This is a genomic window from Noviherbaspirillum autotrophicum (assembly GCF_000818395.1).
GTDB classification, from domain to species: Bacteria; Pseudomonadota; Gammaproteobacteria; order Burkholderiales; family Burkholderiaceae_D; genus Noviherbaspirillum; species Noviherbaspirillum autotrophicum.
In genome coordinates, this window is the sequence record NZ_JWJG01000002.1 from 1 (window position 1) to 57,671 (window position 57,671).

Sequence of the window (57,671 nt, forward strand, 5' to 3'; positions counted from 1 at the left end):
CCCGCCATGCTGTTTCACCCACGGCGCCACATGCCGCGTGCACTTGACGTCGTACAGAATCTCGCGCCCCGGATGGCGCATGAGCACGTCCTGCGCAAACAGCATCAGCTGCCGGTCCGGATAAATAATCTGCCCATCCTTAGTCACCACGCCCAGCCGGTCGCCGTCACCGTCGAACGCCAGGCCTATCTCCGCATCCGTGTCCTTCAAGCAGCGGATCAAGTCCTGCAGGTTTTCCGGATGGGCCGGGTCGGGATGATGGTTGGGAAAGTTGCCGTCGACGTCGCAAAACAGTTCGCGCACCTCGCATCCCAGCGCCCGGTACAAGTCGCCGGCAAAGGCGCCGGCCACACCGTTGCCGCAATCGATGGCAATCTTCATCGGCCGCGCCAGCTTCACATCGCCGGTGATGCGTTCCAGGTATTGCTGCCGGATATCGTGAGTGCGGTAGCTACCGTTGCCTTGCGCAAAGTCTCCCTTGACGATCGCCTGGTACAAGCCCTGGATCGTATCGCCGTAAATGGCTTCGCCAGCCAGCACCATCTTGAAGCCGTTGTAGTCGGGCGGGTTGTGGCTGCCGGTGACCATGATGCCGGACTGGGCATCGAGCACATGGGTGGCGAAGTACAGCATCGGGGTGGCGACCACGCCGAGGTCGATCACGTCGACGCCGGCGCGTTGCAGGCCGGAGGCCAGCGCCTTGGCCAGTTCGGGGCCGGACAGGCGGCCATCGCGGCCGATGACCACCGTTTGCTCGCCCTTGATGCGGGCAGCGGTGCCGAAGGCTTGGCCGATCTGGCGGGCGATGCCGATGTCGAGGGTTTTGCCGAGAATGCCGCGGATGTCGTAGGCTTTGAAAATTGATCGGGAGAGTAGCAGCATTATGCAATAACCGAATTAAACATACGATTAATCATAACCCAACAGACCAATCGGCGATATTGCATCAAGTTTTTAATTATATTTCTCAAATGCAATAGTTAATACTCGTGCTTCGCAGAATGATTGCAAATTACGCAATATCCGAAGCCCCCTCCGCGTTCGCGACTGTTTGCATTAATAATCTCTCCCAACTTTAGTCCCGTCTGCAACGATATGTTATTTACCACCAGAAATAAGCAGTTTTGAAAGTAGAATTTTTTAACATTGAATCGAGGAAGTCTTGCATGAAGAAGTCAAGTTTTTCGGAGAGCCCGATCATCGTCATTTTCTTAAGCAGATTGAGAGTGGTACGATCATCCCAAAGATGTATCGTGGACAAGGAATGAGTTCAGTGCAGTTTTACAAATGGTGCAGCCAGTATGGCGGCATGATTGCATCCACGATGGCGCGTTTGAAGGAACTCGAAGAAGAGAACTGGCGGCTAAAGAAAATGTATACCGAAATGTCGAAGAAAGGCTTAAGGCCAAAATCGTGGCCAAGGCAATGCCCAAAAATGGTAGCTTCGCAACAACACCGGGAGATGGGCTGCGCGCAAGACAGGAAAAAGCTGTGAGCATCTAGCCTGCTAGGCAGACGTTCCGCATTAGCCAAACTCTGACGCTAAACACCAAGGATCGAGGTTGACGGTTGAGCAGCTTTGCCTTTTAGAAGGCAGCGACTCGACGCTGCAATAGTTAGCAGCTTGTCGAGGCATGGCAATACTTGCATAATACGGGCTCGATTTTAAAACCAAAAAGCAACTTGTTACCCCCTAAGCCGGAAATAAATTAGAGATGAAAGTGCTAGTGGTGTTCGGAACCCGACCTGAAGCAATCAAAATGGCGCCGGTGGTTGAGGTTCTGAAAAAAAATCCTGCATTCGATGCAAGAGTGTGCGTTACGGCCCAGCATCGTGAAATGCTCGACCAAGTTCTGGCGCTGTTTAACATCCGACCGGAATTCGATCTTAATCTTATGCAACGCGGTCAGGACCTAACCGATATCACGGCGCGTGTCCTGATCGGCCTGCGAGATGTATACGCCCAATGGCGACCGGACGTCGTCCTAGTCCATGGCGACACCACTACGACTATGGCGGCGGCGCTGTCCGCCTACTATCAGCGAATTCCGGTCGCGCACGTCGAGGCAGGACTTCGGACGGGCAACCTATATTCGCCATGGCCGGAAGAACTCAACCGCAAGGTTGCGGGCGCGCTGTCGACCATTCACTTTGCGCCTACCAAGCAGGCGCAAAGGAATCTGCTGCGTGAAGGCATCAACGAGGAAACTATCCATATCACGGGCAATACCGTGATCGACGCCTTGCTGGAGGTCAATGACAAAATCCGCACCGATACGGCGCTGGCGTCTAGGCTCGCAAACCGCTTCCCGTTCCTAGACGCCAGCAAGAAGTTGATCTTGGTAACCGGCCATCGGCGCGAGAATTTTGGCAAGGGCTTCGAAAACATCTGTGCGGCGCTAGCCGAACTAGCGAAGCGTCCAGAAGTGCAGATTGTCTATCCCGTGCATCTGAATCCCCAAGTCCAGGAACCGGTAAACCGACTGCTCGGCGGACTGGCCAACGTGGTCCTAATCGAGCCCCAGGACTACCTGCCTTTTGTCTACCTGATGGGCGCCAGCACACTGCTTCTCACGGACAGCGGTGGTGTTCAGGAAGAAGCCCCGTCACTCGGCAAGCCGGTCTTGGTAATGCGCGAAACGACCGAGCGCCCAGAAGCCGTCGAGGCGGGGACTGTGCGTTTAGTAGGTACTGATCCTGCAAAGATCCAGCGTGAAGCGAATATCCTGCTTGATAATTCAGCAGCTTACGATGCCATGGCGCGCTCCCACAATCCCTACGGCGATGGCCGAGCGGCAGTAAGGATTGTCAACATACTTGAGAATGGAGTTTCGATTTAATGACCAAATTTGAGAAGATTGCCGTAGTGGGCCTCGGCTACATCGGCTTACCCACCGCTACTGTGATTGCCAGCCAAGGCGTTAAGGTGGTGGGCATCGACGTTAATCAGCACGCTGTTGATACAATCAACCAAGGTAAAATTCATATCGTCGAGCCCGACTTGGCAGGATTGGTCAACATCGTGGTACAGAAGGGCACTCTGGTTGCCCGCACCGCTGCTGAGCCGGCGGATGCGTACTTGATCGCTGTTCCTACGCCGTTCAAGGAAGGTTACAAGCCCGATCTCTCGTATATCGAAGCCGTTGCCGAGTCCATTGCGCCGCACCTAGTGCCGGGCAACCTGATCATTCTCGAGTCCACCTCCCCGGTTGGCACTACTGAGCAACTGGCAGGCTGGCTGGCCTCACATCGTCCGGACCTGACGTTTCCGCAACAAACGGGCGAGAATGCGGACGTCCAGCTTGCCTACTGTCCTGAGCGAGTCCTGCCCGGCCATGTTCTGCGTGAACTGGTGCAGAATGATCGCATCATCGGCGGCATGACACAACGCGCAGCAAAAATGGCGTCCGACCTCTATGACATCTTCGTGCGCGGCGAATGCGTGCTTACCGATTGCCGTACTGCGGAGATGACCAAACTGACTGAGAACTCGTTTCGTGACGTGAACATTGCCTTCGCCAACGAACTATCGCTGATCTGTCACGAGCTCGACATCAATGTCTGGGAACTGATCCGACTAGCCAATCATCACCCGCGCGTCAACATCCTGCAGCCGGGACCCGGGGTCGGCGGTCACTGCATTGCCGTCGACCCTTGGTTCATTGTTGATTCGGCCCCCGAGACATCGAAGATCATCCGTACGGCACGCCTAGTCAACGATGGTAAGCCGCAGTTTGTGCTGGACCGCATCGAAGAAGTCGCACGCAAGTTCACCAACCCCGTGATCGCCTGCCTCGGCTTAGCATTCAAGGCCGATATTGACGACCTGCGTGAAAGTCCTGCGATCGAAATCACCCATGCGCTGCAGGCCAAGGGCCTTGGGCGAGTACTCGCCGTCGAGCCGAATATTACCGAACTGCCGAGCTCGATGGCAGGGAAGGTGGAACTCGTATCGCTTGAACTCGCACTAGAGCAAGCCAATATTTTCGTCATCCTAGTCGACCACAAGCAGTTTCTCCATTTCGACTGGTCCAACGTAAACCAAAACGCCATCGTCGATACACGAGGCGTGCTTAGCCGGCACCTTGGCGCCACTATCTCTGGCTCATCAGCCTCCTCCACGACCCAGGCGACACGTTGCATTGCGTGACACCACTGTTGTGCGACAAACCTGCGATCGCTTGTTTGCTCGCACATTCACTATTTCACTCATGATTAGCCTATTGGTCCAAATCCTGACCCTACTTTGCGCTCTAGTCGTGAACTTCGCGGTGCCGGCGCTGTTCGGCCTCACGGAGTACGGGCTATTCCTGCAGGCAAACATTCTGGTATTCGTGTTTCAGAAGCTGACAGACATCGCCAACGAGCCGCTGCTTAGCAGACTCGATGCACCTGCGATCTTTCCGGTGTCGCTATGCGTCGGCGGGGGTGTGCTTGTTGTCTTTGCGACCGTGAACCTATTATATCCGCTAGGAAGTGTACTACTGCTCGCCGCTATGTTGCTTAGTTCGTGCGTGCTGCTGTCGATGTACGCGATGCGACAAGCCAAACGTATTTTGGTATATCTGTGCGCCTTCTTGTCCATGTTTGGTGTGTCGATCGTGCTAAACCTGACCAAGGTCTACGAAATGGATATCCAGCATATCCTGATTCTTACGAACCTTGTCCCTGCCTTGGTTGCAGCTGTCTTTTTGATTCCGTCATCCCGTGTATGGCCGGGCGCCGGAAGCCTAGCTGGAGTGGTGGGCAGCCTGTGGAAGTCAGTACCCTCGATGCTGTCGCTGACGTTGGTGTACAACCTTTTCACCAATATCTTCCCGTTCCTGCTGTCAAAGACATTACCAGCCGATAGCCTCGGTTTGTTCCGCGTAATGGCGTCACTTGTGCAATCTGCTACGAGTTTCTTTCCACTGAATATCAAGACGATTTTTGTTGCACTGTTACGTAGTGACGATCGAGAGCGGCATTACGCGACAATCATGTCATTCTCATTGTGCTACTTTGCGACGGCCGGGCTGGCAACCTATGCATTAGTAACCATCTTGCCGAAGTTCCAGCCATATACAGCGCTAGTTTGTAGCCTGCCAGTGCTCTACTGGGCAGTATTGTCGGAGCGTTATTTGCTGGCAATGAACAAGGTACGCTACGTACGTGCCATTAATATACTAGTAGGTATATCTTTCTTGATCGCGATGTTCTTCGTCAAGAATGTCCATCAGGCCATCTTGTGCTATGGGCTAGGTTTTTCGGTGTATGCTGCGCTGCTACTCTATGAAGTTTCCAACCGAATCCATTCCTTGGTCGCTATTTGGGTATGCGGCGTGGCGCCAGTGACTGCGTTCAGCCTCTGGCATACAGCATTGCCCGCCCTGATCTATCTTGTCGGCTGCCTAACACTGGCACTTGGCATCATCCGATTCAACCTGAATGACTTGCGCGCTCTCAAGGAGGCAATATGAACGCGATCCATCTCTATCGGATTGCTAACTGGTTTTATCATAAGCGCATTCCGGTCATCCCAGCAGCGATGAAGAACATTATGTTTCTTTTGTTTAATTCCTATATTCCGCCGAGTGCAACCATTGGAAAGGGTACCGTCTTTGCATATGGAGCAATCGGAGTCGTATTACATGCCGACTCAAAGCTGGGTTCGGGCTGTGTGATTGGACAAGGCGTGACAATCGGCGCAAGCGAAGCATTCTTTTCCGGCGAGCCCAACAAATGTCCAATCATTGGGAATAACGTTTATATCGGTGCAGGCGCTCGCATTCTCGGTAACATTACCATCGGCGACGGGTGCCAAATTGGTGCCGGAGCAGTTGTCATACGCGATGTGCCGCCACATTCGATAGTGGTAGGCGTTCCCGGCCGTGTAGTTGGTAAGACTCCTACGGATTACCTGGCTATCCGTTCCTGAGCGTCGTTTTACAAAAAATTCGAGGCTTCCAGACTTGCAAGAGCGAGACATAAGTAAAGAGCAAGACATGTATACAACAATTAGACAAGCATTATTGCCGCCATTTCGCTCCCCAGCGTTGGTATTGAGTGCCTCGGTCATCGCAGCGGCCCTCTTACAGCAAACCAGTTCCGTTGCCCACATTACGGCGCTGGTACTGGTTTTGGCACTGATTGCCGCCACCATGGCTGAACCGTGGCTCGGCATCCTTGCGCTGTTTCCGCTGGTCATTCCAATTGCGGCACCTTCAGAAGCACCGGGCATCAAGGAAGCTGCTTTTGCAATCCTGACAACGACCGTCCTTGGTAGGTCATTAATGGGAGCAATTGCAAGAGACGGGATTACCCCTTTGGCCAAGGAATTTGGTTTTCCCCTACTAATCGGGCTGGCACTGCTTGCAGTCAATCTGTTTGCCGCCGTAAACGTTGGCACTAACCTACACGATTGGGTACGGGGCGTAGTGCCTTACACGTTCTTGGTGATGACAATACCCATTACGTTAGAGTTGCGCGACGATATAAGGCGCGTGCATTGGATTGGAATTGCCATAGGTGTGGCAATCACGCTGCATTGTGTGCACGTGCTGGGCTACTACCTCTTAAACCGGATGTGGGAGTACCAGTGGTACGTAAATATCGACGGAGTGCTGACCCGCGTTACAGAGGAAGCGGCCAAGGCCGATCCCGAACACGTATTAGGTCCATTTATTGATCGTATTACGATGAAGCTTCCGAGCTCCACCGATGCGTTCATTCCACTGGGGGTGAGTCTCGGTTTCATCATCGCGGTCATCGCACCGGGGAGACGCGAACGTTGGTTTGGCATGGTGCTTGTCACGTTGGCGTTGCCGACCATTCTTGTGACTTACACCCGTAGTATGCTGCTGAGTCCCTTGCTAGTGATCTGTGGATTCTGCATTTATCTTGCGTTTTTCCGCCGAGCGCAATTGAAGTTTGCCGCATTGCTACTGGCCGGATTCTCGCTTTATGCGGTCGCCGTGATTTTCTTTTTCGGACTTGAGCTTGTTTGGCTCAAGCGTGTGTTGATGCTCTTGGATGCAGCTAAACAATCAATTGCATCTTTTGGAGCGTATTTCAATATAGGCGGGGGCGCAAGTAGTGGTACTGATAAGCAATTGAGTGGACAGTTGATGGCCTTGTCTTCATCGCCTGGTGCTATTGATGACAATGTCACGACGCGCATTGAGGAGTACCGGATTGCTTGGTCAATGTTTCTTGAACATCCAATTTTCGGAAATGGCCTAGGTACGCGCCACGAAATATCATTCGTCAGAAGCGCTGGCGACATCATTCGCCAATCAGTTGGGTATATTCACAACTGGCCACTCTATATGCTTATGGCTGGCGGGGTTCTCGGCTTCGTATTTTACGCGGTGCTACTGCTAGGGCCGGTTTTCCTTCGGGCAGGCACTGATTGTAAGGCAACGTTTGAGAAAGTGCTGCTACACAGTATGCCGGCGACTCTGGCAATTTACGGCCTATTCTTCGCTGTAGCTCGACTAATTACCTTCAATCTGCTAATCGCAGCAACATGGGGAATCTTGCTGGCCCTAGGTGTGTCGATCCCTGCGCTCGCCAATAGAGGAAAAGGGCGGTCAACACACCCCTTTGAACGTGGCGCTTCTAGCGTACGATCAGATTAAACACCTAACATGTCAGATTTAGATCTGGTGTTTGACGGTGTCATGTACTGCCTGGTGTGCGGCAGCGATAAGCACAACTATTACGACAGTACGTCAGACAACTTGTGTCTCGAACTGAATCGATATCTGCTACCGCACCAGCCGCGTACTCCGGCGATTTGCAATATGCGTCGTCTTTTCAAGGGCTGCCTCCCTGGCATTTCTTTCGCCGCAATTCAATACGCTAAGTCCCCGAAGCTATACCGCCCCTGGCACGACTATACATACAACGTCATCTTCAACGATTCGGGGATAGTTGCACGGAGAACCGGCGAGATTCAATGTTATCGCTTGTGGCCGCTTCATCGTTTCGCCTCGCCCCCCTATTTGAACAACGCTCAGCAGGTTCATCACGGCGGACGGAATTATGTTGTGGCGGTCGGCAAAGTGCACACCGACGGCTTTATCGTAACAATTGCCGGCGCAGCAGCCGCATTGGCACGGCGTCTGGCGCTGTTAATCCTGTGGAAGCCGTTGATGATTATGGCGCCCCAGGGTCTGAATATACGATTAGTACGAATGTCCTGACAATCTCATAAGCAAGGGGTAGAGTGTGTGCGGAATTAACGGTTTGATTTCCACTGGCGACTTGAATGGCCTAGAGGAATCGCTCCAGATCATGAGGCATCGTGGCCCGAATGCCACCGGCATCTGGCGTGGCAAGTCCGGGGGCTTCAATGTCGGATTGGGGCATTTGCGTCTAAGCATCATCGACCTGAGCGCGGCGGCAAACCAGCCGTTCCTCGCTGGAGACGGACAGACCATCCTGGTCTACAACGGTGAAATCTACAACTATCGTGCGCTACGCGAGGAATTGCGCAAGCATGGTTGTCATTTTTCGACAGAATCCGACACGGAAGTACTTCTGCAAGCCTATCTGATCTGGGGTATCGATTGCGTACGCCGTTTCGACGGGATGTTCGCATTTGCGGTGTTCGACGGCAGGCGCAACGAGCTGAGCATTGCACGCGATCCGCTCGGCATCAAGCCGCTCTATGTCTGGACCAATGATTCGAAGCGCGTCGCCTTCGCATCTGAAATTCGTGGAATTCGGGCACTGGCCGGCATTCCAATGGAGCCGGACGAGTCGACCTATGCCGAGTTTCTGCTCAACGGCTGGCTCTATGAACCAAAGACCGGTTTCAAAAATGTGGAAAAGTTGATGCCCGGTGAATATCGGACTTTCGACCTTAACACCGGTACAGTGCGTAAGGAAATGTACTATTGTCCACTGCAGCGCGCGGCACCGTCGCGTGACTTTGTCGAGCTGTTGAACGAGTCTGTGGAGTTGCAGCGCGTGGCAGACGTCAAGGTCGGACTCTTCTTCAGCGGTGGTCTGGACTCGTCCGTGCTGGCTGCGGCATCGGGGCCACTCGAGGGCCTGTTCGTGGAATATGCGGGCGACGCAGCCGACGCTAGCGACGCGGCATTTGCCCACGAGATTGCGAAGATGCTCAAACTGCCCGTTAAGACAGTGTGTCACGATCCCATTAGCGATGGTCCTGACGCAATCTTGGCGGATTTTCGCAATGTTGCGGCGAACACCGAGGAACTGATTGCAGACTACACATACAGCGCTTCGAGCCTGCTGTCGGCCGACGCACGCGCAAGTGGCTATACGGTGATGCTAAGTGGAATGGGTGGCGACGAACTATTTGCTGGCTATCCGCGCTACAAGTTGGCGCGCTATCGCCAGCTTTTCTATGGTTTGTCACCGCTGTTCAAGGTAGGAGCGTTTGCGCTGCGTCGCCACCCTTCCTTAGAAAAGAAGATCGAGCGGTTGCTGCGTTTTTCTGAGGAAGGCCGCTTTATTCGCGCCTACACAAGCCTGATCGGCTATTTGTCGGAGGTAGAAGTTTCGACGCTGATGGGCAAGTTCGATGCATGCGAGCCGTTCTGGCATTGGTGCGAAACGATGGGCAAGCGTATCGGACATCTGTCGCACATGAAGCAGGCGATGTACTTAGACCGCTATGGTTTCCTTGCGCACAACCTTATGGTGACTGATAAGTCGAGCATGCAACAAAGCATCGAAATGCGCGTACCGATTATGTCGAACGAACTGGCAGAACTCGGCTTTGCAATGAATGATGCCGAGCTGCTCAGCTACTCGGAAGGGAAGAAGCCGCTGCGCCGATTCCTCGAACACAGTCTGCCTGCACGGTTAATTAATCGCCCAAAGATTGGATTCAACCCACCGCTTGACGGCAAGATCCGCGCTCTAGGCAAGGATCTCATCTCGGATATTTTCCGTAATGGCCCACTCTCCGAAGTACTCGACGCCAATGTAGCATGCCGCATTGTCGATGCACACTTCAATAATGCAGGTAACCAGACGTACAAAATTTGGCAAATGCTCTATTTTAATTTCTGGCTGGAATTTCAAAATAACATGCGCACAGGTCAGTTTACAAAATGCAATTCAGTGATTGCCTGACCAATAAATAGATGACTTCACTTTCCTTGCTTTTTCATACTGTGCGTCATTTAAGAGTTAAGCAGATAGTCTACCGACTCTTAATGCGCATTCGCGAGATTCGCATCACACCGACACCGGCCCCTGCACTGGCCATCTGGAGTGCATCCTGGAATGCACCTACATACAAACTTCAATCGCTATTTCCACCAGTGGAGTTTTCGCTATTGAACGAAACTCATGCGATCACAACATCGGCCGACTGGGATCGGCCGGAGTGGTCACAACTCTGGCGCTACAACCTCCATTATTTTGACGACTTGGACAGTATTGATGCGCAGACCCGACATACCCTACAGCAGCAATGGATACAGCGCTGGATCGCCGAAAATCCGGCACCGCGTGGTACTGGCTGGGATGCTTATCCACTTTCGCTGCGGATCGTGAACTGGATCAAGTGGGGAGCATCTGGTGGCTCCTTGGACCAGTGCGCGCTTGACAGTCTAGCCTTACAGACACGCGTACTTGCCCAGAAACTCGAATATCACCTGCTTGCCAATCACCTATTCGTAAATGCCAAGGCACTGATATTCAGTGGGGCCCGTTTTGCGGGTCCCGAAGCAGATGCTTGGATGCGCAAGGGTCTAGCGATACTGGACGACGAATTGCACGAGCAGTTTCTTGCCGACGGGGCGCATTTCGAACTGAGCCCAATGTATCATTGTGCGCTGCTTTGGGATCTGCTCGATATGCTATATCTCGCACGCATTTCCGGCAATATACATTTGCAGGCGAAGGAGAAGGAATGGCGTGTCGTCGCTTCGCGTGCCCTATCATGGATGAATGCCATGTGCTTAGGCGACGATCAGATCAGCTTTTTTAATGATGCTGCATTTGATATTGCACCTGAGCCACGCGTTGTGCGTGAGTATGCTTCATTGCTCGAGGTCCAAGCCACTCCCCAAAAAGTATCAAATCCGGTTGACATGACCATGCAACGACTTGCTGATTCGGGCTACGTCCGCATAGACTGGCCCGACGCGACGGCCATTCTCGATGTGGCACGTGTCGGCGCGAACTATCAGCCGGGGCATGCACATGCCGATACACTGAGCTTCGAACTGTCTCTAGGTTCACAGCGTGTGTTTGTCAATACGGGTACGTCGCAGTATGGCACTAATTCTGAACGCCAGCGCCAACGAGGCACTGCGGCCCATACTACCGTAATTATCGATGATTTCGATTCGTCCGAAGTCTGGGCAGGCTTCCGTGTGGCGCGACGTGCTTATCCAATTGGATATGCGGAAGATTGCGCAAACGACCATGTGCGGGTTACATGTGCGCACAACGGCTTCATGCGTCTACGGGGTTCACCAATTCACAGGCGTACATGGGATGCCCGCGCAAAAACTATAACTGTCACCGATCAGATATCAGGCAAGTTTCGCCGGGCCCAGGCCCGCTATCATCTACACCCGGATCTCCGTGCCGCCATTGACAGTGATGTGGCAATCCTCGTGCTGCCTGACGAGCGATCAATTACGGTACAAGCTGAAGGTGGCACCATGGCCCTCGAAGCCTCTACTTGGCACCCGAAATTCGGAGTTTCCTGTCCCACACTGTGCCTGACAGTAACGTTCTCCGGCCCGCAGGTCACAGTTACAGCCCATTGGTAATAGGTATCGTGTCGACCCACATGAAAATCCTGATTCTAAGCTTCTACTATCCTCCCGATTTGTCCGCAGGTTCGTTCCGTACGGCCTCTCTTATCGAAAGGCTTTCGCCCAAGTTGCCTAAAGACGCTACTGTCGACATTATTACAACGCAACCTAACCGCTATCACGCTCTAACTGACGCAGCACCAAAGGAAGAATGCAACGGCAACGTACGCATACGCCGTATCATGCTGCCATCCCACAAGAGCGGGATGCGCGATCAGGCCAAGGCGTTCTCGGTTTTCTTCTACCGAGTACTTGAGATGACGGCAGCACAGAGATACGACCTTGTGTACGGCACGTCGTCACGCCTGTTTACGGCCGTGCTCGCGGCCGTTGTTGCACGTCGTGTCAGTGCACGACTGTATTTGGATATCCGTGACATTTTCGTCGACACCATGAAGGATGTTTTGCCAGCTCATCTAGCACGTCCGAGTCTGCCGTTCCTCAGTGCGATCGAGCGGTTTGCGATAAACAGGGCCGACCGTATCAATCTCGTGTCTGCGGGTTTTCTCCCTTGGTATCAGCAACGCTATCCGAATAAAGTGTTCGACGTGCATCCCAACGGCATCGATGATGCCTTCCTGCTACCGATGCCAACTGCGCCTACGCAGCACCGGGAACGCCCATTGGTACTCTATGCGGGTAATATTGGCGAAGGTCAGGGTCTCCACCTTGTGCTTCCCAAACTCGCCCAGCGTTGTGCGGATCGGTTCGACTTTCTCGTAATTGGCGCAGGCGGCCGACGTGCTGCCCTGGAAGCCGAGTTAGCCAAGGCCAAAGTCAGTAATGTTCTATTGCGCGACCCAGTACAACGTAACGATTTGATTCCCCTGTACCAGTCAGCTGATGTGCTCTTCTTGCATCTGAATGCATACGACGCGTTCCTAAAGGTGCTCCCGTCTAAATTGTTCGAATATGCAGCCATTGGCAAGCCGATTTTGGCAGGCGTTGCGGGTTACGCTGCAGAATTTATCCGAACTGAGATTCCTCATGCCGGCGTGTTTGCCCCATGTGATGCTAATGCGGGCGAAAATGCACTACGAGGTTTGAGCCTCGAGACCAAGCAATGCAGTGTTTTCATTAAGAAATATTGCCGCGCCAATACAATGGATCGGCTTGCAGATATCCTAATGTCAATGGCAAGGGAGAGTAGCCGAGGATGCAACTTATTGAAATCGGGAAAAACTCACGACTAAGTACCGGAAAGCATTGTCAGGCAAGGAATTGATACGAAAACGTAATCGCCAGCAGCCATTTAAATTTGTTTTGCCTACGGGAGTGCCGTCGTGCGATTTATCAGGAAGCTTTAGTGACTTGAAAAACACGCATAGCAAATTCTATCGCTAGGGGATCGTGTCGTTTGGTGCTACCGGAACTACTCATCGGCGAGCCCGATATTTTAAGTGATTGCTGATGGATGTAAACCATTTCAAATAGCATATGAATCCAGCAGAAGCACGTGCGTCATAGGAGTGCGCGTAAAAAGACGCACAGCACCACATTACGTCTGGCCGTAGATGTGTATCGCACGCTGCTCCGAATCATCATTATGAAAGCAGCACGGGCGGCTTGATCTGAAGTTGAAAGGACCCTTGCCGAATTTCCAGCGCACCACCTAATCGCTGACAGGAGAGACGACAGCGAGGTGATCGTTTAGCAGATACCATAATTAAGGTATGAGAGCGGTGATATCGTCGCTGAAAAACATATAGGCGCAACGATAATGCGACAAACACCTGTCCGTCAGAACTAACTCCCCGAAAATGCCTTTCTTAGCATCAACCAATGGAATGGCATTGACACTCTTTACACGAAGAACCTCCTTGCCGTCCTCGCCGACGCGTAGCCCGGGCGCCAAACCATATATAGCTCAGAATTTCATGACAGCACTATCCACCCACAGCAAAAAATAAAAACTACAGACAAAAGAGTTTTAAGAAAACATGCCGATCAAGACAACTACGTTGTCCTGCTGTAATCTCACTTGTAGAATGCGCAAATTATAATGATCAGCGAAAGATGGCAATGAACTGGTACTTCATTCACCCAGAGCTAAGACGGGAAAAGCGTGCACGGCAAAATTTCGAACAGCAAGCCTATGTGTGCATTTTTCCCATCCTCCCGGCGAAAAAGCTCTGCCGAATCAACCTAGCGCTTGTTGACAATCTGACGGACCGTAGTCAACCTGTTCGTCTAGTCTCGGATAATAAATTTCCACCTACATCCAAACAGGTCCTTAGCGTAGTCCTGCGTTACGTTGACCGCGCCAAGCGCACTGCTGATCTGATCCTATCGTATCCATAGATTATGCGGACCATTCTCGTTACTGGCGCCACCGGCTTTGTTGGAAAAGCACTGTGCGCACGCCTCGCCTCGGCGAACCTCCCCTTGGTCCAAGCTGTGCGCCGCGCCAGATCTGGCATTGCCGGCGAGATCGCTGTGGGCGACCTCGATGCCGGCACCGATTGGCGCGTTGCGCTCGCCGGCTGCGAAGCGGTGGTGCACTTAGCAGCACGTGTGCATGTGATGCGCGATATGGCGGCGGATCCGTTAGCGGAGTTCCGGCGAATCAATGTAGAAGCCACGCTTTCACTTGCACGCCAAGCCGCCGACGCGGGCGTGCGGCGCTTCGTTATGGTGAGTTCGGCAAAAGTGAACGGCGAATCAACGGACCTCGGACATCCCTTCACCGCGCACGACATCCCCGCACCCCAAGATGCATACGCCATCTCCAAATACGAGGCCGAGCAGGGTCTACGCGCACTTGCAGGAAAAACCGGCATGGAAGTGGTGATAGTGCGTCCACCACTTGTTTATGGTCCCGACGTAAAGGCAAACTTCGCGACAATGCTGCGCTGGCTAGCACGGGGTATTCCATTACCGCTCGGATCAGTCACCCATAACCGACGTAGTCTTGTAAGTATCGATAATTTGGTGGATCTACTAATGACCTGTCTCTACCATCCTTCGGCTGCAGGCCAGACCTTTTTGGCCAGCGATGACGAAGACCTTTCTACCGCCGAACTTCTACGCCGCCTCAGTGCGGCATTGGGCAGGCCGTCCCGACTCGTGCCGATCCCGGAATCGTGGCTCTTACTCGGCGCGCACCTAGCAGGCAAGCCAGGAATTTACCAGCGTCTTTGCGGGTCCTTGCAGCTGGACATTACACACACACGCGAACGCTTGGGTTGGAAGCCACCGTTTAGCGTGGATGAAAGCTTGTGGCGTGCTACGCACGAAGTTAAAACACGGGGAATGGATTGATGAAACGAGCGTTTGACCTTTTGCTGGGAGTAGTTGCACTGGCCGTGTTACTGTTGCCCATTACTCTGATTGCGCTGGCGGTTCGTCTCACCTCCGCTGGCCCAGTGTTCTATTGGTCTGATCGCGTAGGCCGGTACAATCGTATTTTCAGTATGCCGAAATTTCGCAGCATGCGAGTAGATACTCCTGTGGTGGCCACGCATCTGCTGTCCGACCCCAATACCTATCTGACTGCTATCGGCCCTTTTCTACGCAAGACCAGTCTCGATGAGTTACCCCAACTTTGGAGCATTCTGAAAGGCGACATGAGTTTTGTCGGCCCTCGCCCCGCGCTATATAACCAATACGACCTGATTGCCTTTCGCACTCAACAGGAAGTACATCAGTTGATACCGGGATTGACCGGCTGGGCTCAAATTAATGGGCGAGATGAGCTACCAATTACAGAGAAGGTCAAGCTGGATGTGGAATACCTTCGAAGGCAATCGTTCTCGTTCGACTTATGGATCCTCTGGTTGACCTTAGTGAAGGTGCTGCGCCGGGAGGGAGTGTCCCATTGATAAAATGAATATACCAATGACTTTGAATAAAATTGCATTACCCGTACTGGCAATGCCACGTACCGCCAAGCGCCTGGTAGTTCTTTTGATCGACTCCAGCCTTTGCGTACTGACGGTATGGCTGGCGTTCTATCTACGCCTAGGTGAATTTGTCACACTATCCGGTTCTGCGCTTGGGGCAGCGATTGTATCAGTATCAATTGCGTTGCCGCTCTTTGTCGTTTCAGGGCTGTACCGCGCAATTTTCCGCTATTCAGGTTGGCCTGCTCTTATGACGGTATGTAAAGCAACGTTTGCATATGGCCTAGCCTACGCAGCTGTTTTTACTGCGATTGGTATTCAAGGGGTACCACGAACCGTCGGCCTGATTCAACCCATGTTGCTTCTACTCACGGTTGGCACTTCCCGAATCTTTGCGCGATTCTGGCTCGGCGGCCTGTACCAAGGCCAGCTTAAACTAGCGGCCCTGCCTAAAGTGCTCATCTATGGTGCCGGTAAATCAGGCCGTCAATTGGCAGCTGCCATGGCTAACAGCCACGCCATGAGGGTTGTCGGCTTTTTGGACGACGACGAACGATTGCATGGGCACATTCTGAACGGGCTGACCATTTACAGTCCATCCGACTTGCCCAGCTTAGTCGCATCACTACATGTTAGTGATGTACTCTTGGCGTTGCCTTCGGCAAGTCGGAAGCGCCGCAACGAAATCCTAGCGGAAATGCTACAGGCGCATGTATCAGTTCGCACTCTACCCAGCCTGACAGAGCTAGCTCAGGGCAAAATCAGCACATCAGATTTGCGTGAACTCGACATTGACGACCTGTTGGGACGCGATCCGGTTGCACCTAATCACATCCTGCTTGGCAAGAATATTATTGATAAAGTGGTGTTGGTGACCGGAGCAGGTGGCTCGATTGGTAGCGAACTGTGTCGTCAAATTTTAAAAATTGGACCAAATACTCTCTTACTGATTGAGCAAAGTGAATTCGCGCTTTACGAGATCCATCAAGAGTTGCAGTCAAAACTTGACGGCTCTGCCGTCAAACTAGTACCACTTCTAGCCTCGGTACGCGATGAAGATCGCATGCAGGAAATCATGTCAACTTGGCGGCCTGATACGGTGTACCACGCTGCTGCCTACAAGCATGTACCGCTCGTAGAGCACAACCCAACAGAAGGAATCAAGAACAATGTGCTAGGCACGCTGACGGCTGCAAAAGCGGCGGCTGAACGAGGTGTTACAGACTTTGTCTTGATCAGTACCGACAAAGCGGTCCGTCCGACCAATATCATGGGAGCTAGCAAACGGTTGGCAGAGATGGTATTACAAGCGCTTGCGGCCACTTCGCAAAGCACAAAGTTCACTATGGTACGCTTTGGAAATGTGCTCGGCTCGTCTGGTTCTGTAGTACCCAAGTTTCGCCAGCAGATTCGTGACGGCGGCCCCATTACCCTGACGCACCCGGAAATCACTCGCTACTTCATGACTATTCCGGAAGCTGCTCAACTGGTGATCCAGGCCGGAGCAATGGCCAAGGGAGGTGACGTATTCGTACTGGACATGGGACAATCGGTCAAAATTATGGACTTAGCGCGACGCATGATCGAGCTCTCGGGCCTGACGGTAAAAGATGAATCTAACCCGGATGGTGATATTGAAATCGAGGTCACAGGCCTGCGCCCCGGCGAGAAACTTTACGAGGAACTGCTCATCGGTAACAACCCCAAATCAACCTCACATCCGCGGATCATGAAGGCTCATGAAGATTTTCTTCCTTGGCATGTGCTTGAGGAGAAGCTCAATGCACTTAAGCTTGCGCTTAATGTGAATGATGTCGGCGTGGCGCGCTTAATGCTTGAGCAACTGGTTACTGGCTATACTCCAAGCGGAAAAATCGTCGACTGGGTACATTTAGAGCACGAAGCGGATGCTGATGCGCGTGAAGAGACGGGGTGACGGTTGTGACCTGCTAAGAGTCATATAGCCACCCACAAAGTGAGTTTTCATGTTAATTTTGACATGGGACATACATGCAGAAGCGATTCACAGAAGAACAAATCATAGGTGCCCTGCAGGAGGCCGAGGTCGATGGCGCGGTGATCCGGGAGGTCCGCCGCAAGCGCAACATCACTGAGCAAACGTTTTTCCGCTGGCGCAACAAGTAATCAGCCATGACGGTTTTCGATACCCGCAGGCTCAAGGATCTGGAGTCGGAGAACAACGCGGCTGAAGGAGATCGTGACCGAACAGATGTTGGCCATTGAAGGCTTGAAGGAGATTGCCGAAAAAAAATGACGCCCCCGGTGACCACGAAGCCCTTGAGATCCTGAAGGCAAAGGGGTTCTCTGAAGGTGGAGCGTGTCGAAGTGCTGGGGTAAGCCGCCGGGTTGCGAGTTATGAGTTGCGTTAGCCGGCAAAGGATAAGGAGCTGGGTGCGCAGCTCATTGATGCATGTGGTCGCTATCCACGCTTTGGTTATCGGCGCATTGGCGTGATGATGGACCAAAGTATCGGACGGGTGTGGCGTCTGTTGCGAAGTCTGGGGTTGAATCTGCCCAAGCGTCGGCCTCGAAAGCGGCGCTGCGACAATGACATTCGGAGTCCGGGTGCGACGCAGCCCAACAGCGTCTCGTCGTATGACTTCGTGCATGACCGACTGGCCAACGACGGCACGTTGAAGATGCTGTGCGTGCTGGATGAGCATACACGCGAATGTCTGGCCATCGAGGTTGGCAAGTCGTTGCGCAATCAGGATGTGATCCTGACGCTGTCGCGGTTGATGCGGTTATATGGCAAGCCTGATTTTATCCGATTCGACAACGGCACGGAATTTACCGCCACAGCAGTGATGAAGTGGCTGCGAGATCAGAACGTCGGCCCGGCCTATATCAAACCCGGCAGCCCTTGGCAGAACGGGTTTGTGGAAAGCTTTAACGGCAAGCTGCGCGATGAATGTCTGAACCGGGAATGATTCGTAACACGCCGTAAAGCGAAAATCGCAATTGAGAAGTGGCGAGAGTTTTATAACAACGAGCGACCGCATTCTGCGCTCGGCAATCGGACACCGGCCTCGGTAGGCCGGCAACGATGGCAAAATCGGTGGGCTTGAACCAGAAGACTAACCTGCAGACTGGCTACAAATTCCAATAGCAGGTCACGACTTCTTTCAGCACTTCGTCGGTGATGGTGAAAATCAGATCTGGCGACTTGTCCAGCCCGTACAGCTGTTGCGGGTGGCACTGGATCTCGCGCACGCTCATTCCGCGTGCATACATGCTGATAACGCTGTTGTCGAAGCCCGGCAGGTGGCGCTAGTATTTACCAACGAGTTATGGCTCGAATGTTGCCTGCCGGTCGCACGGAATGTCCAGGCTCAGTTCGCCGTTGGGCGTGATAACGGTCTTGGAACTGAAGCCATTCCGATGGTTCCCGGCTCGGCCCTAGCTGGCCTCGTTACCGAGGTGGTGAGTCAGGCCGGCAGCTACAGCGGATTGCCTGAATATTTAGGGCAGTGTGATGGCAGGAACAAATGAAAGGATAAGGAATCGCAAGCTCATCGAGCTGCAGATGAGGTGCAATCATGCCTGCTCCCTATTCGATAGATTTGCGTTGGAGAATTGTTCGGGCTTGTGAACGCGGGACGCAGTCGCAACGCGAGGTGGCGGAGCTGGTTCAAGTCAGCCTGGCGACGGTGGAAAATATTCTGCGACTTTACCGGCGGACTGGTGATGTCTTGCCTCAGAGGCGTAAGCGACTGGGACCCGTGGTCTGGATTGATGACAAAGCGCGTGAGCAGCTGCGGCGATCGCTGGAAAATCAGCCGGACATGACGCTGGCGGAATTGCGGGAGCAATTGGCGTGCAAAAATGACCTTCGAGTAAGTACGTCGAGGATTTGCCGCGTGTTGCAGCAAATGGGATTGCGCCGAAAAAAAGGCGATCCATGCTTGTGAACGGGACACTGCGCGCGTATGTCAGGAGCGCCATCGGTATTGCCGGAAAATAGCTCGCTGCCCGGTAAAAAAGCTCAAGTTCATTGACGAAACCGGAGTGAACCTGAGAATGACTCGCCGCTTCGGCAGGGCGCTCTCTGGTAAGCGGGTGCAGGATGCAACGCCCAAAAATTATGGTCGCAACGTTACCATCATCGGCTCACTGTCCTGCTACGGGCTGAATGCAGTCATGACAGTGGAAGGCGCCACGGATGCGGCGGTATTTCGTGCCTATGTTTCCACGGTGCTGGCGCCGGTAATCCCCCCGAAAAAGAAGCGGATTTGAAAGTAGAATTTTCTCAACATTGAATCGAGGAAGTTTTACATGAAGAAGCCACGGTTTTCGGAAAGCCAGATCATCGCCATTCTCAAGCAAGCCGACGGCGGCACTCCAGTCCCGGAACTGTGCCGGGAACACGGCATGAGCTCTGCACTGTTTTACCGCTGGCGCAGTAAGTTCGGTGGCATGGACGCCTCCATGATGGCGCGGCTGAAGGAACTCGAAGAAGAGAACCGTCGCCTGAAGAAGATGTATGCAGAAGAGCGCCTGAAGGCCGAGATCGTCGCTGAGGCGCTGCAAAAAAAGTGGTAGCGCCATCTCGACGACGCGAGATGGCGCAATGGGCAGTGCAAGACAAGGCTGTCAGTATTCGAGTGGCATGCCGAGCGTTCGGCATCAGCCAGACCTGCTATCGGTATCAAGCGAAGCTGTCTTCAGAGAACAGCGAGATTGCAGACTGGCTGATTCGTCTGACGACGAACCAGCGCAACTGGGGCTTCGGCCTGTGCTTCCTGTACCTGCGCAACGTCAAAGGCTATGTCTGGAATCACAAGCGTGTCTACCGGATTTACCGGGCGCTGGAACTGAACCTGCGCATCAAGCCGAAGAAGCGTCTGGTGCGCGAGAAGCCGGAGCCGCTGTCCGAGCCGACGGCACTCAACCAGGTGTGGTCGATGGACTTCATGCATGACCAACTGTCGGACAGCCGCAGCATTCGGTTGTTCAATGTGATCGATGACTTCAACCGCGAGGGCTTGGACATTGAAGTGGATTTCTCCCTTCCGTCCGAGCGCGTGATCCGTTCGCTGGAGCGCATCATCGAATGGCGCGGCAGGCCTGATCGGATACGTTGTGACAATGGCCCGGAATACGTCAGCGCAGCACTGATGGCATGGGCAAATCGGCGCAGCATTCACGTCGAGTTCATTCAGCCCCGCAAGCCGCAGCAGAATATTTACATCGAGCGCTACAACCGGACGGTGCGTTACGACTGGCTGGCGCACTATCTGTTCGACACCTTCGAGGAAGTACAGGAATTCGCGACCCGTTGGTTATGGACCTATAATCACGAGCGCCCCAACATGCCCATCGGCGGCATCACGCCGAAACAGAAATTGGCCTTGTCCGCTTAGTTTCTACTCTCAGGCCGCTTCAAAAACGGAGGGATTACCCTGCAACTATAGGTGCCCATTTGGAAATGCCACAGGCAGTACTGGCTACATAATTAAGTCCGCCTATTACGAGAAATTAGCCGCCGGTATTCACATAAACACCACGATGGGCAATGATCCGCCACCCGCGCCCTCGCCCTCGCAGCGTCAATACTAATCAACGGTCTCCTTCAAGTGGCGATGCCAAGGCTCTACCGGCAGCCTTCGGAGTCATCAGCTGTCGCCCTGCCCACCCCGTCAATCGCCTACCGAGTTTAATACCTGGAAGTTCCACCCACTGATAACAGACGGCGGCAAGCCCGGTTGATATCACGATTCCGGCCGCAGCCAACATCACATTGACCAGCAATGCATGGGCCATCAGAGCCTCGGACGGCAGCAGATGCATGGTCATAACCGAGATGATATACAGCACCGGGAAATCGATCAGATAGAAGCTATACGAGATCCGCCCATAAAATCGGATAATCGGCGCATCCAACAAACGGAATACAGTGTTGTCTTTTCCGTGCAAAACTGCCGCCAAGAGCATAAACGCTCCGCCCGCTTCCATAACCATCATGACACCCGGTCGAGGGGCTATTCCTTTGGCGACCAGCATAATGATCACTGCCGTAAGAAAAACCGCCAGTGCATATACCTTGGAGGAACGAACCACGAATGCGAGCTTCGCCCCCCAAGCCGGCAACATCAACCCGAGATAAAACATGAACAGAAAATTCAGGAAAGAGATCGGTCCTGGCTTCAATACGGCCGGTATGGCAAGCAAGATCGCAAGGACAGGTAGGTGCCAGCGCATCGACACACACCGGTTCATCATATAAAGCAGGGGGAATAGCAGAGAAACGCCCATCTCGACCTGAAGCGACCAAGTGACGGGGTTGAGCCAACCATCCGCACTTGACCCGGCGGTGGTCAAGGTGAGATTCTTCACCAACAAACCAAGTGTGACAGGAAGATTATAAAAGCGGTTAAACCAGTCGGTAGCCAGCGGCTCGTGCTGCGCACGATAAACCGTCAACATGAGACCGATAGATAGCGCCGTTGCCCACAATGCGGGACCAATCCTGAATAGCCGCTGGATGATAAAGCTCACACTATTGCGTAGGGAATTTCCTTGCCACTTATCAATGGAGAGCCCCAGCACTAGGCCGCTCATCACAAAGAACAAAGAGACTGCCGCGCTACCGTTAGAAAGCACCATCAACAATCGGGCAATTGATTCACTCAAGGTATCCCCCTGCGGCAAATCCCTGTCCCAAATTGCCTCCTCCAACCCTGGGATAGAGATCACGCCAAGTGCGTGATAGATCGCGACCATGAGAGCAGCGATGCCACGAAGTGCGTCAATTCGATCGATATGCGCACGAGATGTGGGTTGCACTTGTTTCACGATTTTTATTCTTTCTAATTTACAGAGGCACCAAAAATGACACAACCTTGACCGGGGCATATCCCCTCCCCCAGCCCACACACAAACGTCGCCGAACAAGACAACTCGCCGCTTTTCATAACGATTACGATTAATGGCATTGCTAACTTCACGAGCATAGATCAGCTTGTCCTCGCACTGCCGAGCTGCACCTGCGTCTGTCTACAATTTGCTTTCCAGCACGAATGCCAGGAAGTTCAATAAATATATGTGCTGCACTGGCCACGAGCACAACAACAATTGCAATCCCACCTACCACTAGCGCATATGGAATCAGGCCAAGATTAGCCAAAACGCCTTGAGCTCGAAGGTATGTCAGCACCCAATACAAGAAGAGGCCATGAATGAGGTAAACGCCATAACTTATCTCGCCAAGCCACAGCATCCCTTTACACCGAAGAATGCCCCACATCGACGCGCCGCTAACGACTGCAGAAAATGCCACGGCAGCCAAAAAGGCCGGGGCGGTTGCACTTCCATCCTTAAACAGCAACAGACAGACAGCACATAGCGCTGCCAAACACCGATACTGCCAAGATCGAGTCACTTTGAAGAAATTCGGGTGTTTATAAAGAATTGCGATAAGCATTCCCAATACAAAATGTGTAAAGTAGAGACGACCAATTGCGATCGTCACTATTAACAAGACCACAGATAACAAAGCTGCAACTCGCACCGATTTGCAAGGTTTGAAGATCAGATATATGACAGGCAAGAAAACATAGAAGATCCACTCAAATTTGAGGCTCCAATTTACACCGGCGACAAGGATCCATGTTTTGTCCAATCCATTAATATCGGGACGAGCAAAGAATACAAAAGCCAGCCAATGAGCAATTTCCCCTATGACCTCGAATAAGGGTTCACGAAGCTCCCAGTTGGTAAGGGAAAATACGGAGAGAGCGACGAAAGCAACGAATATGACATAGAGGGGGGTCAGCCTCGTTATCCGTGTCAAAAATAAGGCATACCAGTTAACTGGCTTTCCCAAAACGACGCGAGAAGTAAATAGAAATGCCGTAATCATGAAAAATACGGCAACTGTTGTTGCGCCTAAGTGATTCAATAAAGCTGATTCACTCGACGTCCAAATTCCGAATGAGAAATAACCATATGCTGCGACAGAATGATGAATAAACACACCAAGAGCGAGCATCCCACGCAAACCGTCAATACTCCCGTATCGAGTCTCTGTTTTCGATACCGTTGTAGCCACCGTCACATTTATTCGAACTAAAATTGCGCTAAGTAGAAACGCCACCCCATAGATAACAAAAGCATAACCGAGTCCAAAAAAAAGACTATTTTCGAGAATATTTATAGGCATCTGAAATAAAGGATACGCGGATTCGAGGTGCGAGAGTGATAAGTGCAATAAAAGGAGCTAACATCGCCGAATAGATAACATGGCCGGCGATCACACTTATTCCCAAAAACAATGCCATCATGAATGCACTAAATCTCCCCTCATCATTACCATTCATCCAAAATTGTCGAACGCTCATCGCCAGCCAACCAATCCAAACCAAATATACCAATACGCCGAAAAATCCCGATATGTAAATCAGATCCAACAAGTCGTTCTCAAACGTCTCCAGTGCACCATCGCCTAATTGCCCTGCCCCGAAAAGTAGTTGAAAGAACGAACTCCTATCTAGCCACTTGGCGAAATCGCCAACCCTATCGATACGGCCGCTTGTCAGGAACTCAGCACTCCCAGAAGCTACCTCGAAGAAGAACTGCCAACGTTCTATCGCAACATCAAAGAGCGGCATCCAATACTCCGACGAAGCAATCAACGCAATAATTGCAAGAAAAACGATCTGCAGCTTACTAACGACCGATTGGTAGTAGTAAAGCGCGAATGCGACTACAAGTACAAATCCGATAAGTGATGTCTTACTGAGGGATAAGATAGCCACAAAGAAAAAAATAGCAATTAACAACAACAAGGTTAAAGTATTTTTCCGAAAAAAATCCTGCCACATGAAGAGGATGAGCGCGAATATCGCCACCATCGTCGCCGAAACTTCATTTCCAGCATAGAAAAATCCTTTGCTGCCGATAAGTTGCCCATCAATTGATTCGCCATATTGCCCAAAGCCAATGCCTAAGAAGCCTAAGAAAACGTTTGCGACTAGCACTGCTGCATTGACGGCCAAGATCCGATTAACTTGGGAAAAGGAGAGTGCGCAGCGCTTTACCTGAACGTCTAACACGGAGCACATTAGAATGGCCATCAGCATCTTCATATGGAACTGCATGTCCCCAAGTATTTGAGTGCCTTCAAAATTCCCGAATATAGCGTGCAGCGCTGACCATACAACCGCTATCAGCAAAAAAATTATGGGTGTGATTCGACTAATTCGGGCATTCTTCAGCACAATCAAAAAAAACAACCCGAGCGTGCCGAGCCGAAAAATCGAACTCACGGTTTGATTTCCCAAAAAATTGATGCCACTATTTTGAAAGTATCCGCTAATAGCATCTATAAGAAGCCATGTTATTTCAACAAAATACGCCAATTTCAAAAGCATTATTCAGCGCCCTTGCAAGTTCGCTTTTGCAATAAACAATGCTGATATCGACCTATCGGTTCGTCCACCGTAGGTTTTAATATGTATGCAAAGACTACATCTGCTATCATTAAGACGTAGTCAACTGAACGCACGTATTCGGACGCCATTGGCCCAACTCGAAAATAAAAGTAAGGAACTGCGTTTTTAAGATTACCTGCTTTAATAACCATCTGATATTTAGTCTTTCAACCCTAAGGTAGAAGGAAGATTTTTCATTACGTCGCTCTCTTTAAATCTATAAGCCATAGTGCGTGCATCATTTGAAATTGCATCTACGAAAGCAATGTCATTTTCAAGTTCACAAATATGGAACAGAGAGGTTTCAACAAAATTTGCAATAGGAATGCGAAAGCCATTCACGGCCTGCTCGATATACTCCGAGGCAGTTGGAAAATCTGCAGACAAAACCACACATCCGCAAGCCATTGCTTCAAGATTTACTAGTGCTAGTGATTCATTGAACCAAGTTGGAAAAACAAAATAACGGTGAGATAAAAACAGGTCGCGGTTTTGTGAAACAGTGGTTGCAGAAACAAATTGTGTGCAATCCGACAAGTTAGCCTCCGCTATTGCGCTCTCAATTATTTGCCGGTCTGGGCCGACACCAGCGATAGTAAAATTAAAATCCGGATATACCGCGCGCAACTTTTGTGCTAATTCAATAAATAGTCGCCAGCCCTTACCTTCAACTAACCTAGACAGAAATAAAGCTGAACGAGGTCTGGATGATGCAACTATCAACTTTGATGCAAAATAATCATCATGAACACCGCCAGAATAAAAAACCCTGGCTCCTTCAGACCTTCCATTGCCGAATTCGTTGTCGAAAATCTGCTTGAAATGCTCGGATGGCACCACCACAATTTTTGCCGCCATAAATAGCCTCGAGAGTATTTTTTGTAAGAATTCACCTCGTCGAGTAACTGGCACCAGGTCGTGGCCATGAAAATTTAGAACTAGTCGTACCCTCCGCAACATCAGCGCAGGGATACATACAAGGAGCGAATGCAGAGGTTGATGTACATAAACGCAATCATACCCCCGCTTCAATATCTTTACGTTTGCCTGAATGGCAAATCTAACGTAATCTAGAAGCTTAAATAGATAATTATGATGCTTAGGTAATGAAACAATATCAGTCTCAATACCGGCTGCAACTAGACTTTCTGCACAGCGCTGTACGAATCGACCATAGGTTTTATCCCGCCTAGACGGGTACATATTTGTAATCAAGAGAACGCGGCGCGACATTTTCTGTAGACCAGGTAAAAAGTATCTATGGCAGCGCCGAAGAAGATTTTCGGGTTTCGTTTCCGCATCCCGATTATCAGCTTTATTCCAATATTTGTTGCGAAGGTATCAACTAGCTTAGATTTATCCGTTGCCTGTTCTGAATGGACACGATACTGAATCACTGGCGTATGGTCGACTACCAGATGATAACCCTCGCTCGAAGCTCTCAACCATAGATGATAATCTTCACTGAACTCAAGGTTCCCATAGCCGCCTAACTTCAGCAAAGCTTCACGCCGCATGAATGCAGTAGGGTGAATTGGACCGCAAGCTTTCATCAAACCACGATCAGCTATTTTGCGTTGTCCAGTTAAACCGCCTGCAGCATCAATGATTTCTGCGTCGGAAAAGATAAAATCAGCTCCCGTCTTAGTGGCAATTTCATGTTGTGTGCGAAATCGGTTTGGCAGGCAAATGTCGTCTGCATCGAATCGTGCAATATACTCGCCTCGAGCAAGCTCAATGCCTCTATTGAGGGCGTAAATTAACGATGGCATTTCAGTGACTTCGACACGGACTTTGTCGCTGATCTTCGCTCGTACCAATACATCGACGACCGCATGGCGATTAAAGCCATTAGCCACGACAATTAATTCGGCATCATCATCACTGATCGCAAGTTCGACACTACGGACAGCCTGAAGGAGGAAATGGTCAGGGCGGTGCGCTGCCATAACAACAGAGTACTTCATCATTATGATGACACCTGAAACCAATCTTGCGGAATCAGATGGTTTGAATCTAAAGCCTTCGAAACAAACCATGGGTCGGGAGCGATAACAATCTTCTCCGGATTCCGATTTAACCACGCCCCCCACCAGCTAAAACTACTATTTGCACAAATGTTGTGTTTGCAAAGTGACATAAGATGTATATCGGCCTCCGGCCTTGCATTGTTTCCCTCAACGAAGACTACTTCGTCGGGAATGCGTATATTTTCACGCACCCATTCCATATCGTCCGAGAAGACAAAAAAATTTGCCGGCCCGATTTTTGACCGGATGATATTGATAGCCCTTTCGTAATACCCTAGGCTGCAAACGCCATGTATGGAGAGATTATGTGTATTAGACACATAATCTCCACGTCGGATATGGATAGCGACACTATTAGATTCAATTGCATCGCTCGCATGTCGACTGTTTTGAGCTAGCAATGGATTGCTTGGTTGGAACTCTTCAAGCAATATACTGCGGATATTTAAGAAGTACTTCTCCGATTGAAAATAGCCATTTAAATAGACCGGAGCATGCAGCTTCATAAATGCTGGATCGAAGCCAAGACCAAGCTCCGAGTAAAAACGGGTCTTAATTCCAAGCTTTTGAGTGTATCTCGCTACTCTTGCCCCCCATCTTGGGAACTTCCTAAGTTCAACGCTGCTTGCGATACGAGCACTGATCTTCCATTGTTGTAACCCATAATCTCTTAACGAATAATGTTTAAACGCGCTTAGGTCCAGGATCAAGTCGCTGCCGGTTCGCTTTGCCAATGCAAGTGCAGATGCATATTGGAACATTTGGTTGCCTAGGCCACCAATCAAACGGACTACAATCACCTCTTCATTCCCCCGTTCGCAAATTAACCGTCAATAATCGTTTCAAGGCATGGTTTTTCCATGTCAAAGCAAATACACAGATCATCGACAATGCCCCAATGCCGACGAGTATCTCGAACGCCTCGATATAGGATTTAGGTGTTAGAGGGAAAAACCAGCTAATCGGAGCGACGATAACTACGATTAAAACCGCCCATCCCCAACGAGAATAATCAATTTCAATTGACAAATCTCGCCGCATTCTCTCACCCATCGCAAGGAACATTACTACTGCCGCCAGGGGCAGTGCAACTAGAGATTGCTCTAACGACCAGTTGGCTACAGCGGCCATAACAAGTGACACTGTCAGAAATGCAGCACCTAGAGCATACGGAAGTACCAAAATGTTCATGCGGCGTTTTACCTGTGCACCACTACCGAGCACATTAGCCAACACTCGACAACATTCAACCAAGGCTCCCAAATAAACAAACTTGTAAACGCCACCGTAGGACGAGGCTACCAACAGCATAAGTAAAGCGGGTGCTGAACTTAGTGTGACAGCGACTAGAATCAAATATGCTGGGCCGATTGAATTCAGAAGGTCGGAAAACGCCTTGCCACCATCTGTATGAGACACGCCCGAAATTCTTCGGTAATAGAGTGGAAACAAATACTGCATCACTAAGGACTCGCACAGACCCCAGATTTGGTTTGCCAAACCAAAACCAACTGCGACAAATCCTAATGCAGAAAGTCCCCAATAGTGTTCGAGCAACAGCCTGTAGCCAGATAACTGAGCCCACATAAACCCGGTTGCTATCGCTAACGGCAAACAATAATCACGAATCGCGTCGGCAGTAAGGAGTGGCCAACTCCCGCGTTTAGTCATGGCCAGTGTACGGTGCAAAATGTTGCCGGCACCAAGCGCCCCTATTGCCGCTCCAACGGCTTGGCCTGCAAACCATGCCAATCCACTGTGCCAAATCGTAGTCAGTCCCCACGAAAGGCCAAGACTGCAACATACTGTTACTGTCGACCAAAATACCGAGGTTCCCCTTGCGCCGATCATATTGAGCAAAGAAATCCATGTTGAATTCCAGGTGATCGCAACCACCATGAAAGCAATTAGGATCATTCGTAAAATGCATTCTGATCGTGATAACGATTGCGAGAGAGACCAAGCACCAACGGTTAACGCGCCAATAAGCGCCACCAAGAACACATAACCGTGAAAACGTTGCAACCGTGCGAGCAAAGTGCCCTCATCCGCCCATTCATGTGTGTGCCGATTAATATATTGGCCAACAGGATTGACAAGAAATAGTCCACAAAAAGCTTGAAAGGTGGCTAGCACGGCGAATATGCCGTATTGATCAGGGTTAAGTAAAGATGTTGCGAAGCGTATAGAAGCAAGTGCAATAATCACACTGACGAGGCGTCCGCCGATCAGATAAAAAAAATCACTACGCACAACCGAGATCCTGCTCTATTGTTTTTACGACAGTCTCGGCAAAAGCTTGTGAACTAAAGCGGTACGCAGCACTACTATTAAGAAAATTAGCAATACTTTGCTGGTAACACCGGAATGTATCTTCTGACATTGAATTAATATACTCATATACCGCTGCCGTATCAGAGAATTCACGGCGGTCAATAAAACAATTTTTCGGAATATAATCAGTAATGTTATTAGCCCCCCAATAAACCGGCACGCACCCAGAAAAAAAGCAATCAAAAATCTTTTCAGTAATATAGCCGGGCAAATCCCTAACATTTTCGTAGCAAATAGCAAAACGAGTTCTAAGCAGAACTTCCCGCTTATGCTCCACCTTCCCACAGTAACTCGGAAATGGTGTCAAACCAACAAATCGCGATATGTAACGCCAAGCTTTCTTACTAAGTCTACCTATTACACCTGGCGCCGCTGCAGGCATATTCCATTCCGTCCCGTAAAGTCGAAAATCAGAGGGCGCATTCTTCTCAAACCATCTAATAACTCGTACACGTTCGCTATAAAGCTCACGTTCGTCCCAAAGATTCACTGCCTTGTTTCCGGCAATCATGCAACAAAGGTTATCGCGCTTAGCGAAACCATCCACATCAGGCAACATGATCGGATTCGGGAAATCCAATTTAATAAATTTCACCCCGTCAATCAGTGAATCGTTCCAGGTAAAAATTTTCCTATACCTGTTCCAATTATTGGGATCGTAATTCTCTGGCTTGATGCAATGAGTCTCAAACATCAGCAAATAATTTATGGGTGATGCCGATAATAACTGAACGTCTTGATGAATTTCAAAGGCAACTGGCTGATCACAAACTGTGTCGGCTGTGTCAATCATATAATTGATCGTAGCCAAGGCCTCCTTCAATTTCACATAAGGCTCAAAACAGTTGTCTCGGTTATTTGGATTGGAAAGATCAAAAATCAAATTCTTCGTTAATCCGCCGGCGCGTAAAAATGCATGTTTCATGCAACTTCCTTTTTACTCTCGAATGAGTGTACGAAGGTCGTTGCATCTTCCTCATCTAATTGCCACCATTCTGAGTCCAATAACTTTGTTCGCTGCGACTCATCGAATCGGAATTTAATTATCCTTGCGGGAACACCGGCGACTATTGCAAAAGGTGGGACATCATGTGTTACAACCGCGTTTGCAGCAACGACTGCTCCCACTCCGATGCGAACCCCTCGTAACACTACTGCATCCACTCCAATCCAAACATCGCTCCCAATTTCGCATTCACCTGATGTCAAGACGGACCATGGATTTACATAAAAACGTGACGAAGTTGATACTCGGTCCAACTGATGTTCACCTTGACCAATTGACACGTTATTTGCAATTGATACGTATCTTCCGATTTTCGCGGCAGTAATGCACGAATAGCAACCAACATATGTGTATGATCCTATTTCGCTTGTTCGATCAATTCGGCTTCCAGTCTGAACTTCGATATTTGAACCTTGGATTGCTTCGGAGGCGACATGAAGCGAATAAATGCGACATGACTTCGTTATCCAAGCTCTAGCGATGCCAGCCAAGTTAAAGAGTTTTCCTACCATGCCTGACACTCAATTGCACTAAAGCTCGTTAAGGACACGTCTAGCACATGGTGGGTCCTATTAAGAGAAACCACACGTGAACTTATGACAGATCGCTCTTGCACTGTTTCACTCCACGGATACAGCAATTTTGTAGCCATGATGCTTAAGTAATGCATGCTGCTTCGCCTTAGCCAAATCCGCAGCAACCATTTCTTTCACCATTTGATTTAAGGTGATTTCTGGCGTCCATCCCAATTTCTGCTTTGCTTTTACAGGATCTCCAAGCAACGTCTCAACCTCAGTTGGGCGGAAGTAACGTGGATCGATCTTAACTATCACGTCACCTACTTTCACTCCGGGCAGTTCATTTCCGGACAACGCTGCCACAACTCCTTGTTCGCTCACGCCGGAACCTTGCCACTGTAAAGTAATTCCCAGTTCGGCGGCCGTCATTTCAATAAACTGACGAACGCTGTATTGCACACCCGTCGCAATTACAAAATCATCGGGATTTTCCTGTTGAAGCATCAACCACTGCATACGCACATAGTCCTTGGCGTGCCCCCAGTCCCGTAGAGCATCCATGTTGCCCATGTAAAGACAGCTTTCTAGTCCTTGACTAATATTGGCAAGGCCGCGGGTGATTTTACGTGTTACGAATGTTTCGCCTCTACGAGGACTTTCGTGATTGAATAGAATGCCGTTGCAAGCATAAATGCCGTATGCTTCGCGATAGTTCACGGTGATCCAATATGCATACATCTTTGCAACGGCATAAGGGCTACGAGGGTAAAACGGAGTAGTCTCCTTTTGCGGAACTTCCTGAACCAAACCGTATAGCTCAGATGTCGAGGCCTGATAGAAGCGAGTTTTCTTTTCCAATCCAAGAATGCGAATGGCTTCTAGAAGACGTAACGTGCCAATACCATCAACATCAGCTGTATATTCGGGGCTTTCAAAACTCACTGCCACATGGCTTTGTGCACCCAAGTTATAAATTTCGTCAGGCTGTGTTTCCTGCACTATGCGGATTAAATTACTAGTATCAGTGAGGTCACCATAATGAAGCCGGAAATTGGCGTTTTGAATATGAGGGTCTTGGTAGATGTGATCAACACGTTCCGTGTTAAAAAGACTGGCACGGCGCTTAATACCATGAACGATGTAGCCTTTTTCGAGTAGAAATTCAGCAAGATACGAACCGTCCTGGCCAGTAATACCTGTGATGAGGGCAACTTTTTGTGTAGTCATAAATTTGAGCGTCAAGTATTCTCTTTTTACTTGCGCAGCGAGAGTCCATTAATCAAAAAATCTTCATAAGCTCGGGTCAAACCCTCATCCAGGCTTATTTTTGCCTCCCAGCCAAGTGAGTTTAGAAGCGAGCTATCCATAAGTTTGCGCGGCGCCCCATCGGGTTTGCTAGTATCGAACTCGATTTTTCCGTGGTATTCGACAACCTTTCCTACTGCCTCAGCTAGTTCACGAATTGTTATGTCCTCACCAAATCCAACGTTGACATGGCTTTGCATTGGCTTAGTATGCGCACCGTAGATAGCCTTATCAAGGTTCATAATATGAACGCAGGCATCGGCCATATCGTCAACATAGAGAAATTCGCGACGCGGCGTACCGCTCCCCCAAATCGTAACGGCGGGGCTATTCGCAACCTTTGCCTCGTGAAAGCGCCGGATAAGTGCGGGAATTACATGGCTGTTTTCTGGATGGTAGTTATCGTTCGGGCCATATAAGTTAGTCGGCATGACACTCCGGTAATCAACGTCGTGGCTTTGACCATATTGACGGTTATAACTTTCACATAGCTTGATACCGGCGATTTTTGCTACTGCATATGGCTCATTAGTTTCTTCGAGCTCCCCTGTGAGAAGAGCATTTTCAGTCATGGGCTGTGCAGCCAATTTGGGGTAAATACAGCTTGAACCAAGAAACAGAAGCTGCCTCACTCCTACACGCCAAGCTTCGTGGATGACGTTCGCTTCTATCATTAGATTTTGATAGATAAACTCGGCCGGATATGTGTTATTCGCATGAATTCCGCCAACCTTAGCAGCTGCCAAATACACTTGGTCCGGCTTTTCAATTTCAAAGAAGGTTCGGACAGCCGCCTGATTAGACAAATCCAGTTCAGCATGAGTACGTGTAACAATGTTGGTCTGCCCCCGCAGTTGCAGGGCGCGAATAATGGCAGAGCCAACCATCCCCTGATGACCTGCAACATACGTTTTGTAGTGAGTATTCATGGCTGTTTTATTATTGGACGCGCCCATAGGTATCCTCAAATCGAACAATATCGTCCTCACCTAGATAACTACCGGACTGTACTTCTATCATTTCAAGGTCGGTTTTGCCAGGATTGTGTAAACGATGCACTTCCCCAATAGGGATGTATGTAGACTGATTTTCAGAAAGTAGATAGGTACTATTTCCACACGTGACTTCTGCGGTACCTTTAACGACAATCCAATGCTCAGCGCGATGATAGTGTTTTTGCAAACTCAGGCTGGCCCCTGGTTTAACAGCAATTCGTTTCACCTGGAACCGCTCACCCATGTCGATACTGTCGTACCATCCCCAAGGACGCGCGACTTTTCGATGCAAGGTCGCCTGTGGGCTTTGGCGGGTTTCCAATTCAGTTACAACGTGCTTGACATCCTCTGCATGCGTGCGAGCTGCCACAAGTAATGCGTCTGCCGTATCAATAATCAGCAACTCCTCCGTGCCTAACGCAACAACTGGGCGATATGGGGCATGAATAAAAGTTCGGCGAGCTTGCACAGCCAACCCATGCCCCTCGATTCGATTGCCATCGCCATCTGGCTCAACTAATTCAGCAACCGCATTCCAACTTCCGACGTCGCTCCAAGCTCCATTGAAAGGCACGACAACTAAATTAGGATGATGTTCCATCACCGCGTAGTCGATACTTTGAGAACGGCATGTTGTAAACGCACTTTTTTCCGGACGAACAAATATCCTTGATCCATGTTCATCCTTAGTTGCAGATGCCATGGCCTTCTGACAATTTTGGAGAATGTCCGGTGCATATTCTTGCAATGCTTGAATTAGGGTGTCAGCGCGAGTCAAAAAAATGCCTGCATTCCAAAGAACTTTACCCTGAAGAATCAGCGCTTGTGCTTTTTCAGTATTAGGCTTTTCAATAAACCGGACAACCTTGTAACCGCCTCCATCTTCATTAGCCTTGTCGCACTCTATGTAGCCATAAGCCGTACTAGGGAAACTAGGCATCACACCAAACGTGACGATCGCCCCAGATTCGGCAGCTCTCCTGCCTTGCTCAATTACCCGTAGAAAAGCGTTTGTATCAGGAATATGGTGATCAGCAGGACAAAAGAGCAATAACTCATCCGCTTTTGCCTGTAGAGCTGCCAGCGCCATTGCAGCGGCAGTATTACGCGCGACGGGTTCAAGAATGATTTTTTCGCCTGCGTTAGCAGCTTGCATGGCTTCCGCCACCAGAAACCGATGATCCTCGGCTGCGATGCAAATTAATTTCGAAGCGGCAACCTCATTAATTTTTCCAAGCCGCTCAAGAGTCAGATGTAGCAGGCTCTTATTGTCAATAAGGGATACAAACTGCTTTGGAAAGCTTTTTCGGGAAAGTGGCCACAGGCGAGTACCGGATCCACCACAGAGAATGATTGGAATAATCATGGCTTTATATTTTTGATTACGATTCCGATTGAATCTGCCAACGCCAAGTACTGGCGCACATGTCCGCGAGGTTTCGCTTTGCGTACCACTGCAATTGCTCAGCAGCTTTATCGGCCATAGCAAAGCACATTGCAATATCCCCTGGACGCCGTTGAGTAATTTGATAAGCTACGTTTTTCCCGCTCGCGGCTTCAAAAGCACGCACCATTTCCAAGACGCTCGTTCCGCGGCCTGTACCTAGATTTATCGCATGCCACCCTTTTTGATGCTTTAAGAAATCCAGGGCAGCCGAATGGCCTTCGGCCAAGTCCATTACATGGATATAGTCACGAATACCGGTTCCATCAGGCGTTGGATAGTCGTTGCCAAACACATGTAGGCACGGAAGTTTTCCGATGGCCACTTGTGCCAGATACGGCATCAAGTTATTGGGGATACCACAGGGATCTTCGCCAATCAATCCAGATTCATGAGCGCCTACTGGATTGAAATAACGCAGGCATACAATACGCCAACTTGAATCCGATCTGGCGACATCGGCAAGCACTTCCTCAATATGCAGTTTGCTACGGCCATAAGGATTAGTGACACTTGTAGGATGATTTTCGTCAATAGGCACATATTGTGGATTGCCATAAACGGTGGCACTTGAACTAAAGACCAATGTTTTTACACCACATGAATCCATGCCCTGCAACAGGCTAATAGTACCCTGTACATTATTGGCATAGTAATCAATAGGTTTTACTACTGACTCCCCCACCGCCTTAAGGCCCGCGAAATGAATAACTGCATCGATGGAATATTGTTGAAGTGTCCTGCAAACCACATCAGTGTCGCGCACGTCACCTTTTACAATCGGGACAGACTTGCCGGAGATCCTTTGCAATCGAAGTATGACATCGGGCTGGCTGTTACAAAAATTGTCGATCACCACAACAGTATGCCCCTCGCTCATTAACGCAAGAGCAGTATGACTACCGATGTAACCGGCGCCCCCAGTAAGCAAAATATTCATGAGGCTGACCTCCCCTGAATAGTTTTCCAGGCCAGAGATAATTCTTGCCACCGTTGACTATTTTTTGGGTCACGGCGAGAGCGTCTATAACCTTCACATATAAATGCAAACATAACGCCAAGTGCACTACCACCAAATAAACCAGCAAGTGTGATCATTGCGCGTTTCGGTTTTGATTTTTTTTCCGCTGGAACTGCCTTATCTAGTAATTGAATTATTGATGAATCCTTCGCTTCCTCGATCTTCGCAAGCTCATATTGCTTAGCCAGAAGTTCGAAGATTGTTTCGTAATATTTGACGTCACGAAGCTTGCGCACGTACTCGATTCCAGCTTCGGGGATTCGTCCAGTGGATAGCATGAAGTCTCCGTCTTTTGACGGCCGATTCTTTTCCAGCTTGAGCAACTGTGCCTGCAGTCCACGCAGCTCTTCCTGTGTACGCAGCAGCTCGGGATTCTGCGCCGTAGCAAAGGTACGCATAGCGTTTAGCTGGACCTCCTTCGCTGCGATCGTGCCTTTGAGTTGCGCGACACTTGAGATAATCGCTTGTACCTGCCCTTCCGGCTGGATCATTCCGGTTTTTTCTTGCGTAGTACGAAGCGCCACCTCGGCATTAGCCAGTTGTTCTTTTGCGTCTTTTAACTGCCGCTCGAAAAAAAGGCGCCGTTGCGATGCCTCTGAAATTGCCATTGTCTGCGTGAGCTTGGTTAGTTCATCGACATAGGCGTTCGCCAAGTCCGCCGCAAACTTAGGATCTTGATCACTTGCAATAATCGAGATCAATCCATCTTTTTTACCATTTTCAATCTGAATCGACCGAGTCAAAGCCTGACGCGCGTCATCCATGGTTTTACTTTGATACCGTTCTTTCAGTTTAAAACGTGCGATAAGGCTATCGGCCACTGTGCGACTTTCCAGTATGCCAACATAAAGATCGCTCGGATTCTTTATGCCCGTAGCACCGCCGATCGCACCCGCCAATCCTCCCAGCTGTCCCAGCATCGCAGCCATTCCAGATGATTGTTGTTGCGGTGGCATAATTTTTGCCGTGCTCGTAAAAATTGGAGTCATCGCCAGTGAGGCTGCCAGTGCTATCGCCCCTCCCATAACTGGCAAGCCGAACACCAGTTTTTTGTGACGACCTAACGCAATCAGTACATCAACGAGATGAATGTCGCTTTCCCCCTCATACACTGGCACCTGATTAGGCATTTTATGTGCGACTTGCTCAGACATCATTTACTTCCACATAAGCTCCCGATATTGGGTATGAAAATCGATCACGTTAGTTTTTCAACACTTTGAGCCCAGCCGCGCCCAATCCAAACTGATAAAGAATAGTCGTCCATTCCTTCACGCTCTGCGTCCATGAGTTGCGATCGATTTTTTCCGGCACGACGACGGCATCACCCGGATTGACACGTGCGCCGCCCAATCCACCGAACCATCCGCTACTGTGCGAGCTTTGCGCAGTACCGTCGGCGTGCAGCAGATAAATCTCCGAGGTGTCCGCGGTTGCCGTCGGGCCGCCTGCAAGGCCGAGGTAGTCGTTGACGATGCGTTGCGGTTTGAAGATGAATGCGCTTTGCTGGAATACCGCGCCCATGACATCGACGGTGCCCGGCTTGCGCGGAACGTAGATAGCGTCGTCGCCCTGCAGTTCGAGGTCCGGCAGATTTTTCACCTGTGCGTCAGCATCGGACAGTTCGAGTACGATCCGCCCTTCCGCTTTGATGGAGCGCATTTTCTGTGCGAGCTGGCGTTGCCGCTCAAGCTCGGCGTTGACAGCTGCGATATTCTCTTTGTCAGTGGTGCCGGCTAGGCGCTGCTTGGCGTTTGATTCGATGTCCCGCTCGAAGCGGTCGGCCACTTCGTTGAGCTTTGCCTGCTGAGCGCGACGTACGCTCTCACGCGTGAGCTGCATCGCATAGAGATAGCCATCTTCGGTGATGCCGCCTAAGCGGGCGATCAGTGCGCGCAGGGTCTCGCCTTTTCGCAGCTGGAATACGCCGCTTTGCTTGATTTCCCCCGATACACGCACATACTCGTTGCGAACCTGTGCCTGGACAGGGACAGCGCCGGGCGAAAACACGCGCAGCACGTCAGCCGGTTGCAGTGGTATACCTGCTAGCCGGCTGCCGGCATTGCTGTTGTCAGCAATTAGGTCGGCGATGACCTGGTAATTGTTATTAACGTTTTTTTCGACCACGACTTGCTTTGATTCGGTTGCGGAGTCAAAGCCACCTGCCCATGCCATCAGGTCGGCAAGCGAAGACTGGCCTTTCAATTCGAAGATACTAGGCCTCTTCACATTGCCGGTCAACGCAACCAGCGGGCCGACTTCGGGGATATAAACCACGTCGCCGTCCTGTAGCGGCACGTCACGGCTTTTGTCGCCCTTGACCAGCATGTCATAGACGTCGAAGGTCGTGATCGTTGCGTCGCCACGCTTGACCTGAATATTGCGCATCGAACCAGAGGCATCCGGCCCACCAGAGGTAAACAGTGCGTTGAGAAGCGTGCTCATCGCATTGAGCGTATAGGTTCCCGGGCGGGCTGCATGCCCGACTACGTAAACCTGCACGGAGCGCGCCTGCGAAATGCTGGCAGTCAGTTCAAAGTTACTGAAGTTCTTACCGATCGCTTTTTTGAGGTGGCCTTGTAAATCGCGGTACTTCACGCCGGCGACTCGCACGGAGCCCACGCGTGGAATGTAGATTGCACCACTGCGGTCGACAGTAGCGCTCAGGTCAATGTCGACCATACCCCAACCGCGAATCTGCAGCTCGTCGCCCGGGCCGACTATATAGTCGGCATTCACCGGCACACCATTGAGCGATGTGAAATTGCTGGGCGCATCGACGAACAAGTCCGTGCCGAAAATCTCCAGCGACGTTCCCGCCACCTTTTCGACAAAAATTGCGAAGGTCGATTTTTCTCGTTTGGGCAAGGGATATGGCGGCATTCCTTGCTGCACTCGCATCTCACCGTTCACACGAGCATCTGCCCCAGTATTCGAGATGCGCGGGAGACCGGTTGTGCCGGCTGCAATGGTCGGTCCCTGACTCGCGTTAGCGGAAGCTGCCGTGGCTTGGTTGCTCATATCCTGAGGCCAATTCGACGGTGTTGCTGCTAGCGCCACGTCCGCCAAAAAGATCAGACCGCCTGCCAGCAGTGATACTGCGAAATATGAGTTTCTCATTCGTGATTCTTAAAATATTCAATAAATTTCGAGTAATCCGGGGAAGTTCAGTAGGTTTTTTGCCATGACACGCCGACTTCGCCCGGCCCGGCATTAAACGAAACTACCGATTTGCTATTGTCATGCTGTGCATTCCATAGCCAAGAGCCGGTCGCATAACCCAGAATGCCGCCGGCAGCCACATCCGAAAACCAGTGTTTTCTCGCTGCGACCCGGCCCATCGAACCAACGGCTGCCACACCGTATAGCCACTGTGCGTCGTATTCTTTTGCAAAGGGCGTCACCGCTGCGAATGCGATACTCGCATGATTGGATGGAAAGGATGCGTCGGAGCGCGTCGTAGCACGCGTCCACTGCCCGCGCTCTTCTTCCGGGCGGGCCCGGCCGACAACGTACTTGGTTCCGATGCTGGCACCGGCCGCTACTAGCGCTGACTGGAGCGAAACAACGCCTGTGTTCTGCATGCGCTCGTCGCCGAATGCCAGCGCCATGCCAGCAGCACCGACCGCCGCAAGTGGAACAGTTTTGCCGAACGTATCGAGGCCGCGACTCAGGCGCGAGCCGATATGGTCCTTTGCAATGCGGGCGATCGCCTTATCGCCAAGGGACGCTACCGCGAGTGCGCCGGCAGCGAGCCCGATGCCTTTCAATGCATCCGGAGCCGATGGCAGCGCCGAAGAGGAGCTTTCCAACCGCTGCCGCATCGCCGGCCACGGATTGTCCAATTTGTGTTCCGGCGGATTAACCGCCGGGTGGTTCTGTTCATCCGCACGCTCGGCGAAATTGCCCAAGCCGTCGATGGTTGTCATGTCGCGGCGCGGATTTTCCATTAGCTCGTACAAGTCGCCCGGAGACGCCACCATCTGGCCAACGTCGCGCGTCCAGGGAGAGATGGCGAAACCGGCACTCGCCTGCGTATCGCTGGTGAGCATGGTGCCCAACGGGATCGAGATGAATACGCCTTTGTCGTGGTATGGCGCCTCCGGCTTACCAGGTGACGTAATGTCGTTGCCATTAGTACGGGTGAACCATGCCCCCACCTCGATGCCGGACAAGAAGCGACGCTTGAACTCGCCTCGCACGCCGACATCCTTCGCCAGAAACCGGCCTGCCCGTGCGGTCGCAGTGATGCCATATGGCAGGCGATAGTGCACGGCGCCGAGCGCAGTGACCGTTTTGTAATCACGCTTGCCGAGCCAGCCTTTGAAGTCGCGCTGCTGCAACGCATCCATCGTCAGATCAAATGCCCAGCGGCTGTCCTTCGGCAGATAGAGAACCTGGCCACCGACGCCGCGATACATTTCTTCGTAGACACCACTGGACACGCGGACATACCAACGCTCGGCAGGTGTGGCATATTTGTTGAGCAGCAAGCGATACAGCTTGATGCGGCTGGCGCGCTTGTAGTCCGCCACGTCGGTGCGTACATGAGGTAACAGGCTGTTGGACGGCTGCGTTACATCGCTGACGTTCTCAGAAATTTTCAGGCCTAGGGCGCTGTTGAGATACAACCCTTCGCCCAGGCGCTTGTCATAATTGGAGGAGGCCACCAGTTCATAACGCAACGCGCCGCTCGGATCGTTAAAGAAGAAGCCCAGTTTGGGCACAATTTTGAAGCGGTTTGCTTCGCGGTCTTCCGACGCCAGTTGTACGACTTCGCCGTCACGACCGACAATGACATCCAGCCCGGCAGTATCCTTTATGCCGACCAGCATGCCTTCCTGGTCGGCATGGATCATGTCACCCTGGTTCGGGTAACGCACCAGCACCGTTTCAAGAAATGCCTCGCGCGGAATGCGGCCCGCCAGATAGTCGCTTAATTTTTCCAGATCAAAAAACTCGTAGGTCGCGACCGGCTGCTCGAGCTTGGTGTAGGTGACGTGAATGTTGCTAATATCCACAGGCGCAAACGCCAACGCGACACGCGTGGCGCGACCAACGGCGCGACCGAGATTGGAAATGCGACTGTTGGTGAGCGTCAGGTTCAGCGTATGGCCTTGCAGCTGAATCCGGATGTTCTTGAAGTCTTGCTTGGCGAGCGCTTCCACCAACGCAGCACCATACGCCGGGTCATGCTGCCATTCCTCTATCGAAGGGCGCCGATGATCGCCTTTCTCCTGGTAGTAGGATGGCTCGTGAATCTTGGGGACGAACTCCCGCTCGGAGAACGGAATGCTGACGAAAGCGTTGAGGCTGGAATTATCTTGGTGCCGTGCCGCCTGAACACCCAACCATCCCCAGCGGTATTCGACACCGACCGACGGTCCCTTGCGGCGCTGCCCGGCAAACGTTTCAGCGGCCCGAAAGTCCTTGGGATAGTTATTTGCGTCGTATTCCGCCACGAGGGACCAGCGCGGTAAATTCTCGGGCGTCCAGCGCATACCTGCAAAAAGACCCTCCGGTCTTAGCCGCCCGTAACCGACACTTGCCTCCAGATTCCTGCTACTGCCGAATGTCTTTGTCGCTACTGCGTATTGCCCTTTGAATAATTCTGTGCCCTGCAAATCAGTTGCGCCGAGCGCTACGGACGGCAGCCAGATGGTTTCATCCCACAGCTTGAGCTTGGCATCGATCACCTTGTCCTTATAACGGCCATAACCGCTGCCGTAGGCGTTCGGATCGTTGGTAAAGCCTGGGATGCCCGTTATTGAGACGTAGCGACCGGTTACCTGCAGAAAGGGAAGAATCGTTGATGTAGCCCACAAGGCGCCATACGGACTGTCGTATCCATAGCCAATGCTGAACGTGCCATCGGCTTCAACCGAGGCGCTGGGCATGTTGATATACCCGGACTGGCCCTGAATGGTCGGGGTCGCGCCAAATGCTTGCGCGCCGCCGATCGCAAGGCAACCATACCAAGCACATTTAATGGATTTTCGCAGCACTGATAACAAATCCGACAACCCTGAAATAGCTATCAGATCAATTCCACCCAATGGCAACCCAATAGCGTGGAATGTAGCGAAATCTGAACAGCAAAGACTCGATCAAGAAGGTGCACACCCCTGCTCCTTCGCACCGTCCTGCACCTGCCCTTGCCACACCAACGCGCTGTACGCAAAGATACGACAATGACAACAAATGGAAGCAGGTATTGATAATTATCAATAGTCCGCTAGTTTAGCACTGTTGCATTTGGAAAATAAGTGGTTCGCGGCATAATTGATACGCACGCAAGGTATTGTTTCTTAATAACTTTCGAGTAATTAATTACCCGGAAAAGTTACCCAAAATATGGGATGGACAAATGATCAAATGCACTGGCAGATCTGTGCATTTTTCAAACGGAGGTTTTTCAGGGACCTGACAAGGTTGGATTATTCGGTCGGAATGGTCTCGCCACCAACCCTATATTCGTTGGAGATTGAAACGGAAGATGGTATCCACTCATCGGACGCCCGTTTAGCCATACCCAGCACAGCAGAAAAATTAAGGGAGATCATACAACAAGACTTCAGCGTATTTTCCACGAGATACATTAATTATCTTTTCACCAACAATCTTCAGCGCATCGCCTAAGCGCAATATCATTGACATAAACACTGCCACGCGCCACGTGCATATATGGACGCCGCTTGGGCGAAACAGATATTTCCACACCTTCGGTTCCGCCAAACAAACCGGCATACAGCCTCGCATCCTGATGCACCACAACTGAACCAGCTTGTCCGTCGGGGCCTGCGATCAGACACAGACGGCCGCGTTTCTGCGTCTCGTCGAAGTGCTTTTCCTCATAGCTTGGCGTAAGACCAAACCGGTCTGGCTCGATCCAAATTTGCAAGAAATGCGCGGCGCTGTCTTGCGTAGGGTTGTACTCGGAATGCAGGACGCCGGTGCCTGCGCTCATGCGTTGCACATCACCGGGACGAATCACACTGCTGTTACCCATGCTATCCCTGTGAGCCAGTTCGCCGTCGAGCACGTAGCTAATGATCTCCATATTGCGATGACCGTGAGTACCAAAACCGGAACCCGGCGCGATGCGATCCTCATTGATCACGCGTTGTGGGCCGAATTCCATGTACTTCGGGTCGTAGTAGTCGGCGAAGGAAAAGCTGTGCCAGGAATCCAGCCAACCGTGATTGGCATACCCCCGTGCGTCACTTCTACGTATCTCGACCATTTTGCGCCTTCACGTCAATGCAATCATTTCGATTTGTTCCACTGTTTAAAGTTTTCCAATCATCCGCAACAGACGAGAGTGACGAAGCGCACGGCGAGTACCGGATGTAGCGGGTATCGCTGGAGGTTGTCGAGGAGGTATGCGCAATGGCTGACCTATCCCCGCATCAGCATGAGGAATCAAGCGAACAGCTCGGCCTGTGAAAGCGGAAGTCCCGCCTTATCTTTGGCCGATACGACTGGCTCGCCGTCGATAGGCCACTCTATGCCGATCGTCACGTCATTCCATGCAATACACCGCTCATGCTCTGGAGCGTAATAATCAGTCGTTTTATACAAAAAGTCTGCGCTGTCACTGATAACGACGAATCCGTGCGCAAAACCCGGAGGAACATATAACTGACGGCAATTATCTTCGCTTAGCGTGACACCAACCCACTGACCGAAAGTCGGCGAAGACTTTCGGATATCCACTGCCACATCAAACACTGCCCCCTTCACCACTCGCACAAGCTTGCCTTGTGGCTGACGAATCTGGTAATGCAATCCGCGCAACACCCCTTGTACGGAACGCGAGTGATTGTCCTGAACAAAGTCAACCTCCAAGCCGGTCACTTGACTAAACGCTTGCCGATTGTAGCTTTCAAAGAAAAAGCCGCGGCTGTCTCCGAAAACCCTGGGCTCTATAATAAGGACTTCCGGCAGACGTGTTGAAGTAATTTTCACGACGACACTTCCTCTTTCAAGATCCTGAGCAGGTACTCGCCATAACCGTTCTTGGTGAGCGGCTGCGCCAGCGCGTGCAGTTGTTCGGCGTCGATAAAGCCTTTGCGATAAGCGATTTCCTCAGGACAGGCGACTTTCAATCCCTGGCGATTTTCAATGGTTGCGATAAAGTTGCTGGCTTCGATCAGACTTGCGTGCGTACCGGTGTCCAACCATGCATACCCTCGCCCCATCATCTCGACCAAGAGTTGGGCACGTTCCAAATAGATACGATTGACATCGGTGATCTCCAATTCGCCGCGCGCAGATGGCTTAAGATCAGCAGCAATATCAATCACCTGCGCGTCGTAAAAATACAAGCCAGTGACTGCATAATTTGATTTCGGCTGCCTCGGCTTTTCTTCCAGCGAAATAGCGCGCCCCTGCTCATCGAACCCCACCACGCCGTAACGCTCTGGGTCGTTGACATGGTAGGCAAACACGGTCGCGCCGTCACGCTTGTTTGTCGCTCGTTCAAGCATGGGCTGCAAATCATGGCCATAAAAAATATTGTCGCCCAATACTAGCGCCGACGATGCGTTGCCAATAAAGTCCTTGCCAATGATAAAAGCCTGCGCCAGCCCATCGGGCTTCGGCTGTACCGCATACTGCAAATTCATGCCCCATTCTCTACCGTCCCGCAGCAATTGCTCGAATCGGGGCAGGTCTTGCGGCGTGGAGATGATCAGAATGTCACGAATACCTGCCAGCATCAATGTACTGAGCGGGTAGTAGATCATCGGCTTGTCATAGATGGGCAGCAGTTGCTTGGAGACTGCCTTGGTTACCGGGTAGAGCCGCGTTCCGGATCCTCCGGCGAGGATAATACCTTTGCGTAGAGTCATTATTGTTTTTCCAGGATTTCAGTAAGCATGCGCGCTACGCCGCTTTGCCAAGGCGGCATTTGCAAATTGAAGGTGGACTGCAGTTTGTTCGTATCCAGCCGGGAGTTATGTGGCCGACGCGCCGGTGTAGGAAAGGCGGTGGTTGCCACTGGCACGAGATTATCAGGAGTGACCTTGAGATTAACTCCCGCATTACAGGCAAAATCCAGCACGAATCTCGCATATCCGTACCAAGATGTCTCCCCTGATGCTACCAAGTGATAGAGGCCGGAAACCTGCGGATGAAGCTGCGCTATCCGAATCGCATGTGCTGTTATGTCGGCAATTAGGTCGGCACCAGTAGGTGCCCCGACCTGATCATTGATTACAGTGAGGCGTTCTCTCTCGCTGGCCAGCCGCAGCATGGTTTTTGCAAAATTTCCTCCACGTGCGGCATACACCCAACTCGTCCGGAAAATCAAATGATTGCAGCCCGATTGCTGTATCGCCTGTTCGCCTTCCCGCTTAGTCGCACCGTATATGCTGAGCGGTCCGGCAACGTCGTCTTCCCGCCATGGTTTTTCGCCGCTGCCGTCGAATACATAGTCTGTTGAATAATGAACCAGCCAGGCGCCGATCGCCTTGGCCTCTTGCGCCAATACCTCAGGCGCAAGGGCGTTGATGGCACGCACCAATTCAGGTTCGCTTTCAGCCTTGTCGACGGCAGTATGGGCAGCTGCATTAACAATGACGCCGGGCCTAATTTGGCGAACGGTAGCGGCCAACTCTTGCAACTTCGTGAAATCGCCGCACACATCGCCGCTTGTGACGTCCAGTGCAATCACGTCTCCCAAGACGGCAAGGCTACGCTGCAGTTCCCAGCCAACCTGCCCACTTTTGCCAAACAGGAGAATTTTCACTGCGTTCTCCCAGCATAATTTTTTTCCATCCACTCGCGATAAACGCCGGACTGGACATGGTCCACCCAAGCTTGATTGTCGAGATACCATTGCACCGTTTTTCGGATTCCGGTTTCAAATGTCTCTGCCGGTTTCCAGCCGAGCTCGCGCTCAAGTTTCCGAGCGTCAATGGCATAGCGACGATCATGACCCGGACGGTCCTGCACGTACTTTATTTGCTCGCGATAGGACTTGCCGTCCGTTCGTGGGCGCAGCTCATCCAAGAGAGCGCATATCGTATTAACGATATCAATGTTTGCTTTTTCGTTCCAGCCGCCAACGTTATAGGTTTCCCCAACCTTACCGGCTTCCAGTACACGGCGAATGGCACTGCAGTGATCCCTCACATAGAGCCAATCACGGATTTGGCGGCCGTCGCCATATACTGGCAAAGCTTTACCGGCTAGGGCATTGACGATCATGAGCGGGATGAGTTTTTCGGGAAAGTGGTAAGGCCCGTAGTTATTGGAGCAATTAGTCGTTAGCACCGGAAAGTGGTACGTATGGTGGTATGCCCGTACCAGATGGTCACTGGCAGCCTTGCTGGCCGAATACGGACTGTTAGGCTGATAACGACTTGTTTCAGTAAAGGCAGGGTCAGAGCTTGTCAGTGATCCATACACTTCATCGGTGGACACATGCAGAAAGCGAAATGCCTGCTTTTTGCCCGGATCGAGCCCATCCCAGTAAGCGCGCGCGGCTTCGAGCAAGTGAAAGGTGCCGACAATATTAGTCTGAATAAAAGCTTCGGGGCCGTGAATGGAGCGGTCCACGTGAGATTCGGCAGCAAAATTGATGATGGCACGAGGCGTGTACCGAGCCAAAAGGTTTTCCACCAAACTTAGCTCGCCAATATCGCCTTTGACAAAGATATGCCGGTCGTCACCCCGCAGGGATGCCAAATTCTCCATATTGCCGGCATATGTAAGCGTATCGAGATTGATAACCGGCTCATCGGAATGAGTAAACCAGTCCAAGACAAAATTCGAGCCAATGAAGCCCGCCCCTCCTGTAACGAGAATCATTTTCCACCCTTAATTTCTATTAACCGAGCCTAGCAGGCTTTACAGTATCAGCTATCCATAAATTGAATTTGATATGAAGGCTCACCCTTTCTTTTTGATATTTATGTGATTGCAAATTTGAAAGAGAATGAACCGTCAGATAAATTCTATTGTCTCGACTTGAGTTGCAGTATAAAGCTTCCTTCTCATCATTTTCCGCTCATCGACAACAGTCGTGATTTTGGGCAAAGTTTCTGAAAACGACATGACCTCATCGTATATCGGCCGCTTTGCGCCCTCCCCTTCCGGCCCGCTGCACAAAGGATCTCTGGTCGCCGCGCTGGCCAGCTATCTTGATGCGAAAGCACATGACGGCAGATGGCTGGTGCGCATCGAGGATATCGACGAGGCGCGTACCGTGCCGGGGGCGGCCGACGCCATCCTGCAGTGTCTTGGCGCGTTCGGCATGCGGTGGGACGGCGAAGTGGTGTGGCAAAGCCGGCGCAAGCCCTTGTACGAGGCGGCATTTGCGCGCCTGGGTTCGCACACCTATGCGTGCGGCTGCACGCGGCGCGAGATCGCGGACTCGCGCATCGGCGTGGCCAGCGATGGCGCGGCGGTATATCCCGGCACCTGCCGGCCGGGCCTGGCCGCGGGGAAGACGGCGCGCGCCTGGCGGCTGCGCGTGCCGGAGCATGCCAGCGCCTGGGTAGCATTCGAGGATCGCTGGATGGGAACGGTCACGCAAAACCTGGCGAGCGAGGTCGGCGACTTCGTGCTCAGGCGAGCCGACGGCTTCTGGGCATATCAGCTGGCGGTGGTAGTCGACGATGCGGAGCAAGGCGTCACCGACGTCGTGCGCGGCGCGGACTTGCTGGACTCGACGCCGCGCCAGATTTACCTGCAGCGCCTGCTTGGATTGCCGACGCCGCGCTACCTGCATGTGCCGGTGGTGACCAATGCCGAAGGAGAAAAACTGTCGAAGCAGACCGGGGCGCAGACGCTCGATCCGGGCAAGCCGCTGGAGGAGCTGATCGCGGCGGCGCGGTTTCTGCAGTTACCGGTTGAGGGAGTGCGTTCGCAGGAGGCGTTCTGGCGGGAAGCGATCGCGGGATGGGCGCGGCGGTTTAAGTGACCAGCCTCTCTCCCGCCAGCGGGAGAGGCAGTTCTTTTTCGAGTGACGTTTTTACCGCTTCGGCATCCCGCCAAGCAGCGCCGCCACCTTGGCCTTTTGCTTGGTTGCGCCCGGTTGCGAGGCGTCCTCGCGTGCCTCGTCCGACGCGCTCTGCGGCGCCGGCTCGTACGGCTTCAGGAACCACGGGTCGACCTTTTCCTTGCGCGGCGCGTAGCCGCTGCGTCCGTACGACGAACGCACCGCACCCTGACGCTCTTCGCTGCCGCCTTCATGGCGCGGACGGCGATCGGCCGAACGCGGCGGCACGAAGCCGGAGAGCTGCAGGCGTGAAATGGTGTGCTTGATCAGCTTTTCGATGTCGGCGAGCTGCCGCGCATCCTTGTCGGTAAACAGCGAGATCGCGTCACCCGAGGCGCCGGCACGGCCGGTACGCCCGATGCGGTGCACGTAGTCCTCGGCGTTGTATGGCAAGTCGAAATTGATCACGCAAGGCAGTTCGGCGATGTCCAGGCCGCGCGCAGCCACGTCGGTCGCGACCAGCACTTCGATGCCGCCCTGCTTGAAGGCTTCGAGCGCGGCCATGCGTTCGGCCTGGGTCTTGTCGCCGTGGATCGCTGCTGCCTTGACGCCTTCCTTTTCCAGATGGCGCGACAGGCGCGAAGCGCCGATCTTGGTATTCGAGAAAACGATTACCTGCTTCAGGCCGCGTTCGCGGATGATATGCGCCACCGCGTCGCGCTTGGCCTCTTCCTCGACCTTGTACAGCACCTGCGTGACATTGTCGGCGGTGGCGTTGCTGCGCGCGACTTCGATCGTCACCGGGTTCTTCAGGAAGCTGTTCGCCAGCTTCTTGATCTCCGGCGAGAAGGTCGCGGAGAACATCAGGTTCTGGCGCTCTTTCGGCAGCAGGTTGATGATGCGCTGCAGGTCAGGCAAGAAGCCCATGTCAAGCATGCGGTCCGCCTCGTCCATCACCAGGATCTGCGTCTGCGACAGGTTCACGGTCTTTTGCTGCACGTGGTCGAGCAAGCGGCCCGGGGTGGCAATCACGATTTCCACACCAGCACGCAAGGCGGCGGTTTGCGGCGCCATGTCGACGCCGCCAAACACCACGACGGAGCGCAGCGGCGTGTGACGCGAATAGGCCTTCACGTTATCCGCCACCTGGTCAGCCAGCTCCCGCGTCGGCGTCAGGATCAGCGCACGCACCGGATGGCGCGCAGGAGAGGCGCTGGTACTCGCATGCGCGAGCAGCAACTGAATGATGGGCAAGGAAAAACCGGCGGTCTTTCCTGTGCCGGTTTGCGCCGCGCCCATGACGTCGCGGCCTTGCAGGACAACGGGGATCGCCTCGGCCTGGATCGGCGTGGGATGTACATAACCTTGGTCGGCGAGCGCGCGCAAAATATCGGCGGACAGTCCGAAGTCTTCGAAGCGGACAGCCGGTGCGCCGGTTTGCGGGGTTGCTAACGGGGTGTGGGACATAGGTGATTTCAATAAGCCTGCTACCAGGCTGTCAGTAAGCGCGACGTCAATGAACTGTGCCGAAAAACGCCGCCTATTCGGTTACAGAGTCCACGCAACATGGCAGTGGTCAACCGCAGCATCGTTACGTAAAACAACCTTTCATTATACGCCTGCATGGAAGCACCGTTCATGACCCGCCAAGCCAGCGGGTTCCAGACGATTCGCACGGTGCGCTTTTCCTGTGACAGTGGCTGCAGGCAAAGATTGCAGGGAATTGTCGGCCGGCGTCCCAAAAGCAGATATTTTTCATTCATATCCTCTGACACTGCCATCGATACTTACAATAATAATTCCAGTTTGAGAAAATTAATTGAAGTTAATCCATTTTTAGACTAAAGTGTTTTTATCTCAATAACCTTTATATCCAGGCTGCTCATATGGGGATTCGCACTGAAAACGCGCATGCACCGGTTACGGCGGAAGCAATGTCCGCAGCGGCGGTACGCGCATTCGGCAATATCGCGCGCCTGTGGAACTTAGATACCGATGAACAGCTCGTCCTGCTGGGCAGCCCGCCACGCTCGACCTTCTATAAATGGAAAAAGCAGCCGGAGGCAGCCCATCTCGGTCGCGACACGCTGGAACGCATTTCTTACCTATTGGGCATCTACAAAGCCCTGCAGATTCTCTTGCCGGACGAAAAGGCCGCCGATAGCTGGATCAGGAAGCCGAATGCGGCGACGCTGTTCGGCGGCAAAAGCGCGCTGGATCGCATGTTGTCGGGCAATGTGGCGGACCTGTTCGTCGTGCGCCAGTATCTCGATGCCATGCGCGGCGGCTGGGCGTAACCGTGCCAGTGACGTATCCGCTGGCGCAAGTCGACTGGCATCCGGCCTATCGCATCGTCCCGACCCGCTTCCCCGCCATTAACCTGTTCGACCGCGTCGCGTCGCCGGACGACTTCGACGCCTTGTATGCGCTCGAAGCGATGACCAACGACCGCATCCGCGACGAAGTGGGCGCCATCGAGCTGGTGCCGCATGCGGAACGCCTGTATGGGCCGGGCAGCGGGCCGATCATGGCAGCCTTCACGCACCTGAACCCGGCCGGCAGCCGCTTTTCCGACGGCAGTTTCGGCGTGTTCTATGCCGCCAGGGACAAGGCGGCTGCGGTGGCCGAAACCCGCTACCACCAGGCGCGTTTTCTGGCAGCCACCAGCGAGCCGCCGATCCAGTTGCAGATGCGCGTATATCACGTCGAAGTGTCAGGCCGGCTGCATGACTTGCGCGACATGCAGAAAGACCATCCGGTCTATGATCCGGCTTCGTATGCCGCTTCGCAGGCGCTGGCGCGCGAACTCAGAGCGCAAGGCTCGAACGGCGTGACCTACCGCAGCGTGCGCATGGAAGGCCGCGAATGCGTTGCGGCCTTCAGGACGCTCCCCCTGTCGAACTGCCGGCACGCGAGCCAGATGCTTTATCAATGGGATGGCGCGCAGTTTTCGGATGTCTACGAGAAGGTAATGTAAGGCCGCGACGCTGGCCGACCGCACCTATTTGACGCGCTGCTTCTCCAGCTTGCGCGCGAGTGTGCGGCGATGCATGCCAAGGCGGCGCGCCGTTTCTGAAATATTGAATCCGGTTTCCGCGAGCACTTCGTGGATGCGCTCCCATTCGAGCGTCTTGATCGAAGTGGAACGGTTCGTCAGTTCGATGTCGGTATTGCCAGCGACATGGCCGAACGCCGCCTCGATATCGTCGGTGTTGGACGGCTTGGCCAGATACTGGCAAGCGCCGAGCTTGATCGCTTCGACGGCGGTGTTGATGCTGGCAAAACCGGTCAGGACCACGATCAGCATGTCCGGATGCCGCTGGTGCAGCATTTGCACACAGGCCAGGCCGGATGAATTGTCTTTCAGCTTCAGGTCGACCACCGCATGCGATGGCGCATGCTGCTGCAGCAGCGCCGCAACCTCGTCGGCATTCGTCGCATGCAATACCTGGTAGTTGCGGCGCTCGAACGAGCGGCCGAGCGTGCGCGCAAAGGCGGCATCGTCTTCCACGATTAACAGCAGGCGGTCAGGCGCCATTTCCTTGCCCCTCCTCCAGGGAGATCGATGCCAGCGGCAAGGTCAGCAGGATTGCAGCGCCGCCTTCGGCGCGGTTGCGCACAATCACCGTACCGCCCAACTTGCGCGCGACATTCACCACCAGGAACAGGCCCAATCCGCCGCCCGGACGTCCCTTGCTCGACTGATATGGCTTGCCGAACTGCGCCAGCATCTCGGGCGCGAATCCGGGGCCGGCATCCGTGATCAGCAGCTTCAATGCATCGCCCTCGCGCATGGCCTCCAGGCTGACCCACTGCGGCGATGCCTCGAAGGCGTTGTCGAGCACGTTGACAATCATTTGCTTAAGCGCGGTGTCGAATACCACGGGGATGTCCGGCTGGATGCGGTTTTCGTAACCGAACGCGACGACCGGCCGGCTGGCGCACCATTCTTTGACCAAATCGTTCAAGAAAGTGCCGATGGTTGTCCTGGCCGACGATTCGCCGCGCGCTTCGCCTGCAGACAGCAGGATGCCGCTGACGATGGACTTGCAGCGCTTCAACTGCGCCTGCATTTCTGTAATTTCCTCCAGCAAGTCGGCATTCCTGCTGAATTCCGGCATGCGCCGCCAGTCGCCGAGAATCACCGACAGCGTGGCCAGCGGCGTGCCGAGTTCGTGCGCCGCGCCGGAGGCCAGCAAGCCCATGCGCACAATATGCTCTTCCTCGGCCGCGCGCTGGCGCAGGTGAGCCAGCTTGTCGGCACTGGCGCGCAGATTGCGCATGATGCGCGTGATGAAGATCACCAGCAGCGATGCGATGAGGGCAAAGCAGATCAGCATGCCCTCGACATAGAGCGTGGGAAAGCTGCGCCCCTGCTGGATCGGCAATGCCAGCGGCGTGGAAAACAGCGACAGCCCGGCCAGGCACATTCCGGTGATGACGACAATGGTCCAGGTCGACCACGCCTCCAGCAGCACGGCGCTCAGAATGACTTGCAGCAGATAGAGGAAGGCGAATGGATTGGTGGTCCCGCCACTGAAATACAGCTGCGCCGTCAGGCTTCCCACGTCGACCAGCAGCGCGAAAAACAGTTCGCCGTTGGAAACGACACGGCGCTCCTGCCAGCGCAGATGGCTGGCGATGTTGAACGCGATCAGGCAGACCAGCACCGCGAGCATCTGCGGCAGCGGCAGGCGGATGTCCAGCGCGCCGGCGACGATGGCAATGGTCGTGATCTGCCCGATAACGGCGATCCAGCGCAGCTGGATCAACTGCAGCATGTTGTTGTGGCCGGCGACCTTTTCGACGCGCGCGGCGGCTGATTTTTCCCTTACCTCGGCCCGATTCAATGCCGTTTCAGTCTTGCCTGTCATGTTCCCCCACCCGATCCCTCTGCCGCGCGGCGCAAGCGACGCTCCTCGCGCCAGACCCACAGGCCGGCCGCTGCCACCATCAAGGCGAGAGCATACCAAGTCAGCGCATAGACCAAGTGGCTGTTGTGGAAGGAAATGACCGTCAGGCCGCCGACCGGGGCGATTTCCCCCGGCCCTGCGTCAGTGTGCGCCGGCGCGGCGTCCGCATCGACGAAGTATGGCGCAACCCGGCGCAGGCCGCGCGCAGCGGCAATCGCCTGTATGTCGCGCGAATGCCAGCGATCGGCAGCGGGATCATTGTTCCGCAGAAATGCGCCGCCGGGTTCGCTCATGCGCAGCAGGCCGCTAACGGTGACGGTCTGGTTGCCGCCGGCAGTCCGACTGCGGTTCGCCTGGCGCACGCTAGCGGCGGCCTCAACCGGAATAAAGCCGCGATTGACCAGCACGATGGCGCCGCCGGCACTGTCGGCCACGTGCAGCGGCGTCAGCAGCCAGTAGCCGCTGCCCAGTTCGGTGGCGGCCTGCACCAGGGCCGATTGTTCATGCATGAACCTGCCGCTGAGCTGCACATGGCGGTACTCGTCGGATTCGGCGCTGATGAACGGCCAGCGCTCTGGCCCGGGGGCAGGCACGGGAGCGGTATGCGCGCGCTGCTCGACGCGCTCGATGAGCGCCAGTTTCCATTGCAGCCGCTGCAACTGCCAGCTGCCGAGCGCGACGAAAGCCGCGAACGCCAGCGCTGCGCAGACGGCCAGCACCAGCAGCGTTACGAAAGAGCGCGGGCGCGGCCCGACCTCCAGCGAAGCCGCACCGCGCCCCTGCCCTGAACCATCCGTCATGGCATGTCGTGCATGTGGTGCATTTGGTGCGTGGCGTCGGGCGCCATGCCCGGCATCATGTTGTGATTCAAGTGATACATCACCCAGATCGAGCCAGAGAGCACGATCACCACCAGCACCACGGTGAAGATCAGCGCTAGCATGTTCCAGCCGCCTTCGGACTTGGTGTTCATGTGCAGGAAGTAGATCATGTGGACCACGATCTGCACCGCGGCAAAGCCGAGGATCACCATGGCGGTGGTGCTCGACCTGTCGAACACCTTGCCCATGACCAGCCAGAATGGAATCGCGGTCAGAATCACCGACAGCACGAAGCCGATCGCATAGCTTTTCAGGCTGCTATGGTCAGTATGATCGTCATGGCCATGATGGCCTGGGTCGTGCGTGTGTTGCGCGCTCATGGCAAGACTCCCATCAGGTAGACAAAGGTGAAGACGCCGATCCAGATCACATCCAGGAAGTGCCAGAACATCGACAGGCACATCAGGCGGCGACGATTTTCAGGGACGAGGCCGTGGCGCCTCAACTGGAACATCAGCGTCGCCAGCCAGACGACGCCGAAGCTCACGTGCAAGCCGTGCGTGCCGACCAGGCAGAAGAACGCCGTCAGGAATCCACTGCGCTGCGGACCCGCGCCTTCATGGATCAGGTGGGCGAATTCAGTCAGTTCGAGCGCCAGAAAGCCAAGGCCGAACAGTCCGGTAATGCCCAGCCACAGCATCGTGCTGCCCAGGCGCTTGCGCTGCGATTCGAGCATGGCGAAGCCATAGGTAATCGACGACAACAGCAGCAAGGCGGTATTGGTCGCCACCAGCGGCAGGTCGAACAGCTCGGCGCCGGTCGGACCGCCCGCGTAATTGCGCCCCAGCACCGCATAGGCAGCGAACAGGCACGCAAAGATCAGGCAGTCGCTCATCAGGTAGATCCAGAACCCGAGCAGGGTGCCGTTTTCCGGATGATGCTCGCGCACGTAAAAGCGCGCGCTGGTATCGCTCAGGGCGTCAACAGTGTTTGCGGTAATTTCAGACATAGCTTTCCAACATGCGGGTACGGGCATTCTCAGTGCGGACCACCTCGTCCGCCGGGATGTGGTAATCGCGTTTGTAATTGAAGGTATGGACAATGACGGCAGCCAGCGTCGCGGCAAAACCAAGGCCGGCCACCAGCCACATCTGCCAGATCAATGCGAAGCCGACGACCGTGCTGAGGGCGGCGATCACGAAGCCGGCTGCCGTGTTCTTCGGCATGTGAATCGGGACGAAGCCTTGCTGCGGACGGATATAGCCCTGCTTCTTCATGTCGGTCCAGGCATCCTTGTCATAGACACGCGGCGTGAACGCAAAGTTGTAGTCCGGCGGTGGCGAAGACGTAGACCATTCCAGTGTGCGGCCGTTCCACGGGTCGCCGGTGACATCGCGCAGCTCGTGGCGGCGCTTGAAGCTGACGTAGAACTGCACCAGCATCGAACCAATGCCCAGCGCGATCAGCACCGCGCCGAGCGCCGCGATCTGGAACCAGATCTGCAGCGACGGATCGTCGAAGTGGCTCATGCGGCGGGTCACACCCATCAGGCCGAGCACGTACAGCGGCATGAAGGCGAGGTAGAAGCCGACCACCCAGAACCAGAACGAGCACTTGCCCCAGAAGACGTCGAGCTTGTAGCCGAAGGCTTTCGGGAACCAGTAGTTGATCGCGGCAAAAATGCCGAACACCACGCCGCCGATGATCACGTTATGGAAGTGCGCGATCAAAAACAGGCTGTTGTGCAGCACGAAGTCGGCCGGCGGCACCGCCAGCAGCACGCCCGTCATGCCGCCGATGACGAAGGTGATCATGAAGGCGACGGTCCACATCATCGGCAGCTCGAAGCGGATGCGGCCGCGGTACATGGTGAACAGCCAGTTGAAGATCTTCGCGCCGGTCGGAATCGAGATGATCATCGTCGTGATGCCGAAGAACGAGTTCACGCTCGCGCCCGAGCCCATGGTGAAGAAGTGGTGCAGCCAGACGAGATACGACAGAATGGTGATGACCGCCGTCGCGTACACCATCGAGGTGTAGCCGAACAGGCGCTTGCCGGTAAAGGTCGGCACCACTTCCGAGAAGATGCCGAACACCGGCAGCACCAGGATGTACACCTCCGGGTGGCCCCAGATCCAGATCAGGTTCACGTACAACATGGAGTTGCCGCCCAGGTCGTTCGTGAAGAAGTTCAGGCCGAACATGCGGTCCACCGACAGCATTGCCAGCACGGCGGTCAGCACCGGGAAGGTAACGACGATCAGCACGTTGGTGCACAGCGCGGTCCAGGTGAATACCGGCATCTTCATCAGGTTCATGCCGGGCGCGCGCATCTTGACGATGGTCGCGATCAGATTGACCCCCGACAGCAAGGTGCCCACGCCGGCAATCTGCAAGGCCCAGATGTAGTAATCGACGCCGACATCCGGGCTGTACAGGATGCCGGACAGCGGCGGATAGGCGAGCCAGCCGGTGCGTGCGAATTCGCCGACGAACAGCGATGCCATCACCAGCACGGCACCCGAGGTCGTCATCCAGAAGCTGAAGTTGTTCAGGAACGGGAAGGCCACGTCGCGCGCGCCGATCTGCAGCGGCACCACGTAGTTCATCAGGCCGGTCACGAACGGCATCGCAACGAAAAAGATCATGATCACGCCGTGGGCGGTGAAGATCTGGTCGTAGTGATGCGGCGGCAGGAAACCGGCGCTGTCGCCGAAGGCGACCGCCTGCTGGGCGCGCATCATGAGCGCATCGGCAAAGCCGCGCAGCAGCATCACCAGGCCCAGGATCATGTACATGATGCCGATTTTCTTGTGGTCGATGCTGGTGATCCAGTCGCGCCACAGGTGGCCCCACAGGCGGAAATAAGTCAGCGCGGCGAACGCCGCCACGCCGCCGATGGCGACCATGAGAAAGGTGCCAATCAGGATGGGTTCGTGAAACGGAATCGCATCCCAGCTCAGCCGGCCGAAGATGAGCTTCGTCAGATCAATGTGGTCTTGCATCGTTACTCTTTATGGATTTTTGGAAATCGGGGCGGACGATTCGGCACCGGTCTGCGCGACGGCGGCTGTGACGCGCTTGCTGTCGGCCGCCATCATCTCGTCCATGCAGGTCGCGCCGGGCGCGACGCAGCGATTGACGATCGCGTGGTACAGGTCGGACTCGACCTTGCCGTAGCGGCGCACCGGTTCGCGCTCGCTGGGCTTTTCCAGCGCCAGGTAGTCGGTGCGCTTGAACTCGCCGCCGGCCCTGGCCTTCTGCACCCAGCTCTCGAAGTCGGCATTACTCATGCCGTAGTACTTGAAGCGCATGTGGGAAAACCCGGCACCGCTGTAATTGGCCGAAAAGCCTTCATATGCGCCGGGCTTGTTAATCACGGCATTCAAGGTCGTATCCATGCCCGGCATCGCGTAGATCTGGCCGGCCAGCGCGGGGATATAGAACGAATTCATCACGTTCGACGCGGTGATCTTGAAGCGCACCGGCACGTCCACCGGCGTGGCCAGTTCGTTGACGGTGGCAATGCCCTGCTCCGGATAGATGAACAACCACTTCCAGTCGAGCGCCACCACCTGCACCACCAGCGGCTTGGTATCGGGGGAAATCGGGCGATGGGCGTCGATGCGCTGCAGCGGACGGTACGGGTCCAGCAGATGGGTGCTGATCCAGGTCAGCAAACCCAGGGCGATGATGATTAGGAGCGGCGCGCCCCAGATGACCAGCTCCAGCTTGGTCGAGTGATCCCATTCGGGATCGTATTTTGCCGCCGCGTTGTTTTTGCGGTAACGCCAGGCGAAAAGCACGATCAAGGCGATCACCGGCACGATGATCAGCAACATCAGCAGCGTGGAGACAAGGACCAGGTTGGCCTGCTGAACAGCGATATCGCCGGATGGATTCATCACGACGGTATCGCAGCCAGCCAGCAACACCAGGGGCGAGAGCGGCGCTAGGCGACGGGCGTTTAACAGATGCATGAATGAAAGTAAAGGATACAGATCAAGATTATGCTAATCTAACCTCGCAAGCGGGCATTGGCGATTGGACATTTTGTCCTCCCCCTTTCCGGGAAGCCTCAAAAAGACCTGCCAATATCCAATTTGAGGAGCGACGAATGTCCAGTACCAGCATGCATGGCGGGACGCTGCCCGCCCATTTACGTTCGGCCGCACGCGATGCCGGCAACGCCGATCATTCCAACATTGCGCCGGGCGAAATCGCCGTCGGCGTGGTCATCGGCCGCGC

At 53.2% G+C, this 57,671-nt stretch carries 48 protein-coding genes and 4 pseudogenes (1 of these 52 running past the window's edge); 21 read left to right on the forward strand and 31 right to left on the reverse strand.

All coding sequences use genetic code 11. The features are described 5' to 3' along the window. Positions 1 to 882 (reverse strand): phosphomannomutase/phosphoglucomutase (locus TSA66_RS00020; protein WP_040038458.1); only part of this gene is annotated, 882 nt, incomplete at its 3' end. A 284-nt stretch (positions 883 to 1,166) separates the two neighbouring features. Between TSA66_RS00020 and TSA66_RS00025 the strand changes: the two are divergent. The 14 genes and pseudogenes from TSA66_RS00025 to TSA66_RS00100 all read left to right on the forward strand — a co-directional run. Then, a pseudogene (locus tag TSA66_RS00025) lies at positions 1,167 to 1,491 on the forward strand (transposase); the annotation flags it as partial. Positions 1,492 to 1,715: 224 nt separating this feature from the next. Beyond that, positions 1,716 to 2,840: a non-hydrolyzing UDP-N-acetylglucosamine 2-epimerase gene (wecB, locus tag TSA66_RS00030; protein WP_040038459.1), complete on the forward strand. Its 1,125-nt coding sequence runs from the start codon at positions 1,716 to 1,718 to the stop codon at positions 2,838 to 2,840. Continuing rightward, entirely contained in the window at positions 2,840 to 4,150 is a 1,311-nt protein-coding gene (gene wecC, locus TSA66_RS00035) for a UDP-N-acetyl-D-mannosamine dehydrogenase (protein ID WP_052451945.1), read from the forward strand. The genes wecB and wecC overlap by 1 nt, the downstream gene beginning before the upstream one ends. A 109-nt stretch (positions 4,151 to 4,259) precedes the next feature. Then, complete coding sequence (locus tag TSA66_RS00040; protein WP_198358637.1) at positions 4,260 to 5,459, forward strand: hypothetical protein; 1,200 nt, start codon at positions 4,260 to 4,262, stop codon at positions 5,457 to 5,459. Then, positions 5,456 to 5,917: a serine O-acetyltransferase gene (locus TSA66_RS27945; RefSeq protein ID WP_040038461.1), complete on the forward strand. Its 462-nt coding sequence runs from the start codon at positions 5,456 to 5,458 to the stop codon at positions 5,915 to 5,917. The genes TSA66_RS00040 and TSA66_RS27945 overlap by 4 nt, the downstream gene beginning before the upstream one ends. A gap of 67 nt (positions 5,918 to 5,984) precedes the next feature. Further along, complete coding sequence (locus TSA66_RS00050; protein WP_084199100.1) at positions 5,985 to 7,619, forward strand: O-antigen ligase family protein; 1,635 nt, start codon at positions 5,985 to 5,987, stop codon at positions 7,617 to 7,619. A 9-nt stretch (positions 7,620 to 7,628) separates the two neighbouring features. Continuing rightward, a complete protein-coding gene (locus TSA66_RS00055) occupies positions 7,629 to 8,186 on the forward strand; it encodes a hypothetical protein (RefSeq protein ID WP_040038463.1) in 558 nt (185 codons plus the stop codon). Between the two features lie 25 nt (positions 8,187 to 8,211). Continuing rightward, the gene (asnB, locus tag TSA66_RS00060; protein ID WP_084199102.1) at positions 8,212 to 10,095 is read left to right on the forward strand and encodes an asparagine synthase (glutamine-hydrolyzing); all 1,884 of its coding nucleotides are present in this window, start codon (positions 8,212 to 8,214) and stop codon (positions 10,093 to 10,095) included. A gap of 11 nt (positions 10,096 to 10,106) precedes the next feature. Continuing rightward, on the forward strand, positions 10,107 to 11,750 hold the full coding sequence (locus TSA66_RS00065; protein ID WP_040038464.1) for a heparinase II/III family protein: 1,644 nt from the start codon (positions 10,107 to 10,109) through the stop codon (positions 11,748 to 11,750). A gap of 20 nt (positions 11,751 to 11,770) precedes the next feature. Further along, positions 11,771 to 12,988 (forward strand): glycosyltransferase family 4 protein, encoded by a 1,218-nt coding sequence (locus TSA66_RS00070; protein WP_052451956.1) that lies wholly within the window; start codon positions 11,771 to 11,773, stop codon positions 12,986 to 12,988. Between the two features lie 1,111 nt (positions 12,989 to 14,099). Further along, positions 14,100 to 15,056, forward strand: a complete 957-nt coding sequence (locus TSA66_RS00080) for a UDP-glucose 4-epimerase family protein (protein ID WP_040038466.1) — start codon at positions 14,100 to 14,102, stop codon at positions 15,054 to 15,056. Further along, a complete protein-coding gene (locus TSA66_RS00085) occupies positions 15,056 to 15,616 on the forward strand; it encodes a sugar transferase (protein ID WP_040038467.1) in 561 nt (186 codons plus the stop codon). The genes TSA66_RS00080 and TSA66_RS00085 overlap by 1 nt, the downstream gene beginning before the upstream one ends. Before the next feature lie 16 nt (positions 15,617 to 15,632). Further along, positions 15,633 to 17,573, forward strand: coding sequence for a polysaccharide biosynthesis protein (locus TSA66_RS00090; protein ID WP_040038468.1), 1,941 nt, complete (start codon positions 15,633 to 15,635; stop codon positions 17,571 to 17,573). A gap of 74 nt (positions 17,574 to 17,647) precedes the next feature. Continuing rightward, positions 17,648 to 18,726: pseudogene (locus TSA66_RS00100) on the forward strand (IS3 family transposase). Between the two features lie 25 nt (positions 18,727 to 18,751). On the opposite strand, the pseudogene TSA66_RS25890 reads toward TSA66_RS00100, so the two are convergent. Next, positions 18,752 to 19,102, reverse strand: a pseudogene (locus tag TSA66_RS25890) (transposase); the annotation flags it as partial. Between the two features lie 95 nt (positions 19,103 to 19,197). Here TSA66_RS25890 and TSA66_RS25895 point away from each other — a divergent pair. The 3 genes from TSA66_RS25895 to TSA66_RS00115 all read left to right on the forward strand — a co-directional run bounded on the left by TSA66_RS25895 (position 19,198) and on the right by TSA66_RS00115 (position 21,021). Then, the gene (locus tag TSA66_RS25895) at positions 19,198 to 19,569 is read left to right on the forward strand and encodes a helix-turn-helix domain-containing protein (protein WP_084199104.1); all 372 of its coding nucleotides are present in this window, start codon (positions 19,198 to 19,200) and stop codon (positions 19,567 to 19,569) included. Positions 19,570 to 19,651: 82 nt separating this feature from the next. Then, on the forward strand, positions 19,652 to 19,894 hold the full coding sequence (locus TSA66_RS00105) for a transposase (RefSeq protein ID WP_269748340.1): 243 nt from the start codon (positions 19,652 to 19,654) through the stop codon (positions 19,892 to 19,894). A gap of 39 nt (positions 19,895 to 19,933) precedes the next feature. Beyond that, a protein-coding gene (locus tag TSA66_RS00115; RefSeq protein WP_094298970.1) for an IS3 family transposase occupies positions 19,934 to 21,021 on the forward strand; the annotation gives its coding sequence in 2 pieces (ribosomal slippage) (positions 19,934 to 20,183 and positions 20,183 to 21,021; 1,089 coding nt in all). 196 nt (positions 21,022 to 21,217) lie between these two features. On the opposite strand, the gene TSA66_RS00120 is transcribed toward TSA66_RS00115, so the two are convergent. The 21 genes and pseudogenes from TSA66_RS00120 to rfbB form a co-directional block, all read right to left on the reverse strand. Beyond that, a complete protein-coding gene (locus TSA66_RS00120; RefSeq protein WP_157691522.1) occupies positions 21,218 to 22,453 on the reverse strand; it encodes an acyltransferase family protein in 1,236 nt (411 codons plus the stop codon). Positions 22,454 to 22,601: 148 nt separating this feature from the next. Further along, positions 22,602 to 23,819 (reverse strand): acyltransferase family protein, encoded by a 1,218-nt coding sequence (locus tag TSA66_RS00125; protein WP_084199109.1) that lies wholly within the window; start codon positions 23,817 to 23,819, stop codon positions 22,602 to 22,604. After that, positions 23,794 to 25,029 (reverse strand): O-antigen ligase family protein, encoded by a 1,236-nt coding sequence (locus tag TSA66_RS00130; protein WP_040038473.1) that lies wholly within the window; start codon positions 25,027 to 25,029, stop codon positions 23,794 to 23,796. Before TSA66_RS00130 ends, TSA66_RS00125 begins: the two co-directional genes overlap by 26 nt. A gap of 219 nt (positions 25,030 to 25,248) precedes the next feature. Then, positions 25,249 to 26,322: a glycosyltransferase family 4 protein gene (locus TSA66_RS25900; protein WP_084199111.1), complete on the reverse strand. Its 1,074-nt coding sequence runs from the start codon at positions 26,320 to 26,322 to the stop codon at positions 25,249 to 25,251. Continuing rightward, positions 26,301 to 27,059, reverse strand: coding sequence for a glycosyltransferase (locus TSA66_RS00135; protein ID WP_040038474.1), 759 nt, complete (start codon positions 27,057 to 27,059; stop codon positions 26,301 to 26,303). Before TSA66_RS00135 ends, TSA66_RS25900 begins: the two co-directional genes overlap by 22 nt. Next, on the reverse strand, positions 27,059 to 27,919 hold the full coding sequence (locus TSA66_RS00140) for an alpha-1,2-fucosyltransferase (RefSeq protein WP_040038475.1): 861 nt from the start codon (positions 27,917 to 27,919) through the stop codon (positions 27,059 to 27,061). The genes TSA66_RS00135 and TSA66_RS00140 overlap by 1 nt, the downstream gene beginning before the upstream one ends. A 4-nt stretch (positions 27,920 to 27,923) precedes the next feature. Continuing rightward, positions 27,924 to 29,372, reverse strand: coding sequence for a lipopolysaccharide biosynthesis protein (locus TSA66_RS26610; protein ID WP_157691523.1), 1,449 nt, complete (start codon positions 29,370 to 29,372; stop codon positions 27,924 to 27,926). After that, positions 29,365 to 30,378 carry a glycosyltransferase family 10 domain-containing protein gene (locus TSA66_RS00150; RefSeq protein ID WP_040038477.1) on the reverse strand — a complete coding sequence of 338 codons (1,014 nt, stop codon included), beginning with the start codon at positions 30,376 to 30,378 and terminating at the stop codon, positions 29,365 to 29,367. The genes TSA66_RS26610 and TSA66_RS00150 overlap by 8 nt, the downstream gene beginning before the upstream one ends. Further along, entirely contained in the window at positions 30,375 to 30,971 is a 597-nt protein-coding gene (locus TSA66_RS27950; RefSeq protein ID WP_084199115.1) for an LbetaH domain-containing protein, read from the reverse strand. Before TSA66_RS27950 ends, TSA66_RS00150 begins: the two co-directional genes overlap by 4 nt. 108 nt (positions 30,972 to 31,079) lie before the next feature. Next, a complete protein-coding gene (gmd, locus tag TSA66_RS00155) occupies positions 31,080 to 32,204 on the reverse strand; it encodes a GDP-mannose 4,6-dehydratase (protein ID WP_040038478.1) in 1,125 nt (374 codons plus the stop codon). A 26-nt stretch (positions 32,205 to 32,230) separates the two neighbouring features. Further along, positions 32,231 to 33,211, reverse strand: coding sequence for a GDP-L-fucose synthase (gene fcl, locus TSA66_RS00160; protein WP_040038506.1), 981 nt, complete (start codon positions 33,209 to 33,211; stop codon positions 32,231 to 32,233). A gap of 10 nt (positions 33,212 to 33,221) precedes the next feature. After that, the gene (locus TSA66_RS00165; RefSeq protein ID WP_040038479.1) at positions 33,222 to 34,643 is read right to left on the reverse strand and encodes a mannose-1-phosphate guanylyltransferase/mannose-6-phosphate isomerase; all 1,422 of its coding nucleotides are present in this window, start codon (positions 34,641 to 34,643) and stop codon (positions 33,222 to 33,224) included. 16 nt (positions 34,644 to 34,659) lie between these two features. Continuing rightward, a complete protein-coding gene (galE, locus tag TSA66_RS00170) occupies positions 34,660 to 35,661 on the reverse strand; it encodes a UDP-glucose 4-epimerase GalE (RefSeq protein WP_040038480.1) in 1,002 nt (333 codons plus the stop codon). Then, positions 35,658 to 36,899, reverse strand: a complete 1,242-nt coding sequence (locus tag TSA66_RS00175; RefSeq protein WP_198358639.1) for a GumC family protein — start codon at positions 36,897 to 36,899, stop codon at positions 35,658 to 35,660. Before TSA66_RS00175 ends, galE begins: the two co-directional genes overlap by 4 nt. A gap of 46 nt (positions 36,900 to 36,945) precedes the next feature. Then, entirely contained in the window at positions 36,946 to 38,802 is a 1,857-nt protein-coding gene (locus TSA66_RS00180) for an SLBB domain-containing protein (protein ID WP_198358641.1), read from the reverse strand. 107 nt (positions 38,803 to 38,909) lie between these two features. Further along, entirely contained in the window at positions 38,910 to 41,747 is a 2,838-nt protein-coding gene (locus TSA66_RS00185) for a YjbH domain-containing protein (RefSeq protein ID WP_232429354.1), read from the reverse strand. Positions 41,748 to 42,291: 544 nt separating this feature from the next. Then, a pseudogene (locus TSA66_RS00190) lies at positions 42,292 to 42,985 on the reverse strand (pirin family protein). Positions 42,986 to 43,164: 179 nt separating this feature from the next. Continuing rightward, positions 43,165 to 43,710 (reverse strand): dTDP-4-dehydrorhamnose 3,5-epimerase, encoded by a 546-nt coding sequence (gene rfbC / locus TSA66_RS00195; protein WP_040038481.1) that lies wholly within the window; start codon positions 43,708 to 43,710, stop codon positions 43,165 to 43,167. Continuing rightward, on the reverse strand, positions 43,707 to 44,594 hold the full coding sequence (gene rfbA / locus TSA66_RS00200; protein WP_040038482.1) for a glucose-1-phosphate thymidylyltransferase RfbA: 888 nt from the start codon (positions 44,592 to 44,594) through the stop codon (positions 43,707 to 43,709). The genes rfbC and rfbA overlap by 4 nt, the downstream gene beginning before the upstream one ends. Next, positions 44,594 to 45,493, reverse strand: a complete 900-nt coding sequence (gene rfbD / locus TSA66_RS00205; protein ID WP_040038483.1) for a dTDP-4-dehydrorhamnose reductase — start codon at positions 45,491 to 45,493, stop codon at positions 44,594 to 44,596. Before rfbD ends, rfbA begins: the two co-directional genes overlap by 1 nt. Then, the gene (gene rfbB, locus TSA66_RS00210; protein WP_040038484.1) at positions 45,490 to 46,557 is read right to left on the reverse strand and encodes a dTDP-glucose 4,6-dehydratase; all 1,068 of its coding nucleotides are present in this window, start codon (positions 46,555 to 46,557) and stop codon (positions 45,490 to 45,492) included. Before rfbB ends, rfbD begins: the two co-directional genes overlap by 4 nt. A 244-nt stretch (positions 46,558 to 46,801) precedes the next feature. On the opposite strand from rfbB, the gene gluQRS reads away from it, so the two are divergent. Beyond that, the gene (gene gluQRS / locus TSA66_RS00215; protein ID WP_040038485.1) at positions 46,802 to 47,671 is read left to right on the forward strand and encodes a tRNA glutamyl-Q(34) synthetase GluQRS; all 870 of its coding nucleotides are present in this window, start codon (positions 46,802 to 46,804) and stop codon (positions 47,669 to 47,671) included. A 51-nt stretch (positions 47,672 to 47,722) separates the two neighbouring features. Here gluQRS and TSA66_RS00220 read toward each other — a convergent pair whose 3' ends face one another. Next, complete coding sequence (locus TSA66_RS00220) at positions 47,723 to 49,156, reverse strand: DEAD/DEAH box helicase (protein ID WP_040038486.1); 1,434 nt, start codon at positions 49,154 to 49,156, stop codon at positions 47,723 to 47,725. A gap of 419 nt (positions 49,157 to 49,575) precedes the next feature. On the opposite strand from TSA66_RS00220, the gene TSA66_RS00225 reads away from it, so the two are divergent. Together TSA66_RS00225 and TSA66_RS00230 are read left to right on the forward strand one after the other, a co-directional pair. After that, a complete protein-coding gene (locus TSA66_RS00225) occupies positions 49,576 to 49,986 on the forward strand; it encodes an MbcA/ParS/Xre antitoxin family protein (RefSeq protein WP_052451951.1) in 411 nt (136 codons plus the stop codon). Further along, a complete protein-coding gene (locus TSA66_RS00230; RefSeq protein ID WP_084199119.1) occupies positions 49,977 to 50,666 on the forward strand; it encodes an RES family NAD+ phosphorylase in 690 nt (229 codons plus the stop codon). The genes TSA66_RS00225 and TSA66_RS00230 overlap by 10 nt, the downstream gene beginning before the upstream one ends. Before the next feature lie 24 nt (positions 50,667 to 50,690). Here the strand turns inward: TSA66_RS00230 and TSA66_RS00235 are convergent, their stop codons facing one another. Genes TSA66_RS00235 through cyoA form a run of 7 tightly spaced genes read right to left on the reverse strand, consistent with a single transcriptional unit; the run spans position 50,691 to position 57,403 of the window. Next, complete coding sequence (locus TSA66_RS00235; RefSeq protein ID WP_040038488.1) at positions 50,691 to 51,227, reverse strand: response regulator transcription factor; 537 nt, start codon at positions 51,225 to 51,227, stop codon at positions 50,691 to 50,693. After that, complete coding sequence (locus tag TSA66_RS00240; RefSeq protein WP_040038489.1) at positions 51,217 to 52,563, reverse strand: ATP-binding protein; 1,347 nt, start codon at positions 52,561 to 52,563, stop codon at positions 51,217 to 51,219. The genes TSA66_RS00235 and TSA66_RS00240 overlap by 11 nt, the downstream gene beginning before the upstream one ends. Continuing rightward, positions 52,560 to 53,402, reverse strand: a complete 843-nt coding sequence (locus TSA66_RS00245) for an SURF1 family protein (RefSeq protein WP_040038490.1) — start codon at positions 53,400 to 53,402, stop codon at positions 52,560 to 52,562. Before TSA66_RS00245 ends, TSA66_RS00240 begins: the two co-directional genes overlap by 4 nt. Further along, entirely contained in the window at positions 53,399 to 53,803 is a 405-nt protein-coding gene (gene cyoD, locus TSA66_RS00250) for a cytochrome o ubiquinol oxidase subunit IV (RefSeq protein WP_040038491.1), read from the reverse strand. The genes TSA66_RS00245 and cyoD overlap by 4 nt, the downstream gene beginning before the upstream one ends. Beyond that, entirely contained in the window at positions 53,800 to 54,432 is a 633-nt protein-coding gene (gene cyoC / locus TSA66_RS00255) for a cytochrome o ubiquinol oxidase subunit III (RefSeq protein WP_040038492.1), read from the reverse strand. The genes cyoD and cyoC overlap by 4 nt, the downstream gene beginning before the upstream one ends. Then, complete coding sequence (gene cyoB, locus TSA66_RS00260) at positions 54,425 to 56,428, reverse strand: cytochrome o ubiquinol oxidase subunit I (RefSeq protein WP_040038493.1); 2,004 nt, start codon at positions 56,426 to 56,428, stop codon at positions 54,425 to 54,427. Before cyoB ends, cyoC begins: the two co-directional genes overlap by 8 nt. Before the next feature lie 9 nt (positions 56,429 to 56,437). Further along, entirely contained in the window at positions 56,438 to 57,403 is a 966-nt protein-coding gene (cyoA, locus tag TSA66_RS00265) for a ubiquinol oxidase subunit II (protein WP_052451952.1), read from the reverse strand. Positions 57,404 to 57,540: 137 nt separating this feature from the next. Between cyoA and TSA66_RS00270 the strand changes: the two genes are divergently transcribed. Next, positions 57,541 to 57,671, forward strand: the 5' end (the start) of a protein-coding gene (locus TSA66_RS00270) for an MFS transporter (RefSeq protein ID WP_040038494.1). Its footprint extends 1,207 nt past the window's final position; only the first 131 of its 1,338 coding nucleotides appear in the window; the start codon lies at positions 57,541 to 57,543; its stop codon lies off the right edge, out of view.

Coding starts and splice junctions, on each gene's coding strand:
- TSA66_RS00240 (WP_040038489.1), bottom strand. CDS start 52,563: ATGACAGGCAAGACTGAAACGGCATTGAATCGGGCCGAGGTAAGGGAA.
- galE (WP_040038480.1), bottom strand. CDS start 35,661: ATGAATATTTTGCTTACTGGGGGCGCCGGTTACATCGGTAGTCATACT.
- TSA66_RS00225 (WP_052451951.1), top strand. CDS start 49,576: ATGGGGATTCGCACTGAAAACGCGCATGCACCGGTTACGGCGGAAGCA.
- TSA66_RS00090 (WP_040038468.1), top strand. CDS start 15,633: ATGACTTTGAATAAAATTGCATTACCCGTACTGGCAATGCCACGTACC.
- TSA66_RS00220 (WP_040038486.1), bottom strand. CDS start 49,156: ATGTCCCACACCCCGTTAGCAACCCCGCAAACCGGCGCACCGGCTGTC.
- TSA66_RS00245 (WP_040038490.1), bottom strand. CDS start 53,402: ATGACGGATGGTTCAGGGCAGGGGCGCGGTGCGGCTTCGCTGGAGGTC.
- TSA66_RS00080 (WP_040038466.1), top strand. CDS start 14,100: ATGCGGACCATTCTCGTTACTGGCGCCACCGGCTTTGTTGGAAAAGCA.
- TSA66_RS00175 (WP_198358639.1), bottom strand. CDS start 36,899: ATGATGTCTGAGCAAGTCGCACATAAAATGCCTAATCAGGTGCCAGTG.
- TSA66_RS27950 (WP_084199115.1), bottom strand. CDS start 30,971: ATGGTAGGAAAACTCTTTAACTTGGCTGGCATCGCTAGAGCTTGGATA.
- cyoC (WP_040038492.1), bottom strand. CDS start 54,432: ATGTCTGAAATTACCGCAAACACTGTTGACGCCCTGAGCGATACCAGC.
- TSA66_RS00150 (WP_040038477.1), bottom strand. CDS start 30,378: ATGAAACATGCATTTTTACGCGCCGGCGGATTAACGAAGAATTTGATT.
- TSA66_RS00235 (WP_040038488.1), bottom strand. CDS start 51,227: ATGGCGCCTGACCGCCTGCTGTTAATCGTGGAAGACGATGCCGCCTTT.
- gluQRS (WP_040038485.1), top strand. CDS start 46,802: ATGACCTCATCGTATATCGGCCGCTTTGCGCCCTCCCCTTCCGGCCCG.
- TSA66_RS00085 (WP_040038467.1), top strand. CDS start 15,056: ATGAAACGAGCGTTTGACCTTTTGCTGGGAGTAGTTGCACTGGCCGTG.
- wecC (WP_052451945.1), top strand. CDS start 2,840: ATGACCAAATTTGAGAAGATTGCCGTAGTGGGCCTCGGCTACATCGGC.
- cyoD (WP_040038491.1), bottom strand. CDS start 53,803: ATGAGCGCGCAACACACGCACGACCCAGGCCATCATGGCCATGACGAT.
- TSA66_RS00070 (WP_052451956.1), top strand. CDS start 11,771: ATGAAAATCCTGATTCTAAGCTTCTACTATCCTCCCGATTTGTCCGCA.
- wecB (WP_040038459.1), top strand. CDS start 1,716: ATGAAAGTGCTAGTGGTGTTCGGAACCCGACCTGAAGCAATCAAAATG.
- TSA66_RS00130 (WP_040038473.1), bottom strand. CDS start 25,029: ATGCTTTTGAAATTGGCGTATTTTGTTGAAATAACATGGCTTCTTATA.
- TSA66_RS00065 (WP_040038464.1), top strand. CDS start 10,107: ATGACTTCACTTTCCTTGCTTTTTCATACTGTGCGTCATTTAAGAGTT.
- fcl (WP_040038506.1), bottom strand. CDS start 33,211: ATGAATACTCACTACAAAACGTATGTTGCAGGTCATCAGGGGATGGTT.
- gmd (WP_040038478.1), bottom strand. CDS start 32,204: ATGACTACACAAAAAGTTGCCCTCATCACAGGTATTACTGGCCAGGAC.
- TSA66_RS27945 (WP_040038461.1), top strand. CDS start 5,456: ATGAACGCGATCCATCTCTATCGGATTGCTAACTGGTTTTATCATAAG.
- cyoA (WP_052451952.1), bottom strand. CDS start 57,403: ATGCATCTGTTAAACGCCCGTCGCCTAGCGCCGCTCTCGCCCCTGGTG.
- TSA66_RS00050 (WP_084199100.1), top strand. CDS start 5,985: ATGTATACAACAATTAGACAAGCATTATTGCCGCCATTTCGCTCCCCA.
- rfbA (WP_040038482.1), bottom strand. CDS start 44,594: ATGACTCTACGCAAAGGTATTATCCTCGCCGGAGGATCCGGAACGCGG.
- TSA66_RS00125 (WP_084199109.1), bottom strand. CDS start 23,819: ATGCCTATAAATATTCTCGAAAATAGTCTTTTTTTTGGACTCGGTTAT.
- TSA66_RS00135 (WP_040038474.1), bottom strand. CDS start 27,059: ATGATGAAGTACTCTGTTGTTATGGCAGCGCACCGCCCTGACCATTTC.
- TSA66_RS00165 (WP_040038479.1), bottom strand. CDS start 34,643: ATGATTATTCCAATCATTCTCTGTGGTGGATCCGGTACTCGCCTGTGG.
- rfbB (WP_040038484.1), bottom strand. CDS start 46,557: ATGATTCTCGTTACAGGAGGGGCGGGCTTCATTGGCTCGAATTTTGTC.
- TSA66_RS00055 (WP_040038463.1), top strand. CDS start 7,629: ATGTCAGATTTAGATCTGGTGTTTGACGGTGTCATGTACTGCCTGGTG.
- cyoB (WP_040038493.1), bottom strand. CDS start 56,428: ATGCAAGACCACATTGATCTGACGAAGCTCATCTTCGGCCGGCTGAGC.
- TSA66_RS25900 (WP_084199111.1), bottom strand. CDS start 26,322: ATGTCGCGCCGCGTTCTCTTGATTACAAATATGTACCCGTCTAGGCGG.
- TSA66_RS25895 (WP_084199104.1), top strand. CDS start 19,198: ATGCCTGCTCCCTATTCGATAGATTTGCGTTGGAGAATTGTTCGGGCT.